The sequence below is a fragment of the Alcaligenes faecalis genome, assembly GCF_002443155.1.
GTDB lineage: Bacteria > Pseudomonadota > Gammaproteobacteria > Burkholderiales > Burkholderiaceae_B > Alcaligenes > Alcaligenes faecalis.
The window spans coordinates 228,731-285,355 of sequence record NZ_CP023667.1 but is presented as its reverse complement, the minus strand read 5'-3'; the positions used below and the strand labels follow the sequence as shown (position 1 = coordinate 285,355).

54 protein-coding genes (2 of these 54 only partly in view) are annotated in these 56,625 nt (G+C 57.7%); 29 read left to right on the top strand and 25 right to left on the bottom strand.

Annotated elements, in window-relative coordinates; all coding sequences use genetic code 11:
* Nucleotides 1-489, bottom strand: partial view of a carboxymuconolactone decarboxylase family protein gene (locus CPY64_RS01325; RefSeq protein WP_042482811.1) — the 5' portion only. It extends 54 nt beyond the left edge of the window; only the first 489 of its 543 coding nucleotides appear in the window; its start codon is at nt 487-489; the stop codon falls past the left edge of the window.
* A gap of 131 nt (nt 490-620) precedes the next feature.
* Here CPY64_RS01325 and CPY64_RS01320 point away from each other — a divergent pair, with 131 nt between their 5' ends.
* A complete protein-coding gene (locus tag CPY64_RS01320; protein WP_042482808.1) occupies nt 621-1,475 on the top strand; it encodes an AraC family transcriptional regulator in 855 nt (284 codons plus the stop codon).
* Here the strand turns inward: CPY64_RS01320 and CPY64_RS01315 are convergent.
* Nucleotides 1,467-2,360 carry a LysR substrate-binding domain-containing protein gene (locus CPY64_RS01315; protein WP_042482805.1) on the bottom strand — a complete coding sequence of 298 codons (894 nt, stop codon included), beginning with the start codon at nt 2,358-2,360 and terminating at the stop codon, nt 1,467-1,469. The genes CPY64_RS01320 and CPY64_RS01315 overlap by 9 nt on opposite strands.
* Before the next feature lie 154 nt (nt 2,361-2,514).
* On the opposite strand from CPY64_RS01315, the gene CPY64_RS01310 reads away from it, so the two are divergent.
* The 3 genes from CPY64_RS01310 to CPY64_RS01300 all read left to right on the top strand — a co-directional run bounded on the left by CPY64_RS01310 (nt 2,515) and on the right by CPY64_RS01300 (nt 6,263).
* Entirely contained in the window at nt 2,515-3,507 is a 993-nt protein-coding gene (locus CPY64_RS01310; protein WP_042482802.1) for a Bug family tripartite tricarboxylate transporter substrate binding protein, read from the top strand.
* Between the two features lie 15 nt (nt 3,508-3,522).
* On the top strand, nt 3,523-4,698 hold the full coding sequence (locus CPY64_RS01305) for an amidase (RefSeq protein WP_042482800.1): 1,176 nt from the start codon (nt 3,523-3,525) through the stop codon (nt 4,696-4,698).
* A 251-nt stretch (nt 4,699-4,949) separates the two neighbouring features.
* Complete coding sequence (locus tag CPY64_RS01300) at nt 4,950-6,263, top strand: ferredoxin reductase family protein (RefSeq protein ID WP_042482797.1); 1,314 nt, start codon at nt 4,950-4,952, stop codon at nt 6,261-6,263.
* Between the two features lie 176 nt (nt 6,264-6,439).
* Here CPY64_RS01300 and CPY64_RS01295 read toward each other — a convergent pair whose 3' ends face one another.
* Nucleotides 6,440-7,048, bottom strand: coding sequence for a TetR/AcrR family transcriptional regulator (locus CPY64_RS01295; RefSeq protein WP_042482794.1), 609 nt, complete (start codon nt 7,046-7,048; stop codon nt 6,440-6,442).
* Between the two features lie 144 nt (nt 7,049-7,192).
* On the opposite strand from CPY64_RS01295, the gene CPY64_RS01290 reads away from it, so the two are divergent.
* The 5 genes from CPY64_RS01290 (at nt 7,193) to CPY64_RS01270 (ending at nt 12,470) form a co-directional block, all read left to right on the top strand.
* A complete protein-coding gene (locus tag CPY64_RS01290; protein ID WP_042482789.1) occupies nt 7,193-8,701 on the top strand; it encodes a DHA2 family efflux MFS transporter permease subunit in 1,509 nt (502 codons plus the stop codon).
* Nucleotides 8,702-8,735: 34 nt separating this feature from the next.
* Nucleotides 8,736-9,116, top strand: a complete 381-nt coding sequence (locus tag CPY64_RS01285; protein WP_042482785.1) for an RNA-binding S4 domain-containing protein — start codon at nt 8,736-8,738, stop codon at nt 9,114-9,116.
* Nucleotides 9,117-9,553: 437 nt separating this feature from the next.
* Nucleotides 9,554-10,708, top strand: a complete 1,155-nt coding sequence (locus CPY64_RS01280) for a mandelate racemase/muconate lactonizing enzyme family protein (RefSeq protein WP_042482783.1) — start codon at nt 9,554-9,556, stop codon at nt 10,706-10,708.
* A gap of 30 nt (nt 10,709-10,738) precedes the next feature.
* Nucleotides 10,739-11,713 (top strand): Bug family tripartite tricarboxylate transporter substrate binding protein, encoded by a 975-nt coding sequence (locus CPY64_RS01275; RefSeq protein ID WP_042482778.1) that lies wholly within the window; start codon nt 10,739-10,741, stop codon nt 11,711-11,713.
* Nucleotides 11,714-11,828: 115 nt separating this feature from the next.
* Complete coding sequence (locus tag CPY64_RS01270; protein ID WP_042483528.1) at nt 11,829-12,470, top strand: HD domain-containing protein; 642 nt, start codon at nt 11,829-11,831, stop codon at nt 12,468-12,470.
* Between the two features lie 13 nt (nt 12,471-12,483).
* Here the strand turns inward: CPY64_RS01270 and CPY64_RS01265 are convergent, their stop codons facing one another.
* The 5 genes from CPY64_RS01265 to CPY64_RS01245 all read right to left on the bottom strand — a co-directional run bounded on the left by CPY64_RS01265 (nt 12,484) and on the right by CPY64_RS01245 (nt 14,964).
* Complete coding sequence (locus CPY64_RS01265; RefSeq protein ID WP_042482771.1) at nt 12,484-12,858, bottom strand: nucleotide pyrophosphohydrolase; 375 nt, start codon at nt 12,856-12,858, stop codon at nt 12,484-12,486.
* Between the two features lie 71 nt (nt 12,859-12,929).
* Complete coding sequence (locus tag CPY64_RS01260) at nt 12,930-13,391, bottom strand: YaiI/YqxD family protein (protein WP_042482768.1); 462 nt, start codon at nt 13,389-13,391, stop codon at nt 12,930-12,932.
* 3 nt (nt 13,392-13,394) lie between these two features.
* A complete protein-coding gene (locus tag CPY64_RS01255; protein WP_042482763.1) occupies nt 13,395-13,661 on the bottom strand; it encodes a hypothetical protein in 267 nt (88 codons plus the stop codon).
* 217 nt (nt 13,662-13,878) lie between these two features.
* The gene (locus CPY64_RS01250; RefSeq protein ID WP_009463196.1) at nt 13,879-14,160 is read right to left on the bottom strand and encodes a peptidylprolyl isomerase; all 282 of its coding nucleotides are present in this window, start codon (nt 14,158-14,160) and stop codon (nt 13,879-13,881) included.
* Between the two features lie 96 nt (nt 14,161-14,256).
* Entirely contained in the window at nt 14,257-14,964 is a 708-nt protein-coding gene (locus tag CPY64_RS01245) for a TerC family protein (protein ID WP_042482758.1), read from the bottom strand.
* Between the two features lie 453 nt (nt 14,965-15,417).
* On the opposite strand from CPY64_RS01245, the gene CPY64_RS01240 reads away from it, so the two are divergent.
* From CPY64_RS01240 to CPY64_RS01230, 3 genes are all read left to right on the top strand, one after another.
* Entirely contained in the window at nt 15,418-15,924 is a 507-nt protein-coding gene (locus CPY64_RS01240) for an RNA polymerase sigma factor (protein WP_042482755.1), read from the top strand.
* Complete coding sequence (locus CPY64_RS01235; RefSeq protein WP_042482752.1) at nt 15,914-16,909, top strand: FecR family protein; 996 nt, start codon at nt 15,914-15,916, stop codon at nt 16,907-16,909. Before CPY64_RS01240 ends, CPY64_RS01235 begins: the two co-directional genes overlap by 11 nt.
* Nucleotides 16,910-17,056: 147 nt before the next feature.
* Entirely contained in the window at nt 17,057-19,498 is a 2,442-nt protein-coding gene (locus CPY64_RS01230) for a TonB-dependent siderophore receptor (RefSeq protein WP_042482749.1), read from the top strand.
* 104 nt (nt 19,499-19,602) lie between these two features.
* Here CPY64_RS01230 and CPY64_RS01225 read toward each other — a convergent pair whose 3' ends face one another.
* The 6 genes from CPY64_RS01225 to CPY64_RS01200 are packed head-to-tail and all read right to left on the bottom strand — an operon-like array spanning nt 19,603 to nt 25,322.
* Nucleotides 19,603-20,412, bottom strand: a complete 810-nt coding sequence (locus tag CPY64_RS01225; protein WP_042482748.1) for a phosphodiesterase — start codon at nt 20,410-20,412, stop codon at nt 19,603-19,605.
* A gap of 9 nt (nt 20,413-20,421) precedes the next feature.
* Nucleotides 20,422-21,264: a carbohydrate ABC transporter permease gene (locus CPY64_RS01220; RefSeq protein ID WP_042482744.1), complete on the bottom strand. Its 843-nt coding sequence runs from the start codon at nt 21,262-21,264 to the stop codon at nt 20,422-20,424.
* A complete protein-coding gene (locus CPY64_RS01215) occupies nt 21,264-22,154 on the bottom strand; it encodes a carbohydrate ABC transporter permease (RefSeq protein ID WP_009463182.1) in 891 nt (296 codons plus the stop codon). The genes CPY64_RS01220 and CPY64_RS01215 overlap by 1 nt, the downstream gene beginning before the upstream one ends.
* A 12-nt stretch (nt 22,155-22,166) precedes the next feature.
* Complete coding sequence (locus CPY64_RS01210) at nt 22,167-23,429, bottom strand: ABC transporter substrate-binding protein (protein WP_042482740.1); 1,263 nt, start codon at nt 23,427-23,429, stop codon at nt 22,167-22,169.
* A 19-nt stretch (nt 23,430-23,448) separates the two neighbouring features.
* The gene (locus CPY64_RS01205) at nt 23,449-24,555 is read right to left on the bottom strand and encodes an ABC transporter ATP-binding protein (protein WP_042482737.1); all 1,107 of its coding nucleotides are present in this window, start codon (nt 24,553-24,555) and stop codon (nt 23,449-23,451) included.
* Nucleotides 24,552-25,322: a DeoR/GlpR family DNA-binding transcription regulator gene (locus CPY64_RS01200; RefSeq protein WP_042482734.1), complete on the bottom strand. Its 771-nt coding sequence runs from the start codon at nt 25,320-25,322 to the stop codon at nt 24,552-24,554. The genes CPY64_RS01205 and CPY64_RS01200 overlap by 4 nt, the downstream gene beginning before the upstream one ends.
* Nucleotides 25,323-25,557: 235 nt before the next feature.
* Between CPY64_RS01200 and CPY64_RS01195 the strand changes: the two genes are divergently transcribed.
* The 3 genes from CPY64_RS01195 to CPY64_RS01185 are packed head-to-tail and all read left to right on the top strand — an operon-like array spanning nt 25,558 to nt 28,491.
* Nucleotides 25,558-26,517 (top strand): Bug family tripartite tricarboxylate transporter substrate binding protein, encoded by a 960-nt coding sequence (locus CPY64_RS01195; RefSeq protein WP_042482729.1) that lies wholly within the window; start codon nt 25,558-25,560, stop codon nt 26,515-26,517.
* Between the two features lie 19 nt (nt 26,518-26,536).
* Nucleotides 26,537-27,010: a tripartite tricarboxylate transporter TctB family protein gene (locus CPY64_RS01190; RefSeq protein WP_042482726.1), complete on the top strand. Its 474-nt coding sequence runs from the start codon at nt 26,537-26,539 to the stop codon at nt 27,008-27,010.
* On the top strand, nt 27,010-28,491 hold the full coding sequence (locus tag CPY64_RS01185) for a tripartite tricarboxylate transporter permease (protein WP_042482722.1): 1,482 nt from the start codon (nt 27,010-27,012) through the stop codon (nt 28,489-28,491). The genes CPY64_RS01190 and CPY64_RS01185 overlap by 1 nt, the downstream gene beginning before the upstream one ends.
* Nucleotides 28,492-28,560: 69 nt before the next feature.
* On the opposite strand, the gene CPY64_RS01180 is transcribed toward CPY64_RS01185, so the two are convergent.
* The 5 genes from CPY64_RS01180 to kynU form a co-directional block, all read right to left on the bottom strand.
* The gene (locus CPY64_RS01180) at nt 28,561-29,112 is read right to left on the bottom strand and encodes a peroxiredoxin (RefSeq protein ID WP_042482719.1); all 552 of its coding nucleotides are present in this window, start codon (nt 29,110-29,112) and stop codon (nt 28,561-28,563) included.
* 88 nt (nt 29,113-29,200) lie between these two features.
* Complete coding sequence (locus tag CPY64_RS01175) at nt 29,201-29,749, bottom strand: TetR/AcrR family transcriptional regulator (RefSeq protein WP_123794702.1); 549 nt, start codon at nt 29,747-29,749, stop codon at nt 29,201-29,203.
* A gap of 200 nt (nt 29,750-29,949) precedes the next feature.
* Nucleotides 29,950-30,894 carry a hypothetical protein gene (locus CPY64_RS01170; protein ID WP_042482713.1) on the bottom strand — a complete coding sequence of 315 codons (945 nt, stop codon included), beginning with the start codon at nt 30,892-30,894 and terminating at the stop codon, nt 29,950-29,952.
* A 363-nt stretch (nt 30,895-31,257) separates the two neighbouring features.
* Complete coding sequence (locus tag CPY64_RS01165; protein WP_042482708.1) at nt 31,258-32,628, bottom strand: amino acid permease; 1,371 nt, start codon at nt 32,626-32,628, stop codon at nt 31,258-31,260.
* 35 nt (nt 32,629-32,663) lie between these two features.
* Nucleotides 32,664-33,914, bottom strand: coding sequence for a kynureninase (gene kynU, locus CPY64_RS01160; protein WP_042483524.1), 1,251 nt, complete (start codon nt 33,912-33,914; stop codon nt 32,664-32,666).
* 143 nt (nt 33,915-34,057) lie between these two features.
* Between kynU and CPY64_RS01155 the strand changes: the two genes are divergently transcribed.
* Nucleotides 34,058-34,519, top strand: a complete 462-nt coding sequence (locus CPY64_RS01155) for an Lrp/AsnC family transcriptional regulator (RefSeq protein ID WP_042482705.1) — start codon at nt 34,058-34,060, stop codon at nt 34,517-34,519.
* Between the two features lie 43 nt (nt 34,520-34,562).
* Here CPY64_RS01155 and CPY64_RS01150 read toward each other — a convergent pair whose 3' ends face one another.
* From CPY64_RS01150 to CPY64_RS19155, 3 genes are all read right to left on the bottom strand, one after another.
* Nucleotides 34,563-35,267, bottom strand: coding sequence for a GntR family transcriptional regulator (locus tag CPY64_RS01150; protein WP_042482702.1), 705 nt, complete (start codon nt 35,265-35,267; stop codon nt 34,563-34,565).
* Between the two features lie 12 nt (nt 35,268-35,279).
* Nucleotides 35,280-35,708, bottom strand: coding sequence for a hypothetical protein (locus tag CPY64_RS01145; RefSeq protein WP_042482699.1), 429 nt, complete (start codon nt 35,706-35,708; stop codon nt 35,280-35,282).
* Nucleotides 35,709-35,950: 242 nt separating this feature from the next.
* Complete coding sequence (locus tag CPY64_RS19155; RefSeq protein ID WP_069833390.1) at nt 35,951-36,967, bottom strand: TetR/AcrR family transcriptional regulator; 1,017 nt, start codon at nt 36,965-36,967, stop codon at nt 35,951-35,953.
* A 419-nt stretch (nt 36,968-37,386) separates the two neighbouring features.
* Between CPY64_RS19155 and lldP the strand changes: the two genes are divergently transcribed.
* From lldP to CPY64_RS01085, 11 genes are all read left to right on the top strand, one after another.
* Nucleotides 37,387-39,054, top strand: coding sequence for an L-lactate permease (lldP, locus tag CPY64_RS01135; RefSeq protein ID WP_042482695.1), 1,668 nt, complete (start codon nt 37,387-37,389; stop codon nt 39,052-39,054).
* 79 nt (nt 39,055-39,133) lie between these two features.
* Entirely contained in the window at nt 39,134-39,913 is a 780-nt protein-coding gene (gene lldR / locus CPY64_RS01130) for a transcriptional regulator LldR (RefSeq protein WP_042482692.1), read from the top strand.
* Nucleotides 39,910-41,049 carry an FMN-dependent L-lactate dehydrogenase LldD gene (gene lldD / locus CPY64_RS01125; RefSeq protein ID WP_042482690.1) on the top strand — a complete coding sequence of 380 codons (1,140 nt, stop codon included), beginning with the start codon at nt 39,910-39,912 and terminating at the stop codon, nt 41,047-41,049. Before lldR ends, lldD begins: the two co-directional genes overlap by 4 nt.
* Nucleotides 41,050-41,051: 2 nt before the next feature.
* Nucleotides 41,052-42,773: a D-lactate dehydrogenase gene (gene dld / locus CPY64_RS01120; RefSeq protein WP_042482687.1), complete on the top strand. Its 1,722-nt coding sequence runs from the start codon at nt 41,052-41,054 to the stop codon at nt 42,771-42,773.
* 386 nt (nt 42,774-43,159) lie between these two features.
* Complete coding sequence (locus CPY64_RS01115) at nt 43,160-44,947, top strand: ABC transporter ATP-binding protein (RefSeq protein ID WP_042482684.1); 1,788 nt, start codon at nt 43,160-43,162, stop codon at nt 44,945-44,947.
* Entirely contained in the window at nt 44,941-46,707 is a 1,767-nt protein-coding gene (locus tag CPY64_RS01110) for an ABC transporter ATP-binding protein (RefSeq protein ID WP_042482681.1), read from the top strand. Before CPY64_RS01115 ends, CPY64_RS01110 begins: the two co-directional genes overlap by 7 nt.
* Nucleotides 46,707-47,651: an ABC transporter permease gene (locus CPY64_RS01105; protein ID WP_042482678.1), complete on the top strand. Its 945-nt coding sequence runs from the start codon at nt 46,707-46,709 to the stop codon at nt 47,649-47,651. The genes CPY64_RS01110 and CPY64_RS01105 overlap by 1 nt, the downstream gene beginning before the upstream one ends.
* Entirely contained in the window at nt 47,648-48,589 is a 942-nt protein-coding gene (locus CPY64_RS01100; protein ID WP_042482675.1) for an iron chelate uptake ABC transporter family permease subunit, read from the top strand. The genes CPY64_RS01105 and CPY64_RS01100 overlap by 4 nt, the downstream gene beginning before the upstream one ends.
* Nucleotides 48,586-49,362 (top strand): iron ABC transporter ATP-binding protein, encoded by a 777-nt coding sequence (locus CPY64_RS01095; RefSeq protein ID WP_042482672.1) that lies wholly within the window; start codon nt 48,586-48,588, stop codon nt 49,360-49,362. The genes CPY64_RS01100 and CPY64_RS01095 overlap by 4 nt, the downstream gene beginning before the upstream one ends.
* Entirely contained in the window at nt 49,359-50,363 is a 1,005-nt protein-coding gene (locus CPY64_RS01090; protein WP_042482669.1) for a siderophore ABC transporter substrate-binding protein, read from the top strand. The genes CPY64_RS01095 and CPY64_RS01090 overlap by 4 nt, the downstream gene beginning before the upstream one ends.
* A gap of 107 nt (nt 50,364-50,470) precedes the next feature.
* Entirely contained in the window at nt 50,471-52,723 is a 2,253-nt protein-coding gene (locus CPY64_RS01085) for a TonB-dependent receptor (RefSeq protein ID WP_042482666.1), read from the top strand.
* An 89-nt stretch (nt 52,724-52,812) separates the two neighbouring features.
* Here the strand turns inward: CPY64_RS01085 and CPY64_RS01080 are convergent, their stop codons facing one another.
* The 3 genes from CPY64_RS01080 to CPY64_RS01070 form a co-directional block, all read right to left on the bottom strand.
* Nucleotides 52,813-53,310, bottom strand: coding sequence for a GNAT family N-acetyltransferase (locus CPY64_RS01080; protein ID WP_052362910.1), 498 nt, complete (start codon nt 53,308-53,310; stop codon nt 52,813-52,815).
* 161 nt (nt 53,311-53,471) lie between these two features.
* Nucleotides 53,472-54,473 carry a 2Fe-2S iron-sulfur cluster-binding protein gene (locus CPY64_RS01075; RefSeq protein ID WP_042482663.1) on the bottom strand — a complete coding sequence of 334 codons (1,002 nt, stop codon included), beginning with the start codon at nt 54,471-54,473 and terminating at the stop codon, nt 53,472-53,474.
* Nucleotides 54,474-54,567: 94 nt separating this feature from the next.
* Complete coding sequence (locus tag CPY64_RS01070; protein ID WP_042482661.1) at nt 54,568-55,089, bottom strand: MarR family winged helix-turn-helix transcriptional regulator; 522 nt, start codon at nt 55,087-55,089, stop codon at nt 54,568-54,570.
* 102 nt (nt 55,090-55,191) lie between these two features.
* On the opposite strand from CPY64_RS01070, the gene CPY64_RS01065 reads away from it, so the two are divergent.
* Together CPY64_RS01065 and CPY64_RS01060 are read left to right on the top strand one after the other, a co-directional pair.
* The gene (locus CPY64_RS01065; RefSeq protein WP_052362909.1) at nt 55,192-56,169 is read left to right on the top strand and encodes a tripartite tricarboxylate transporter substrate-binding protein; all 978 of its coding nucleotides are present in this window, start codon (nt 55,192-55,194) and stop codon (nt 56,167-56,169) included.
* Between the two features lie 18 nt (nt 56,170-56,187).
* On the top strand, nt 56,188-56,625 hold the 5' end (the start) of the coding sequence (locus tag CPY64_RS01060) for a sulfatase-like hydrolase/transferase (protein ID WP_042482658.1). The gene runs 1,125 nt beyond the window's last position; only the first 438 of its 1,563 coding nucleotides appear in the window; the start codon lies at nt 56,188-56,190; its stop codon lies off the right edge, out of view.

Genomic DNA, 56,625 nt, shown 5'->3' with positions numbered 1-56,625 from the left:
GATGTAGTTGGTGAACAGGTTCAAGGCAGTCACACCGACCAGCTCCACCACCTCACCTTCAGAAAAACCGGCATCGCGCACGGCTTGCACATCCGCGGCCGAGACTTGCCCACGCTGATCCACCAGCTTGAGCACAAACTTCAAGGCAGCCGCGGTACGTGGGTCATCGGACTGACCCCGCTGGGCCTGAGCCAGTGTCTCCGGGCTGAGACCGGCATTGGCACCCAGCACATTGTGAGCAGCCAGGCAGTATTCGCAGCGATTGCGGTCGGCAATGGCAACAGCCAATTGCTCGCCCAGTTTCGCACCCAGCTGGCCACCGGCAAAGGCGCCGAAGGAGCCCCACATGCTGCGCAAGGCAGCGGGGGAATTGGACACCATACGGAACATGGCAGGCACGCTGCCGCCAAAGGCTTTTTGAATTTCCTGCAAGGCAGGCTGGCTGGCGGTGGGAGCTTGGGCAACTTCAGGCAAGGTAAGACGGGACATGATGATCTCCTGGTGAGGTGGGCCAGAATGGCCAAATAGAAGCGAGCAGAGATAGTGTCTCGCCAAGAGCAGGATCATTGGATAAGATTAGTCCCGACAACTTACCTTTTCATCCAGACGAGGATGTTTTCATGAACCTGGATCGCCTCTCCCTTCTGCTGGAACAGTTCCGTGTTCGGGCGCATTTGTTCTACAACGGCTCTTTGTGTGGTGTGACCCGCTTCTCGGCCCAACCTGGGCGTGCTTTTTTGCACATCCTGCGGCGCGGCCAGCTCAGCGTGCGCCATGACCCACGCGACCCGGTGCCGGAAGTCCTGACCATTGACCGACCCAGCCTGCTGTTCTATCCCCGCCCGCTGGAACACGCCTTCTACGACATGCCCAATGAAGGCTCGGACTTCACCTGTGCCACCCTGGATTTTGACGGGGGTGAGCATCACCCCTTGGCCCGGTCCCTGCCCGATCTGATCATCGTGCCGCTGGAAGAAGCGGCTGGTCTGGAACAGGCGCTGGGCCTGCTCTTTGCAGAAACGGAGTCCGTGCGCTGTGGCCATCGTCTGCTGGCAGACCGTCTGTTCGAAATCGTGTTGCTGCAATTGCTGCGCTGGCTGTTTGACCACCCCGATCGGTGCGAGATTCCGGTGGGCCTGTTCCGGGGCTTGTCACACCCACCCGTGGCGCGCGCCTTGCTGGCGATTCAGTCCGATCCGGGTCGGGACTGGACGGTGCAATCGCTGGCTCAGGAAGCCAAGATGTCGCGCAGCGCTTTTGCCGTGCAGTTCAAGCACTGGGTAGGAGACACACCGGCAGACTATCTGGCCCAATGGCGCTTGTCGCTGGCCTGCCAGCGACTGGCCCAAGGCCAGTCTGCCAAGCGCATTGCCCTGGATCTGGGCTATGCCAACCCTTCCGCCCTGTCCCGTCTGTTTCGCCAGCGTACGGGCCAATCCATGCGGGAATGGCTGGCCGCTCGTCAATCAACTTGAGCGATGCTGCTCCAGTACCGTCAGAAAATTCACCAGGGCCGGATTGGTATTGTCCGACACATACGCACTCATCAACTCGGCCGCAATATCGTCTGCATCCAGCAGGGGCAGATACTCCAAGGTATCGGTGCGCAAGCGTGCCAGGGAAGCGGGCACAATGGCCGGAGCAATACCCGCCTCAACCATCACCAGCACCGTAGGCACCATGCTCTCCTGCGCAAAGCGCGGCAAGCAGCCCGAGCGCTGCAACATGCGCTGCTGCAGCAGATGGAAATAACGTGACTGCTGACGCGAGTAGGCCACCATCTCATAGGAAAAAGCCTGGTGCAGAGTCAGCCCCTGGCTATGTTCCTGGGCACGCGGATCATCACGCCTCACCACAAACATCATCGGCTCGGACTCCACCAGTTGCGGGTTCAGATCCGGCACGGCAAAGGAAGGCCGAATCAAGGCCACATCTACCCGGCGCTCATAAAGAGCCGCGGGCATATCGCTGGAGTTCATCTCGTAGATCTGTATGTCCACTTGCGGGAAGTCCTGGCGAAAGCGATACACATGCCTGGACACACCGGCATAGGCACTGCTGGGCGTCAGAGCTATGCGCAACATGCCGGTCTCGCCCCTATGCACTTGCTGTACCGCTTGCAAGGTCTGCTCCAGTTCGTTGCCGATCAAGCGCAAGCGGCGCTGCAATTCCGCTCCCGCCGCCGTCAATTGCACCGTGCGTGTGGTGCGGATAAACAAGGTCGCCCCTATCTGCTCTTCCAGCCTGCGTATGGCCTGACTCAAGGGCGGCTGGGTCATGAACAAACGCTGGGCTGCCCGGCCAAAGTGCAGCTCTTCGGCCACCACCAAGAACATCTCGCTTAATTTGGAGTCCAGCATATGCCCACCAATTAGGTTAGAAAACAGATCAATAACAATTATTTTTAATATTAGACAACATAATTAGCTCTTACTACCATCCGTCCTGACACTTATCAAAAACAGGGCCATACTGCACGTCACTGCGAATATTGGCCCAACGCAGGAGATAGACATGACGGTATTCAAGCATCGCGCCCCTTTACTGAGTGGCCTGCTCACACTGACTTTGTTGGGTTCCGGTTCGGCCATGGCCGAACCGGCTTACCCTTCGCAGCCCATTACGTTTGTGGTGCCTTACGCTGCGGGTGGCAGCTCGGATACCCGCTCGCGCATGCTGGCTCAAAAAATGAGCGACAGCCTGGGCGTGACCATTGTGGTGGAAAACAAGCCCGGTGCCAGCGGCAATATCGGTACCAGCATGATTGCGCGCGCCAAGCCCAACGGCTACACCATCGGCCTGGGCAACTTTGGCCCCATGTCGGTGAACAAGGCGCTGTACGGCAGCAACCTGCCCTTCGATCCTGAACAGGATTTACAGCCCATCGCCCTGATCGAACGCGGTGCCATGGCATTGGGTGTCAACAGCAACTCGCCCTACCAGTCCTTGGCTGACCTGATCACAGACGGCCAGAAGAACCCCGAAAAACTGGACTACGCCTCCACCGGCGCAGGCGGCGCGTCGCACTTGCTGACGGAACAGTTCAAGGCCACCTCCGGCTTTGACGCCGTACACGTGCCCTACCGTGGTGGCGCACCAGCATCAAACGATCTGCTGGCCGGCAATATCTCCTTCTATCTGGAACTGGCCAGCCTGTTCCTGCCGCACATGCAAATCGACAATCCACGCCTGCGCGTGCTGGGGGTGACCTCGGAAGAACGTCTGAAAGCCATGCCTGACACCCCCACCTTCAAGGAACAAGGGGTGGATCTGGTGGCCTCGAACTGGTTTGGCGTCATTGCTCCGGCCGGCCTGCCTGCTGATGTGCTGGAAAAACTGAATACGGCCGTCAACGATGCCCTGAAAGATCCGGACTATCGTCAGATCGTGGAGTCCCAAGGTGCAGAAGTCGTTGGTGGCACACCTGAAGAATTCACCGCTTTTGTGAAAGAAGAAACCAAACGCTGGACTGCGCTGATCAAGGCTCAAAACATCTCGATTCAGTAAACCCGCTTCTCCCTTATGACTGCAAACCCTTCCTCTCTCGCTTTGCAGGACCAGTCCATCCAGGCCTGGTCCTGGCTGGCTGACCCGGCCACCTGTATCAGCACTCACCCCGACGGCCCCTTGGCGGGTCTGACGTTCGGCGTGAAGGATGTGCTGGATGTTCAAGGCATGCCTACACGTTATGGCGCCCACTTTCCCGATGCCTTGCCCGCAGAACGCGATGCGGCTTGTGTGGCCTTGTTGCGCCGGGCAGGCGCCACAGCGGTGGGCAAGACAGTCACGGCAGAGTTTGCTTACGCCGCACCCGGCCCCACCCGCAACCCGCTGAATCTGGACCACACACCGGGTGGCTCTTCCAGTGGTTCGGCAGCGGCCGTAGCGGCAGGCATGGTTGATTTTGCATTGGGCACCCAAACGGGAGGCTCCATGATGCGCCCGGCGGCGTTTACCGGCATTCTGGGTTTCAAGCCCAGCTTTGGCGCGGTGCATCGCAGCGGTCTTTTCTTGTTATGCGACAGCCTGGACACCATTGGCTACTTCAGCCGGGGCTTGTCCGTGCTGCGCCGCGTGGCCACGGTCTTGCAGGGTTTGCCCGACATCTATGCCCCCACGGCACCACGCATCGGCGTGCTGGATGGCAAAGACCTGGGCCCGATTACCCCCGCTGCGCTGGCCGCTTTGGAACAAGGTTGCCTGCACCTGGAACAACAAGGCGCCCAGCTGGAGCGTCTGCCTGCGGACCCGCAACTGAAAGAACTGCTGATCCTGCAAGGCCAGATCATGGCGTATGAAATGGCCCGCAGCCTGCTGCCCGTCTGGCAAGCCAGCCCGGATGCCTTGCGGCCCATTACCATACAAGCCGTCAAGCAAGGTCTGGAGCTGCCCCCGGCTGACTATCACGCCTGGCAGGCCCGCCGCCGTCAGCTACAACAGGAATGGCAGGATCGCTATGGCCATTTTGATGCCTTGTTGACTCCCGCTGCCCCTGGTCCTGCGCCCTATGGCCTGGACAGCACTGGCTCTTCCGTCCTGAACCGTCCCTGGTCCTTGCTGGGCTGGCCCACCTTGAGCCTGCCTGCGCCTAGTCAGAACAGCCCTTTACCGCTGGGTCTGCAACTGATCGGACAAGCGCATCAGGATGCAGCCTTGCTGGATCTGGCATCACTGATCTGCCCTGTTCAAGAGGGCTGAAAAGCAATCAGACGAGTTACTCTGCAACACACTGAAACAGCGTAAACAGCAACCAGAATCATTAACAAATACTTTAAATAACAACTATTTAGGAGCCCTTTGAGTCTTCTCAAAAGGCTCTTGAATACTGGCTCTACAAGCTCCTGGGCAGCGTACTAACATCAATAGATGTTCCCGGTACGCTGCATCGCTACATTTTTCAGATAGCGACTACACAGCATCCGGCTCTTTCAAACAATCCGGAAAAGGCCATGCGTCGCCCTCTTTTGCTGTTGCTCTCCGCCTTCTTTTTAATCTGGGCTGTGGAAGCCTTGTGGCTTGCCCCCTCGCCGCCCGGCGATACCCTGTGGTTGATACGCCAGGAAGGCATGCTGCTGACTGGCATTCTGGCACTGGGCACCATGACAGCCATTATGGTTCTGGCCCTGCGCCCCCGCCGCCTGGAGCCCTGGCTCGGTGGCATGGACAAAGCCTACAAGTTGCACAAATGGCTGGGTATCATCGCCATTTTGCTCAGTCTGGCCCATTGGCTTGGCAAGGAATCCAAAGGTCTGATTTCTGCCGCCATCGGCACGGGCGGCAGACTGCCCAAAACCCCGGTTCCCGAATGGGTCAGCCTGTTCAAACCCTATGCCAAAACACTGGGCGAATGGACGTTCTACGCGCTGATTCTGATGCTGATCATCACACTGGCCCGCCGCACGATTTCCTATAAAAAATGGTACAGCCTGCACCGCCTGATGCCTGTGGCCTATCTGATCCTGATCTTTCACGGCGTGGTGCTGACACCGCCCGCATACTGGAGCGGCATAGGCGGCTGGGCGCTGGCCATCACCATGGTGATCGGCACAGCAGCAGCCATCATCCAGCTGCTACGCAACTTGAGTTCGGCCTATCCGCACACTGGCACCGTCATCTCCTGTACATCAGAAGGTGATGTGCTGGAGGTGCAATGCCGCATGGATCAATCCTGGCCTGGGCACCAGGCCGGGCAGTTCGCCTTTTTACGTTTGAAGGGTGAGTCCGAGTCCCATCCCTTCACCCTGTCCGATGCCGATCAGGACGACCAGATTGTGCGCTTTCATATCAAGCTGCTGGGTGACTGGACACGCAGTTTGCCCGAGCGTTTGCATATTGGTCAGGGCATCGAGCTGGATGGTCCTTATGGCCGCTTTACTCAACCAGGCAGCGACGACAAGGGTATCTATATCTGGGTCGGTGCCGGAGTTGGCGCCACGCCCTTTCTGTCCTGGCTGAGCCAGGAGCACAAGGAAGGCCATGCCCCCTACGCCCATTTGCAATATGCCTGTCAGCACGGCTATGACCCGCTGGCCCAGGCCTTGAGCAAGGCGGCAGAGGAACACCCGGATGTGGATCTTGAAATCTATGCCGATGGCCGTCGCTGGACACCCAAAGAGGTGCTGCAGTACTACCATGCCGATAAACCCCTGCACATCTGGTTCTGTGGACCGGCGGCAATGGGCAGACAACTGCGGCGCGAACTCAAGCAGACCTTGCCTGCGAAATCCTGGACCTTGCACAAGGAGCACTTCCAGTTCCGCTAAGTCTCTACTCATCTAAAGACTGGGCCTGCTCCTTCATGGGAGCAGGCCCAGTTTTATTGATGACTGTCTGAATAGAAGAAGCAAAATTCTTGAAGGCATGCCCTCCGGCCTCTCATGGCTTTTTTTCAAGGTCTCCCAGTGCCGTGTAAATACATGGACAGCACCGTTCTAACAGCTTATTTTTTCCGGCAAGGTGGCGTCGCCCCAAGCATGGACACAAAAAGAGTCACCAGATTGTCTTCCATAGCGGCCCACTGCTCCGCAGTTTCCAGGCCCATATTGTCGACCGCACCATGCATGCCCTGGTAGATCACCCAGGCGGTCAAATCCACATCGGCCACAGACCAGGCACCGGCTTTCTGTCCTTCGCTCAAGATCGAGTGCAAAGGCTCAGTCACCGTGTTGCGCTCGCCCTGGTAATTGCTGCGCATATGGTCTGAAAACACCAGATCGTGCATGTCCAGCGTGTCTCTATACGCCTGTACCGATGCCCGGATCCAACAGGCCAGACGCTGAACCCAGTCGTCCTCCGGCGCCTGCTCCAGCGCCCCTTGCACGCGGTCATGAAATTGCTGGATGAACTGCTCGCGCAGGGCGGCCAGGATCTCCTGCTTGGAGCTGAAGTAGTGATAGAACAAGCCTTTGGACATCCCTGCCCGCAACACAATTTCATCGACCGGTGTGGCGTCAAACCCCTGTTGTAGAAACAAGGTGGCAGCCGCCTCCAATAAATCTCGGCGACGAACTTCAGAGGGTTGAGTGCGGGGTGTTTTGGCAGCGGTCATGGGCGTCAAGGTAGCAGAAAAAACCCGAAAAAGCGCCTCGTCGGGTGTCACCGCGCTATTTTAGCCAGCCTGTTTATTTTTTATTGACTGACAGTCAGTCAACGTCTTATAGTCGTCGATAACAATTCTCATTTACAGAACGCTATGACACGCCGACTTGCTCTAACCATCGCTATTTACCTGGGGACTTTCATGGTCACCCTGGACATCAGCATCGTGAATCTTGCCTTGCCACGCATGCAGCAATCCCTGCAGACCGATATGGCCGGACTGCAATGGATTGTGGATTCCTATGCGCTTTGCCTGTCCGCCTTCATGTTGTCCGCCGGGCTGCTGGGGGATCGCTACGGACGCAAGAAAAGCTGGCTGCTGGGCGTGCTGGCCTTTACCGTCGGTTCCATGATGTGCGCCCTGGCCGGTTCACTGAGCGCCCTGCTCTGGGGCCGCGTCGTGCAAGGCATGGCGGGGGCTTTGCTTATTCCCGGCGCCTTGTCCATCCTGACCCATGCCTTCCCCGATCCCGCTCAGCGTGCTCGCGTCATTGGCGGCTGGTCTTCCTTCAGCGCTCTGGCCTTGGTACTGGGCCCGATTCTGGGCGGTGTGCTGGTCGATGTGGCCGACTGGCCTTCGATCTTCAGTCTGAACCTGCCATTGGGTTTGCTGACCCTGGGCTTGGGCATGTGGGGCATTCAGGAATCGGCCAACCCGGAACACGCGGCCTTCGACCCGATCGGCCAGTTGCTTAGCGTTATCTGGCTCGGCTCCCTGACCTATGGCCTGATCTGCGCGGGTGAACAAGGCTGGCACGCGACCGAAACGGTTCGCTCCCTGGGCGTGGCCACAGTCACCTTCGTCGCGTTTATCTATGCCCAAAGCCGCGTCGCCCGCCCCTTGCTGCCTTTGAGCCTGTTTCGGGACTACCGCTTCAGCACCGCCAATATCGCCTCCTTTGTGCTGGGCTTTGCTGCCTATAGCAATGTGTTTTTCCTGTCCCTGTTCTTTCAGAATGCCCTGGGCTGGAGTGCCACCCAAACCGGCTGGGGGCTGGCTCCTCAGTTCATCGGCATGGCCGTGCTGGCCTCCCGCTTCGGTGCCTTGAGCCAACGCTTTGGACTGAAAATGATCCTGACCGTGGGCTTTGGCCTGATGGCAACCGGTTCCTGGCTAATGATGTTGCTGCAACCCGGCGCGTCCTACTGGATGGCGGGTTTCGCCTTGGCCGTACTGGGCATAGGCATGGGCTTGTCTGTCCCGGCGTGCAGCACCTTGGTCATGAACCTGGTACCACGTGAGCGTTCCGGTATGGCATCAGCCACCACCAACGCCATCCGCCAAACCGGCATGACCTTGGGCGTTGCCCTGCTGGCTTCCTTGATGAGCCAGGGCGCCGTCAGCTCCTTGTCCGGCCGCCTTGATCCGGTCAATCCCATGCGGGAACAGGCTCAGCAAATCATTAGCTCCGGTCAGGTGAATCTGCCTGCCTCGGCCGATTCCTTGTTCTGGATGCAAGCCATCCAGCACGCCTGGGCGGACGGCTTTCACCGCGTCATGTTCTGGGCCGGATTGCTGGCCGTCTTCAGTCTGGTTCTGCTGCTGCGTCTGCGTTTGCCTCGTGTGCAGGCGGCTCCTGCCGCTGCGGTGGAACTGCATTAAGCCCGGCGATTGCAGACTGGATTTACAATAGCGCATGGACAAATTACGACTGGATAAATGGCTCTGGGCAGCGCGCTTTTACAAGACGCGCAGCTTGGCTTCTGAAGAGATCACCAAAGGGCGGGTTTTGCTGAATCAGCAAAACACCAAGCCTGCCCGTGAAGTCTCCATTGGTGATGTGATTACCCTGCGCAAAGAAACTCCGGCCATGGAGGTTCATGTCACCGCATTAAGCGGCGTGCGTGGCCCTGCCCCGGTTGCCCGCCAGCTGTATCAGGAAACGGAAGAAAGCAGCACACGGCGCGCCCAGGCCGCCGAACAACGTCGTCTGGCTCCCGAGCCTGCACTGGATTTTGATGCTGGCCGCCCAACGAAAAAGGATCGCCGTCAGATGCAGTTGCTGCGAGGTAAATAGTCCACCCGCTGCTCCTGCTTCGCGATACAGAAAAAGCCCAGCCAAGCTGCCCTGCTTGGCTGGGCTTTTTTTAAAGGATCGCTCTTTCGTCAAGTCCATCGAACGCGTTTCACAACGATCTGCACAAGGCGTAAAAACCCGCCCCTGGTTACCGCCTCCCAGCCCGCTCTACCTATTTAATCAGCAAGTCTCTGCGCTGCTTCCAAGCACCACAGAAAACGCGTGAACTCTCGTTTCCCAACGAATCTACTGATGCTGCAAACCCTCCACTAAAGAGCATCCAAAAAGCTCCAGAAACCCCTTTTGATATATCAGATTACGCTTTTATATATCAATAAAATCAAGGGTTTACACCATTGATCACGCTTACAACAAAACGCTATAAACCTAAAACAATTACATGCAAACGCATTCAAAAAGCGTGAGGAGACAGGAAAATGAAGATCACGGCAGTACGCGCCATTCCCTTGAACGTACCTTTCAAGTTCGATAGCGCGGGCATCCAAAAACCCACCAACCTTGCCATCTGTCATGTGGAAATCGAGACCGATGAAGGCATCACCGGCTATGGACTGAGCGCCATTACCGAAGAGCACCCCGTTGCCAGCACCATCAACGATATTCTGGCCAGCGACCTGATTGGGCAAGACCCCTTGAACACCGAGCGCCTGTGGGACCGCATGTACTGGAACGTGTGCCCTCGTGGCCAGACCGGCTATGCCATGCACGCCATCTCTGCCCTGGACATTGCCTTGTGGGACATCAAGGGCAAAGCCCTGGGTCTGCCGGTATGGAAACTGCTGGGCGGTGCCCGAGAAAAAGTGCCTGCCTACGCGACTTTTGGCTTTGCCTTTCTGGGTGAAGAAGAGTTGGTCAAAGTGGCACGCGACTGCGTGGATCAAGGCTTCAAGGGCCTGAAGATGGTGGTAGGCCATCACGGTCTGCAACGTCGCGACGAACCGCGCCCGCTGGCCGACCTGATCCGCCAGGACATGCGCCGCATGAGTCTGGTGCGCGAGGCCATTCCCGCCGGCATCCCTTTGTACATCGACGGCAACTGCAGCCTGGACTACGTGCATGCCAAAGCCATCGCCCGCCATGCCCGTGATCTGGACGTCGGATTTTTTGAAGAACCCATCACCCAGAACGACACAGGCCGCCTGCGCGAGCTGCGTCAAAGTACAGGCATCACCATTGCCGCTGGCCAGAACGAAGGCCAATCCTATCGTTTCCGGGATCTGCTGATGCAGCAAGCCGTGGATATTCTGCAGCCCAACGTGCTGATCTCCGGCGGTTTCACTCAGTCCCGCAAGATCTTCGCCCTGGCAGAAAGCTTTAACGCGTCCGTCGCCAATGGCGGGGCCTTCCCCTCTCACAACGGTCACCTGCACTGCGGTTTGTTAAATGGCGGCGATGTGGAATGGCATCTGGCGGCTAGCGCCATGATGGCCGAAATCTACACCGGCCTGCCTCAGCCCGAACAAGGCTGGCTGCGCATGCCCGAAGCCCCCGGCCTGGGGCTGACACCACGACAAGATCAAATCGACAAGCTGCGCAGCAACCCCGGCAGCCTGGGCTCCGGCAAAGGCTGAAACCGACGACTACCGAGGAGGTAAAAAAACATGAAACCCTGGTCCCGTGTTGTACTTGCCCTCAGTTTTATCTTTGCTGCCGCGCCCCAAAGCTGGGCAGCTCCCCCCGCCTGGGCCGAGCGCCCAGTGCGGCTGATCGTCCCCTCTGCCGCAGGAGGGTCGGGCGATACCCTGGCCCGTCCCCTGGCCGAGGCGCTGGGCACTGAAATTGGTCAAACCGTTGTTGTAGAAAATAAAGGAGGCGTAGGCGGCGTGCTGGGTGCCAGCATGGTGGCCAACTCCAGCCCCGCAGACAATCAGCTCTTGTTCGGTGCCGTGCATCACATGATTGCGCCTGCCGTGTTGAAGAACTTCCCCTACGACACCCGCAAAGACCTGAAAGCCGTCACCCTGATTGCTGCCATGCCTAATGTGCTGGTGGTGAACGCCAATTCGCCCTATCACAGCGTGGACGACCTGCTGGCCGCCGCCAAGCAAGGCGCTGGCGTGAACTATGGCACCAGCGGCGTCGCCACCATGCTGCATCTGATGGCAGGCAAGCTGGAAAAGAAAGCCAGCACCACCATGACTGCCGTGCACTACAAAGGCAGCGGCCCGGCTGTCATGGCGCTGATCAGTGGCGATCAGGTGGACTTCATGTTCGAGACCATGCCGTCGGCCGTGGCGCAGATACGCAATGGCCGCTTGCGCGCCCTGGCCGTTTCCAGCCCCGAACGCGCTCCTGCCTTGCCGGATGTGCCTACCTTGAAGGAATTGGGCATGGACGAGATCAGCGCCCAGACCTGGTACGGTATTTTCATGCAAGGAGATGTGCCGGATGCCACTGTGCAAAGCGTGGCAGACAGCATCCATCGTGCCTTGAATACCGACAAGATCAAGGAAATCTGGGAAGGAAACGGCGCGACACTGGTCACCAATAGCCCTGCCAAATTCACGATCTATGTGGATCAGCAGTTGAACTATTGGGCCGACTCGGTCAGTGATCTGGGGCTGAGCAACTTCTAACTCTAACAACTGCAACTCATCTTCAGGGCTGCCACTGGCAGCCCTTTTTCTTGAGCCTGTCCTGCCCCTGCTGCTTCGCGTTATGCTGTGGCACCCTTTACAGCGAACCATAGCCATGTCCAGCCTGTTCCACCCCTTCGACGAGCTTGCCGCCCAACTCCTGCCCCACAGCAGCACCAGTCACAACGACGGCTCCCATGACCAATCACACTTGCAGCGCGTCTGGAAGAACGTCTGTGCGATTCAGGAAAAAGAAGGTGGGGATCTGCGGATTTTGCTGGCAGCAACGGTGCTGCACGACTGCGTGGCGGTAGAAAAAAACTCGCCCCTGCGTTCGCGCGCTTCCACTCTGTCAGCGGAGCAAGCGCAACACATCCTGACCAGGATGGACTGGTCCGAGCAGGACTGTGAAGCCGTGGGCCAAGCGATCAAAAGCCATAGTTTTTCAGCCAACATAACGCCGGTCAGCCTGGAAGCCCGCATCTTGCAGGATGCGGACCGTCTGGATGCCATTGGTGCTTTAGGGATCGCTCGCTGCTTCTATACCGCAGGGCGAATGGGCTCCAGCTTGTATGAGCCGGAAGATCCAAAAGCAGAGAGTCGCCCTCTGGATGACAAGCACTACGCACTGGATCACTTCCCGGCCAAATTATTCAAATTGGCCGAAGGTTTTCAGACAAGGCGCGGACAGGAAATCGCGCATGAACGACACGCGCGGATGGAACGATTTGTAGAGGAAATGCTGGGGGAGCTGTAATCCCTAGCCCCTTTTACAACTCCGTATATTTCTTGTTCGTCCCCCGCACCTTATCAGCGGGGTATTTCTGCGCATTCTTCACCAGCTTATTCGTGACCGCTTCGTTCATATCCACACCTAGAACGACTGCAAGACGGCTCAAATAGATCTGCACGTCGGCCAGCTCATCGCGCACGGCTTCGGCGGTTTTCGGATCGTTACCAACCTCGCGGGACTGGTCTTCTGTCAGCCATTGGAAGATTTCGATCAGCTCGCCCACTTCGTTGGTCAGGGCCATGGCCAGGTTTTTGGGGCTATGGAACTGGTCCCACTCACGCTCGCGGGCGAACTGGGCGACGGCCTCATTCAGGCCAGTCAAATTCATCAGGGGGCGGTTGGAGTCTGTCATTACATACTTCACTTTAAAAATTTCAATTTAGCGACAGGCTCACACAAGGACCGGGGGGATGGCAAGTCTGTTTACGATCTCGCAGCCGTTTTCAGGCTCATCATCAGGCGATCCAATGCGTTGGCAAACTCGCGTCGGTCGGCCTGACTGAAGGGGGCCGGGCCTCCGATATCCACGCCAGTGCTGCGCAGCTCTTCCATCATGTCGCGCATGGCCAGGCGCTCGCCTATGCTATTGGCATCCAGCCGTTCGCCTCTGGGGGTCAGGACCAGGGCTTTGCGCTCCAGCACCTGGGCGGCCAGGGGGATATCAGCGGTAATTACCAGATCTCCCACGCTGGCGTGCTGGACAATGTAGTCATCCGCCACATCAAAGCCCCGCGCCACCTGCACCGCCCGCAACCAGGGCGATGGCGGGGTGCGCAGCATCTGGTTGGCCACCAGGATCACATGGCGGCTCCAACGCTGCCCGGCACGGTACAGAATTTCCTTGATGACGACGGGACACGCGTCCGCATCAACCCAAATCTGCATGGATTACAGCTCCAGTGCTTGGGCCAGCAGGCGGTCAATCACTTCATTGGTCGATACGCCTTGTTCGGCAGCACGAGCGCGCACGGCATCAATGACGGGCTGGGTCAGCTTCACAGGAAAGGACACCAGACCAGCGGCCTGATCCAGACGACGTTGTTCGCGCCGATCGGCCACGGCGGAATCACCTGCAAAGCGGTGTGGCGTACCCGCTTTTTTTACATTGCTCAGCAGTTTGACGGCGCTGAGTTTTTCCATATCGGTGCGTTTCATCGGATTTCTTTATAAGAATGGGCTGATTCGCTCACGGTAAGCGAACAACACGGCGACAAGGCCGTGAGCCGGTATGGCTGGCATACTGCGCAGCTTGCAAGCAAATGTCCAGACTTTTTATGTATAAGCCCTGCCCGGCCCTACACCCAATCGCCAGCCACCAGGTCAGCATGCACAAAAAAACCCGCCGTAGCGGGTTTTTTCGGGCCTGATCGTATCAGTCCTGACGTGCAGTCACTTCTACCAGGTGGTAGCCGAACTGAGTCTTGACGGGGCCTTGTACAACGCCAACGGGGGCGCTGAACACAACCTGATCGAACTCGGGCACCATTTGGCCACGGCCAAATGTTCCCAGCTCACCGCCCATGCGGGCCGATGGGCAGCTGGAATTTTCCTTGGCCACCTGAGCAAAGTCAGAACCACCTTCGATAGCGGCTTTCAGTTCGTTCGCTTTCTCTTCGGTGCTGACCAGAATGTGGCGTGCGGAGGCTTGTGCCATGGTGTACTCCTTTTTTTAGAAAATCGTTTGAGCTTAACCCAGAACCATGCCGGAAGCGAAGCCCCCGGCGCCGGTTCTACACCTGCTGTTTCAATTTCAGGCCTGGGCAGCTTTCTTGCGCTTGGCCGCGGCAATGCCATGACCCAGGGCAACGATCAGCAAGGCACCCACCACTTCAGCAATCAGCTTGGTGCTGGTGGAGGCTTCACCGAAGAACTCGACGAATTTCACATCCGTCACGATCATGCCACCGGCAATCCAGCCCAGCAGCGCGGCGCCGAAGGTCACCACGATAGGGAAGCGATCAATCAGCTTCAGAACCAGGGTGCTACCCCAGATAATGATAGGCACACTCACGACCAAGCCAAAGATAACCAGACCGATCTGATGATCCGGATCTGCTGTTTGAGCCGCACCGGCAATCGCGATCACGTTGTCCAGACTCATCACAAAGTCGGCAATGATGATGGTTTTAACGGCTTTCCACAAAGTGGCACCACCCTCAACATTACCGTGACCATCTTCTTCAGGAATCAAGAGCTTGACGCCGATCCAGACCAGCAGCAAGGCACCCACCACTTTCAGGTAAGGCACGGCCAGCAAGGTCAGGGCAAAGGCAATCAGGACCACGCGCAGGCCAATGGCGCCGGCCGTACCCCACAAAATACCCTTGACACGCTGTTGGGCGGGCAAGTTACGGCAAGCCAATGCGATAACCACGGCGTTATCGCCCCCCAGCAATATATCGATCAGGATGATCTGAAATACTGCCGCCCAACTCATTGTTTGCAAAAACTCCATCATGTGTAAGACCGCCTTTTCATATTGTTTGATTGAAAGCTGACGACCATCTTGCATGACTGTACAACGAGAAAATGACGGATGTTGTACAAAACAAAAATGGCCTGATCCATTAAGGACACAGGCCATCTCTTTGTAGAGGATACACCTTGCCCATTAATGGCAAGGTCTTGCTTGCAACCCTAAGGCTGCCCGGGCACCGGGAATGCGTGAAAAACACGGATTGCCGTGATGACGATGCACCGGAAAGTAAGCTACTCCCCCTGATAGTTCGCAAGTATAACGATCTTGTATGAAACAACAAAGCTTTTCGCCGGACATGGCGTTTTTTCGCGGCAAGTTCCCGATCGGCGTTGCACGCTCGCGTCACGCCATGCCGCCAGCAGAAAAAGTCTCATTGAGTTAATGAGAACTATTTGCAATAATTTGCTTTTTGTCATTCAAGCTCCCGTCCTCATGTCCAACTCGGACCTCTCCCGCAAAAGCTGGCTGGCCTGTTATGGCGAGTTCATGCAGTCCTGTCTGCGCCGCTTTGGCAGCGCGGCGGACGCGGAGGACGTCGCTCATGACGCCGTGGAGGCCTTGCTCCAAAAAGATCAGAAAACGCTGACGGCAGCCCATGCCCGTAATTTTCTGTACAGGTCTGCGCGTCATCGGGCCATTGATCTGTGGCGTCGCAATAGCCGCTTCCAGCACCTGGCCTGGGAAGAGCTGCATGAAGACGCCCACCCGGTCACCGACGGGGCCGATGCCCATGCCAGTGCGGAGCAGTTGCGCCGTGCCTTGGTGGCGGCCCTGGAAGAGCTGCCTTTGAATCACCGACGGGCTTTTGTGCTGAATCGCATCGAAGGCTGGACCCAAGCTGAAATTGCCCGCCACCTGAAACTGTCCATTGCCAGTGTGGAGCGTTATATTGCGCTGGCCAGCCAATTTGTCCGCGAGCGCCTGCGCGATGAGTTCTGAATCTCCCTTCTACCCCTGTGATGCCACCTCCCCTGCCGAAGCCGCCGCCCAATGGTCGGCCCGCCTGCATTCGGGCCGCTTTACTCCAGCCGATGAAAAAGCCCTGGAAGACTGGCTGCAGGCCGATCCGGAAAACGAGCGGGAATTTCTGGCGGTAGAGCAGCTCAGCTCTTTGGCCAGCACGCTGGACAAGGACCTGGTCAACTTGCTGTATGGCGACAAGGTGCCTGTTCGGCCCGATCTGCGCCGCCGCAAACTGATCCGCCATACTGGCGCACTGGTCGCCGTGGCCGGCACTGCCGGTTTGGCCGGCCTGCTGCTCAGTCCCCAGGCTGTCTACGCCGCCTCCCTGCAAACACGTGTGGGCGAGCGCCGCTGGGTTCCCCTGCCGGACGGCTCCAGCCTGGAACTGAATACCGGCACACAGGCCGAGCTGCGGTTTTATGAAGACAGCCGTCACCTGGACCTGATTCAGGGCGAAGTGATGTGTGCCGTGGCATCCAACCCGCAACGCCCTTTCATCGTCAAAGCAGGCAATACCGTGGTGCGCGTTACCGGCACCAGCTTTACAGTGCGCCGCGATGCCGAGCAGGTCAAAGTCTTGGTTGAAAGCGGCAGTGTGGAAGTGTCCAGCGGACGCTGGTGGAATCGCCAGACCCGGTATCTGGCCGCAGGCTCGGGCGCCACCGTGTCGCCCGAGGAGGGTCTGAGTATCCAGCCCGAAGTTGATGTGGCCGCTGCCACCGCCTGGCGGCAAGGCCGCCTGATTGTGCGTGATCTGTCCTTGTCGGAGGTCGTTGCGGAACTCAACCGCTACCGCGAGCAACCCATTCGGATCGCTGATGCCAAGATCGGCCAACAGCGTGTCACCGCCTCGTTTCTACTGGACGAACAAAGCGTGGTGCTCCAGGCCCTGCAACAGATTCTGCCACTACAAGCACAAACTCAAGGCGATGGCAGCGTGCTGCTGAGCAGCGTCCCATAGTTACTATTTGTTTCAAACAAAACGATTCAGACTGAGGGGTTTATTAAGACTGACTCGTATTTAGATTCAGCGTTCCTCAACATCACGTTTGAAGAACATATCTGAATCCGGGCACCGTGATGCCCGCCCCTACCCTGAACCTGCACCGTGAACCGAACCGCTTTTCTACCCCGCCTGCGTCCCGTCCTGCTCGCTTTGATGCTGGCCAGTACCAGCGCCCCTGCCCTGGCTCAGGACAATCCTGTTCCTATCCACATTCCTGCCCAGCCCTTGTCCGAAGCCCTGCTGAAACTGGCCGAGCAAACCCAGCTACAGGTGTTTTTCTCGCCCTCGCTGGTGCAAGGTCTGAGCACGACGCCCATTCAGGGCCGCATGCGCCCGGAAGAGGCCCTGCGCAGCCTGCTGCAAAGTTCTGGCCTGGAGTACCGGCGCGAGAACAACACCATCACCCTGTCGCGCCCCAATACGGACGCCACCATGCTGGACCCGGTGCGTGTCGTGGGCCGTCGCCTGCCCGTGACAGAAGGCAGCCAGACCTATGCCAGCCACGGCGCTACCACCACGGCCACCAGGCTGAACATGACGCTACGCGAAACACCACAAACTGTCAGTGTCATGACTCGCCAGCGCATTGAAGACCAGTCACTGGACAATATCGGCAGCGTGCTGCAACAAACGCCCGGTATTTCCATCCAGCACATAGGCAGCGACCGCTACACCATCTACTCGCGTGGCTATGCTATCGACAACTATCAGTTGGACGGCCTGTCCACCTTGTCCGATATCGTCAGCCAGAACATTCCCCAGGGGCTGGCGGATATGGCGATTTATGACCGGGTGGAAGTGCTGCGTGGTGCCTCTGGTCTATTGACCGGCGCAGGCGACCCATCTGGCGTTGTGAACATGGTGCGCAAGCGCCCTACAGCAGACTTCCAGGGCCATGCCGAAGTGGGCTATGGCTCCTGGGATCAGATGCGGGCACAGGTCGATTTGAGCGGGCCTTTGCTCAACAGCGGCCGCTTGCGTGGCCGTCTGGTGGGAGCACATCAGGAAGGCAATAGCTACATGGACTACTTCAAGACCAAGAAAGATATTGTCTACGGCGTTCTGGAAGCGGATATTACGGACACCACTTTGGTGGCCTTGGGCCTGGATTATCAAAAGAACGATCCGCGTGGCTCCACCGGCTCGGGCCTGCCTCTGTTCTACAACACGGGCGAGCAGATCGATTACGACGTACACACCAGCCCCGGCGCACGCTGGAGCTCCAACACCATGGAGGTGACGAACAGCTTCCTGAAGCTGGACCAGCAACTGCCTAACGATTGGGCTTTGGCACTGTCTTTGAACCATATGGAAGGCCGACGCAGCGGTCAGCGTGCCGATGCCTCCTGGGGTTACCCAGACCCGGTCACCGGCAAAGGCGTGAAGCTGTATGGCGGTGTCTCCAGCGCCAAGCAACGTCAAACCAGCTTTGATGTGAATGTGAAAGGCCCGTTCCAGCTCTTCGGACGCGAGCATGAGCTGGTGCTGGGTTTTAACTCGTCCAAGTACGACAACTTCCACGAACCTATGCGCTATGCCGGTATTGAAGGCACCGCCGTGAACAATATGTTCGAGTGGGACAACGATCCTGCCCGCCCGAACATCTCCGGCGAGAAACTGTTTGACTACGATTTGTCCGTCAAGCAATACGGCGGCTATACCGCGCTGCGCTTGAAGCCCAGCGACAATCTGGCCGTGATTCTGGGCACCCGCATCAGCAACTATCGCTACAGCCTGTCCCAGCAGTATCCCGACCCAGCATTGGCCAGGAATAACAGCCTGAAAACCATGCACGAAGACAATGTCTTCACCCCCTATGCAGGCATTGTGTATGACCTGAATGAAGAGCATTCGATCTACGCCAGCTACACCAGCATCTTCAAACCACAAAGCTATCGTGACCGCAGCGGCAACTTTCTGGACCCGCGCAAAGGCGATAACTACGAAATCGGCCTGAAAAGCGAGATGCTGGACGGTCGCGTGAACAGCAGCATTGCGCTGTACGAAATCCGCCAGGACAATCTGGCTGTGGCCGACAGTGGCTTTATCGTGCCGGGCACCGAGCGCGAAGCGGCTTACACCGCTGTCAAAGGCGCCAAAACGCAGGGCCTGGATATGGAAGTGACGGGCGAGCTGCTCGATGGCTGGAACATGGCCTTTAGCTACACCTACAGCCAGACCAAAGACGCCCAGGGCGAGCGCATCAAAACCCTGGTGCCACGCCATATGGCCAAGCTGTGGACCACCTACCGCCTGCCCGGCAGCTGGAATCGCCTGACGATTGGAGGTGGTGTGAACTGGCAAAGCCAGATCCATTTCACCGCCACACCGTGGGATTTGGGCAAGACCGTCACCGGCGAGCAAAGCAGCTACGCCGTGGTCAACCTGATGGGCCGCTACGACTTCAGCAAACAATTGACGGCCACCTTGAACGTCAACAATCTGTTCAACCGCAAGTACCTGAGCGCGCTGGATCAGACCTTCTACACCGGCTATTACGGCGCACCGCGTAATGCCATGCTGAACCTGCGTTACTCCTTCTAAGCAGCACAGGGCCAGAGCGTAAAAAACGGCTCCCGATCTCTGGATTGCCTCCAGGAATCGGGAGCCGTGTTCAACAAGGCAGCGCTGTTATGGCACAGCGTGGATCAAATGCATTTCAAGGCACGTAAATCGCCGGTGTACGGAAAGCGCAGCTCTTCGTAACCGAAGGGCTGGAAGTGCACAGTCAGACCATCTGCATTGGGCAAGATCACCGCATAGCTGGCCGGCTCAAAAGTGGACGTAGCCGCCCCCTCACGCTCCAGATCCAGTTCGTGCTGATGGTTGGTGCCATTCACCGTCACAAAGTGCAGGCCGTTCCACACGCCGCTGGCGCAGCGATGCACGTGGCCGGAGAACAAATGCACGGGCGCGGGATGTGCTTTCAGTACAGGCAACAGATCCGGGGCATTGCTCAAGCGCAGCCAGTCCATGGACGGGTACTGCAAGGCGGGCAAAGGATGGTGGGAAAACAGCATCACCGGCCCGCTATGCGCGGCCAACTCCTGCTGCAACCACTCCAGACGCCGCGTACACAAGTAGCCGTTGGTGTAGCCGTCCTCCAAAGTGTCCAGATAAATCAGACGCCAGTCACCCATGGTTTCCGCGTTTTGCACAAAACCGGGCAAATCGCTTGTGGCCTGTGGAAACACGCTATGAAATGCGCTGCGGCTGTCGTGGTTGCCCATCATCAGACGCACGGGCGGAATCAAGACCTGCAAACCTTCACGCAGACGCTCGTAAGCACGTGGGTGACCGGCGTGGGTCAGGTCGCCCGTCAGCACACACAAGTCCGCATCGGCATGGTGGCGGTTGACGTGTTCCACACAGCTACGCAAGCGATCCAGAGGGTCCGAGCCAAACAACAGGCCATCGGGCGGGGTAATGTGCAGATCCGAAAACTGGATGATCTTCATCAGAATTCCTTAACGAATGCCGGCGCGTAAAAAGGCCTGCATGAACTGCTTTTGAAACAGTAAAAAGCCCAGCAAAAGCGGCAAGATAGTCATTAATGTGGCGGCACTGATCAGGGAGATACTGACACCACTTTCCGGTGCGCCAAACAGGGATAAACCCACTGTCAAAGGCCGGGTGTGGTCAGAGCTGCTGATCACCAAAGGCCAGAGGAAATTGTTCCAGTGCGTAGACACCGACACCAGGGCGTAAGCCAGGTATACAGGCTTGACCAGCGGCACATACACCCGCCAGAGCACACCCAGGCGGCTGCAGCCTTCTAGGCGCGCCGCATCTTCCAGTTCACGTGGCACTTGCTTGAAAGCCTGGCGCAACAAGAACACACCAAAGGCACTGGCCATATAAGGCACACCCATGCCCCAGACCGTGTCCGTCCAGCCCAGCAAGGCCACCATGCGGTAGTTCTCCACAATCAGCACTTCGGGCAGGATGAACAACTGCAACAGCAACAGCATGAACAAAAACTGACTGCCAAAGAAACGAAAGCGGGCAAAGGCGTAAGCGGCCAGGGTACACAGCACAAACTGCCCGACCAGAATGGTCAGCACCAGCACGGTGGTGTTGAAGATGTAGCGCAGCCAGGGCGCACGGTCCCAGGCCGCAGAAAAATTGTCCAAAGTCCAGCCTGCGCTCCAGTCAAAACTCAAGGCAGCGGACGGGTTACGAAATGCAGCCCAGCAGGCGTACAGCAGGGGTGCAATCCACAGCAGGGCCAAAGCGTGTGCCCCTACCGTATCCAGAGAGGGCAAACGCAGCGGGCGGCCTGGGGCGGTCAAAACAGTGTCCATGTTCATCACTGGTAGTGCACGCGTCGTTCAGCGTAGCGGAATTGAAAAATAGCGACGGCACCCAGCCCCAGCAGGAGCACAACCGTCAGCACGGCGGCACTAGGCGTATCCATATAGGCAAAGGCGGTCTCCCAGATCCAGTACAGCATCAGCTTGGAGGCATTATTGGGGCCGCCCTTGGTCAGGATAAACAGGTGATCAACCAGCTTGACCGAGTTGATCAGCGCGTTGATCAAAATGAACAGGGTCGTGGGTGCCAGCAAGGGCAAGAGCACACGGCGGCCATACTGCCAACGGGTCGCGCCTTCCAGACGAGCGGCATCGCGCAGCTCGGGCGGGATGGTTTGCAAGGCCGCCAGATAAAAGATCATGAAAAAACCGGCTTCTTTCCAGATCGTCACCACCATGACCGCGCCCAAGGCGGTTTGCGGCTGGCCCAGCCAGTTGGTGGCCCCGGCGCCAAACAGCTTGGCAATCTGATCCAGTAAACCCAGATCCGGTGTGTAGAAAAACAGCCATAGATTGGCGGCAGCAATCATGGGCAGCATGGTGGGCGTGAAGTAAGCACAACGCACCCAGGCCCGCATGCTCATGGCCCGGTTGGCCCACAAGGCCATCAACAAGGCCAGGGCCATGGACACCGGAATCACAATCGCCGCGTACCAAAGATTGTTCTTCAGAACCAGCCAGAACGTCGGGTCAGCCAGCATGGCATCGTAGTTGTCCATGCCCACGAACTGGGCCGGACGACGAGCCGTGCCTTTACTCAACAGGCTGGACCAGAACGTGTGCAGCGCCGGGATAAAGGCAAACACGCTTAGCAGCACAAACAGCGGCGTCAACAAGAGGTACGCAAATACCCACTCTTTACGCAGCACACGCAATGGTTCAGCCATTCCTGCACCTGCTTAGTTGAAAGGACGCAGCAGACGATCTGCGGCAGCCTGGGCTTCATCCAGAGCGGCCTTGGGCGTCTTGGCATTGGTCAGCACGGCTTGCACGGCGTTGGACAGCAGCTCACGTACACGCGCTGTCTCGTAAGTCGCAAACTCGGGCGAGGCTACGGCCAACTGATCGCGAGCCACCAGTGCCTGCGGGAAGGTCTTGGCGTACTCGACCAGAGCAGGCGTTTCGTAGGCGGCCGGGCTGACACCCACATAACCCGTGGCCATGGACCAGTCGGCAGCACGTTCAGGGGCCGTCATCCAGCGCACGAAATCCAGAGCCGCTTTCTTCTGCTCGTCGTTAGCGCCCTTGAACAGGTAGAAGTTGCCACCGCCGGTAGGCGAAGCCGCTTTTTCCTTGGCAGGCAGCATGGCGACACCAAAGTCGAACTTGGCTTCATTCTTGACGGCTGTCAGGTTACCCGTGGTGTGCCACATCATGGCGGTCTTGCCCTGCACAAAAGCCTGGCGCAGCGTGCCCCATTCAATGGTGCCGGTGGGGCTGACCTTGTGCTTGTAGGCCAGGTCGTGGAAGAACTGCAGAGCCTCAACCGACTTGGGATCATTGAAGTAGACCTGTGTGCCTTCTTCATTCATCAGCTGACGGCCGTTTTGCAAGGCCATGGCCTGGAACATCCAGTAGGGGTAGCCGGTCGAAGGGATCATCAAACCGTGGTGCTGATCGTTGGTCAGCTTCTGGGCGGTTTGCACCAGTTCGTCCCAGGTTTTGGGCGCTTGGTCCGGATTCAGGCCCGCTTCACGGAACATGTCCTTGTTGTAGAACATGACGATGGTAGAGCGCTGGAATGGAATGCCCCAGACCTTGCCTTCCAAGGTGCCGTTAGCCATCAAGGCAGGGTAAAAGCTTTTCAGCCAATCCTGGCTGGGGGCGTCCTGGGCCACATCGCTAAAGGCTTCAACCAGGCCTTGTTCGACCAGATCATGAGTGTCCAATGCACCCAGCACAGACAACTGCACCGGCTCGCCTGCACGCAGGGCCGACAAGGCACGCACACGGGTTTCGTCGTAATTGCCGGAGTACACGGCTTTCACTTTGACTTCCGGGTTTTGGGCCTGGTAGTCCTTGATCATTCCATCGACCACATCGGTCAGCGGACCACCCACGGCAATGGGGTAATACATGGTCAATTCCACCGCGCTATGGGCGTTGGCGCCCAGGCCCATCAACAGGGCGCTGGAGGTGGCAAGCAGACAATTCTTCAACATGAGTAGACTCGCAATACGTTTAGGGAAGAACAGCAGGAGGAACAGCGAAAGGAGCAGCAGTCAGAGCATCCGCTGACGGAGTCGGCAGGCGAGCCCCGCTGTCCTGGTTAAAGTAAAAAGCGTGAACGGGATTCCAGCTCAAACCACAGCGAGCGCCCGCCTCGACGCTGCGGCTGTGCGGCGCGCGCACGATCAGGGTATGGCCGTCATCAAGCTGCACGTACACATAGGCATCGGCGCCCTGAAACTCCTGATGCACCACGGTGGCGGCCACATGCTGCTCGCCCGCTTCGTGCAAGTTCAGGTTCTCCGGGCGCACGCCCACCAGCACACGATGCGGCTGGTCGTACTGACGGCGCGACGGCCACAGCTCCACGGGAACGTGGTCGCTGTGAATCATCATCATGGGTGGGCTGCCGATAAAACCGGCGGTAAAGACGCTATTGGGCTGGCCGTACAAATCCTGGGCGCTGCCCTGCTGCTCGATATGTCCGGCATTGAGCAGCACCACGTGATCGGCCATGCCCATGGCTTCGGTCTGGTCGTGCGTGACGTACACAACGGTCAAGCCCAGGCGCTGCTGCAAGGCACGGATTTCATGGCGCACGGTGTGACGCAGCTTGGCATCCAGGTTCGAGAGCGGTTCGTCCATCAAGCAAATGCGATGACCCGACACAATGCTGCGCGCCAAGGCGACACGCTGCCGCTGCCCGCCCGAAAGCTGGCCAGGTTTGCGCTCTTCCAGACCTTCCAGATTGGTCAGCGCCAAGGCTTCACGCAGCCGCTCTTTTTGCTGCTGACGATCAGCCCGGCGTACTTGCAGGCCGAACAAGATGTTGTCGACCACATTCAGATGCGGGAACAAGGCGTAGGACTGGAACACCATGCTTAAGCCACGCTTGGCGGGCTCCAGATAAGTGGCGTCCTGCCCATTGATCAGAAGGCGACCCTGATCCGGTGTTTCCAACCCGGCAATAATGCGCAGCAAGGTGGATTTTCCGCAGCCCGAAGGCCCCAGCAAGGCCGTGAACTTGCCTTCCTGAATGGACAGGTCCATCTGCTTGAGCACAGCCTGTTCACCCCAGGCTTTGCCTATGCCTTGCAGCTCAATAGCGGCGCGACTCATGCCTGCACCTCGTCGGCAACCACGACCTGAATGCGTGCAGGAATTTGCTCGCGATAAGGCTCGGGAATAGGTTGGTCACTGACCAGAATATCCACATCATCCAAAGAGCCACTGCGCACAGGCGCACGACGGCCAAACTTGGTGTGGTCCAGCACCAGAATCCGCACACGGCAATTGCCGCGCAAAGCTTTGTGGCAATCGGACTCGGCCATGTCAAAGTCCAGCAAGGCGCCGTCCGAATCAAAGCCCCCTACCCCGGACACCCCGAAGTCGGCCTTGAAACTGTTGAACAGACGTTCGGCACCAGGGCCCAGAATTTCGGGGTTAGGTTGGCGTAATTCGCCTCCCGTCAGTACCACGCGGTGGCTCATATTGTGGGACAGGGCCAAAGCCGCGCTGATGTTGTTGGTGACTACGGTCAGATCACGATGGTCGGCCAGCGCCAGGGCAACTTGCTCGGGGGTCGTGCCAAAGCCCAGCAGCAGGCTGGCACCGGGAGGAATCAATTTGGCAACGGCTCGGCCGATACGGGCCTTGGCTTGCAAATGGGTAATGCGGCGCGTCTGGAAAGGCACATTGCGCTCGACCACGTTCAGTTCGGCACCCCCATGGCGGCGGCGCACCAGATCGGCTTCATACAAGTGGTTCAGGTCGCGCCGGATAGTCTGCGGCGTCACCCCGAAATGCGAGGCCAAGCCATCAACGGACACCGCCCCTTGGGCGGCCAGCAAATCCACAATAATGCTTTGCCTGACAGATAGGTTCATAACACGGCGTATGGGTTTCGTTTGAATACCCGGCAGTGTAGGAACGCGACGTTACGAGTCGGTGACGCTCAGATGAAAGTTTTATGACGTAAAAATGTTCGTATGAACATTTTCATCAGTGCCTCCATCATCAATTGCACGCTGCATTCAACGGCTTTACGCATAGGGTAATATCAGGAGCGAACAACTAAAAAAAATCAGGTGCCTGCGTGCACACTTATTCAGGAGACATGACATGAAACTTCATCGCTTTCTGCGTCCCTTGCTGGCCGCTACCTTGCTGGGGGCTGCAGTCACTGCGCAAGCCCAGCTCAGCATGATGCTGCCTGCCAATCCAGGCGGAGGCTGGGATTCCACAGGCCGCCAATCCATGCAGGCCATGAATGAGGCTGGCATCTACACCGGCACCGTCAGCTTCACCAATAAGGGCGGTGCCGGCGGCACCATTGGCCTGGCCGACTTCCAGCGTTCGCAAAAGGGCAAAGCCGATGCCCTGGCTGTATTCGGTGCGATCACGGTCGGCTCGATTGCCATGAACAAATCCCCCATCGATTTGAGCAAATTCCGACCTGTGGCGCGTTTGACAGCGGAATACGTTGTGCTGGCGGTCAAAGCCGACTCCCCCTATGAAAACCTGGATGATTTTGTACAAGCGATGAAGGCCAACCCTGGAGCCATGCCCGTGGGCGGTGGCTCTGCCGGTGGTACGGATCACATTGCCCTGGCCTTGCTGGCACAACAAGGCCAGGTGCCCGTCAAAGCCCTGAACTACATCCCGCAAGCCGGCGGTGCCGATACGGTGACTAGCATCGTCAACGGGACCCTGAAGGCCGGAATCTCGGGAGCGTCCGAGTTCCAGCAATTTGCCGACAGCGGCCGCATCCGCATTCTGGCAATTTCCTCGGACAAGCGAATGAGAGGTCTGGAACAGGTTCCCACGTTCACCGAAGCCGGATACAAGGTCGAAATTGCCAACTGGCGGGGCATTCTGGGCTCGGTCGACATGCCTGAAGAAAACTATCAGCTGTGGATTGACCACTTCACCAAGCTCAGCGAAGCACCACAATGGAAAGCAACGCAGGAACGTCTGGGCTGGGAGCCGTACTTTCTGGCCGGCGACAAATTCGGTGACTTCATCAAGGCAGAAACCGAGCGCACCACGACCATCCTGCAAGACGCGGGCTTGATCCAGTAAAGCAAGTCGGGGAACACACATGAGTGCAACTTCGCGTCAGCCCTGGTGGCTGGGGCTGGCGGTCATCCTGGCGGGTGCCGTCTGTCTCTATGCCTCCATGTCCCTGACCCTCAGCGCACAATATGCCGCGATTGGCCCAGGCCTGTTCGTTGCGCTGGTCGGCGTGGGACTGATTGTTCTGGGTATTTTGTTCCTGCTGCAAATGCATCATGGCACCGCCTTCGACAAGGAAGAGCTGGCCCAGGATCCTGGCATGGACAAGGGGCCCTTTCTGACCGTCCTGCTGGCTGCTGTGCTGCCCAGCCTGATGATGGAGCCTTTGGGCCTGCCACTCACGGCCTCAGTGTGTTTCATGCTGGTGGCACGTGCTCTGGGTTCACGTCGCGTGCTGCTGGATCTGCTCTCCGGCTTTGTGCTGGGCAGCGCCTGCTGGTTTCTGTTTGGCCGCCTGGGTTTGCAACTGGGCGGCTTTCTTCCTGTGGCGGGGCTGTAATGGATACGCTTTCTTTGCTCTTGCACGGCTTTGAGGTAGCCCTGCAGCCCATGAACCTGATGTGGGCCTTGATTGGTTCGGTGCTGGGTACGGCCATTGGCATCCTGCCCGGCATTGGCCCGGCGCTGACCATTGCCCTGCTACTGCCAGTCACCGTCTCCGTCGGCCCGGTCTCGGCCTTCATCATGTTCGCCGGGGTGCTTTACGGGGCCATGTATGGAGGCTCGACCACTGCCATTCTGATCAACACCCCCGGTGAAGCCGGCTCCATGATGACGGCCCTGGAAGGCAACAAGATGGCGCGCCGTGGACGGGGCGCGGCGGCCTTGGCCACGGCCGCGATTGGCTCGTTTATTGCCGGCACTATCGCTACCCTGGCGCTGACCTTTGCCGCTCCGGTCGTTGCCGAGCTGGCCTTTATCTTCACACCGGCAGACTACTTTGCCCTGACCATCATGGCCTTTACCTCGGTCGCTGTGGTGATGGGAGCTTCCCGCGTCCGTGGTTTTATTTCCTTGTTTCTGGGCCTGGCACTGGGCGTGATCGGGATCGATGCCATGACCGGGCAGGCTCGCATGACCTTCGGGCTGCCCGACCTGCTCGATGGTGTTGAGCTGACGGTGGTGCTGGTCTCGGTCTTTGCGGTAGGAGAAATTCTGTACGTGGCCAGCCGCTTTCGTCACAACGACGAGCAGATCATCCCCATCAGTGGCAAAGCCTTCATGACACGCAATGAATGGGCCCGCTCATGGAAGCCCTGGTTGCGTGGCACGGTCATTGGTTTCCCGATGGGGGCGATTCCTGGCGGGGGCTCAGAATTGCCCACCATGCTGTCCTATTCACTGGAAAAAAACCTGTCCAAGAACAAGGATGAGTTTGGACACGGTGCGATCGAAGGCGTTGCCGGTCCCGAAGCGGCCAATAATGCCGCCGCAGCCGGAATTCTGGTGCCCTTGCTGACGCTGGGCTTGCCCACATCCGCCACTGCCGCCATTTTGCTGGTTGCGTTTCAAAACTACGGCCTGCAGCCCGGACCTTTTCTGTTTTCCAGCAATCCTGAACTGGTCTGGGGCCTGATTGCCTCGCTGTATGTCGGCAACGCCATGCTGCTGGTGCTGAACCTGCCGCTGGTCGGCCTATGGGTGCGTCTGCTTTATATCCCCAAACCGCAGCTTTATGCCGGGATTCTGGTCTTTGCCATGATCGGCATCTGGGGCGTGTCCGGCTCCACCTTTGAATTGGCCATGATGGCCGGCCTGGGCGTGGTCAGCTACATCATGCGGGTCTATGGCTTTCCCATTGCGCCTTTGCTGATCGGTCTGATTCTGGTGCCCTTGGCCGAGAATCAGTTGCGAACGGCCCTGGCAGCCGGACAGGGAAATTTTCTGGTGCTGCTGGAAAGTCCGATTGCAGTGGGTTTTTATATTGCGGCCATTCTGTTTTTGAGCGTGCCGTACATGCTCAAGCGACTGCAAAAATAAGCCACAAAAAAGCAAGCCCCGTGTCCTGCGCGGCTTGCTTTCCTCCCGAACCAGCATCAAGCCAAGCGCTTATTTTGTCCCTTGCTGCGCCGCCAGATCGCGCACGGCCTGCAAGGTCTTGCTGACATGCTCATCGGGGTCCATGGCCGTGTATTCATACACAATCTTGCCCTCGGGCGAGATCACATAAGACATGCGCGCGGCCCGTTCCGTATGGGTTCCCAAGCCTGCATCATAAGCCTTGATGACCTGGCCAGTGGTATCGGCGCCCACCGCAAACTTGCTGCCGCAAGGGCCGGTGGAAAAGTCTTTCAGAGTGTCGATATTGTCTGCGGAAAGCCCGATGACCGTGGCACCGAAATAGGCATACTCATCAATGGCTTCGGCAAAGGTATGCGCTTCGATCGTGCAACCTTTAGTGAACGCGGCCGGATAAAAGTACAGCACGACCGGCCCGTTATTCAGCGCCTCTTTCAAGGAGAAATCAAAGGTTTTACCGGCCAGGGCGGCTTGCACCGTGAAGTCCGGCGCGGGAGTACCCAGCTCCAATGCAGCCTGTGCGCCACCTGCCGCCATCAGCAGGGAAAAGCTCAAAGAGAATCGTGCGATTGTGTGTTTCATGCCATTGCCTCCGGATTTCCATGCTGCACCAGCAAGCAGCGTAATCCGCCAGAGCAGGAAAGCACAAGACCTGGTTTTTGCAAACCAATCAAGGATGAACGATCCCGCCCCACAGCAAGGAAAACACATTATGGGGTGCATCATGGCGGGCCAGGCGGCCTGCCCGTATCAATCGGGCGGCCTTGCTCAACAAGGCAAACAAGGACTCACACAACCAACTGGCCGACAAATCCCGGCGCAAGGCCCCAATTTCCTGCCAATGCTGAAACTGCTGAATCAAAGCCTGTCGCACCGCTTCAGTACGGGCCGTAGAGTCTTCTTCTACCTGCAACTGGCGCTCCACGTACATGTACAGCTCCACAATGGGTAGCAGTTCCTGTATGAGGCGCTGAAGGGCTTCTTGCGGCGGCCCCTCGCACAGGCGGGCACGCTCGATGGCCTGCTCGGCACTGATAACCCCCTCCTGGAAGATCTCCGTCATCATGGTTTCACGGGAAGGAAAGTAGCGGCACAAGGTTGCACGACTCAAGCCCACCAAACCGGCCAGTTGTCCCATGGAGGCGCGTGGCTGATCCGCCAGCGCATTGACAAGTCGCAATAGCAATTCCTCGCGTGGCCGAGGTTTTGCTGCAGTCATAATTTTTTCCCCTAGGTAATACAGGACTTGATCGGGCCCAGGCGATGGCCAGATTGTTACGAGTCGGTCTTGTTGTTTTGAACCACTGGAGATCAGGAAAACAAACAGGCACGCTCGCTGGGTGGAGCGTGCGCTAGTGTAACGTCATTCAGTGGGAAACCGTATTTCACCCATGGAATAATGACTATGCGGGTGATTTTTCAAACGCCTCCGGCGACACGCGGTGCAGGCCAGAATGCTTCCGTCAGCAAGGTATCCGGGTCCCGATCCAGAGGGCCAGGCCGGGTTTCAGGCACACAGCGGCGCAAGGCTTGCTGCATTCGATGCAAGGCCAGCTCTCCTGTCGCCCCGGCGGTCACTCGATCCCACCAGAACCTGTGCACGTGGCGTACCTGCACGGGCACGCTGGGCAGACCCAGCCGCTGCGCCATGGCCAGCCTGTGCAGGCCCCGATTGATTTTCAGAATGCGGCCATCGCGCGAGATCACCACGCCCAAGGCGTCTTTGCCGCGTTTGGGATCAAAACCATCACGGGCCATATCGTCCAGAAAGCCCAGATAGATACGCAGGTATTCAATGATTTTTTCCGGCGTATCCAGAAACACGCCTTGCTGATACGACTCCCAGGGATTGCCCTGCTCGATGCGCTTCATCAGCTTCTTGAAGCGCGCCGTTTGCTCCAACTGATGCCGATTTTCATCCAGATCGCTGATCAGGGAATAACGCGTTCCGACACGCAGATCTTCGCGCCGCTGGTCCCAGCTTCCCTCCCAGATAAAGGCCAAAGAGAAAGGTCGTTTTTCCTCTTTGCGAGGGGCCTGAATGGCCATGCGTATCAGCTCTCGCGGGTTCACATGCAGGGTTAATGCCTGCTCGCCCAAGGTTTCATGAACGATGTGGCGGGGCAGACCAAACGCTTCGATACGGCGGCTGCCCGCCTTGCTGCGCATCCAGCGCTGCAACATGATGCGGCCCAACGGAAAACCCAGATACTGCTGGGTCTTGTCCCGGCTGTGCGCCACCCAATGCGCCAGCATCACGCGCTGGCGAATCTCCGGTGCTGCCAGGCGACCAAAGGCCGCATCTGCGCCGGGCCCCAACAAGCCCTTGCCTGCCACTGCTCGCAATTTGTTCTGATCGGTCACGTGACCTCCATGACGACTCACTGCCTCCCCCAGGCATTGAATAAAACACTGCACATGAACGTCGCCATGTCGATGGCAAGAGCAAAGACACGGGTACGCTTCCTTGAGAGAAAAAAATCTTAATTGAGACATAATAGTCTCAAACTATACATTTTCCACTTTTTGACTATTTCGTAAATGCAATAAAGAAAGCCATGGCTGAGACAAATCAAAAAGTCACCGTTCAGCCCCTCCTGAAGCACGCGCCCTGCTCCACCCCTGCGCATAAGCGAGCACCATAGAGGCAGGCACAGACTGAACAGGCAAGAAAAAGCCCCTGCAAAAGCAGGGGCTTTTTCCAACAGCACAGCACCGTCAAATGAGTCAGGCTGCTTTGCGTCCTCGTACAAAATAAATCACCACCAAGGCCAGCAGGAACGGCACACCAAACAGCAAGGTGTAATGGAAGATATTGATGAACCAGGTCGTCACCAAAATCGCCACAATTCCGATCAGGCCCAACAAGGTGCCAATCGGATAGGCAGGCATGCGAAAGCGCAGTTGCACACCTTCCTGAGCCACGCGGCGGCGGAAGAACAAATGGGTCAGGAAAATCATGCCCCATGTAAACAAGGCACCAAACATGGACAAGGCAATCATCACCGGAAAGGCGGTTTCCGGATTGTAGGCATACACCACCGCGGCCACGGCCACACCGCTGGCCGACAAGGCCAGGGCATTCAAGGGCACACCATTGCGAGCTACTTTACCCAGCGCCGCAGGCGCATCACCGGCACGCGACAAGCTGAACATCATGCGGGTCGAAATGTAGAGCATGCTGTTCATGGCCGACAGGGCCGCAATGATCACGATGAAGTTCAAGATGCTGTCTGCGTAAGGAATACCCACAGCCTGCATCACGGTAATGAAAGGACTGGTTGTGCCTTCCGCAACCAGCACCTGCCAAGGCACCAGCATCACGATCAGGGACAAGGACAGCAGGTAGAAAATGATCAAGCGCCAGATGGTGGCCTTGAAGGCCTGACGCACGGCCTGCTCGGGGTTTTCAGCCTCGCCCGCCGCCACCGCAATCATCTCGATACTCAGATAACTGAAGATGGAAATGATCACCCCTACCCACACCCCATACCAGCCATTGGGCATGAAGCCGCCCTGGCCGAACAGGTTTTCCTGCACCTGCGCCGGCTTGTAATAGCCCGTCAACATACCGATAGCCAGCACGATGAACGCGATGATGGCGAACACCTTGATCAAGGCAAACCAATACTCCACCGAGCCGAACGCCTTGACGCTGTAAGCATTGACCGCAATCAGCACGGCCGAGAAAAAGGCGATCCAGATCCAGGGCGAGACGTCCGGGAACCAGAACTTCATATAGTCCGCCACCGCCGTCACCTCGGTGCCCACGGCCAGGACAATGCAGGCCCAATAGCTGTAGCGCACCAGGAACCCGGCCAGCGGATGGATATAGAACTCTGCATAGGCCCCGAAGGAGCCTGATGTGGGGTGTTCCACCGTCATCTCGGCCAGGCAGCCCATCAGGACCAGAGCAATAAAGCCGCCAATCACATAACTCAGTACAACACCGGGACCGGCAAAACCAATGGCAAATTTGCTGCCCAGGAACAAGCCGGTACCGATGGCGCCCCCGATCGCAATCATGCTCATTTGGCGGGCACTCAGTTTTTTATGCAGCCCGGCTTCGCGCGATTGAATTTGCTCAAATCGGCTCATGTCTCCTCCCTATGATTATTTTTCTGTCGCCGTTATCAAGTCACCTTGGAGCGTGTTTTGTAAGCCGGCTTGTCCCATTCCTTATTCGCAAACACGGCCTTGATATGCTGCACAGCCTGCCAGATATCCACAAACGACAGGTACAAGGGCGTAATACCAAAGCGCATGACTTCAGGTTCGCGGTAGTCGCCAATCACCCCACGGGCAATCAGGGCCTGGATAGCTGCATAACCTTGCTCGTGCGCAAAGCTGACATGGCTGCCACGGTAGTGGTGATCACGCGGAGTCACCAGACGCAGGCCAAACTCTGCACATTCCTGCTCCACCAAGCTAATGAACAGGTCCGTCAGGGCCAGGGATTTACGTCGCACGGCCTGCAAATCGGTTTGCAGGAACACGTCCACACCGCAAGCAACCAGGCTCAAGGAAACAATGGGTTGGGTACCGCACAAAAAGCGCTCAATACCATTGGCCGCTTCGTACGACGGGCTCATGGCAAAGGGGTGCTTGTGCCCCCACCAGCCTGACAGAGGCTGGCTGATCTGGCCCATCAGTTCAGGATTCACCCACAGCAAGGCCGGTGCGCCCGGACCGGCATTCAGGTACTTGTAGGTGCAGCCAATCGCAAAGTCCGAACCGCTGTCTTTCAGTTCGATAGGCAAGGCACCCACCGAATGGCACAAATCCCAGATCACCAGGCCATTGTGCCCGTGCACCAGACGGTTGGTCGCCTGCATATCGTGCAAGTAACCTGTGCGATAGTTCACATGGGACAACACGACCACAGCCGTTTCATCGTTGACCGCGGTTTGCAGGTCAGCCGGATCATCAATCAGCTCCAGCCTATAGTCTTTACCGAAGAAGGCGTTAAACCCTTCAATGATGTACAGATCCGTAGGGAAAGAATCGCGCTCGGCCAGAATCACTTTCTTTTGCGGATGGCGCTCTTTTTGCAAATTGACGGCCGCGGCCAGCACCTTGAACAGGTTCACGGAGGTGCTGTCGCTGACGATGGTTTCGCCTTGGCCGGCACCAATCAACGGCGACATCTGGTCGCCCAGACGCACGGGCAAGGTCCACCAGCCTGCTTTGTTCCAGCTATTGATCAGGTCGGTGCGCCATTCCTGGCCAATCACTTCCTGGGCGCGCTCCATGGCGTGCCGGGGCATGGCGCCCAAGGAGTTTCCGTCCAGATAAATCGTATTGGGTGGCAGGTCGAACTTGGCTTTGAAGGCAGCCAGTTCATCGGCCTGATCCCACTGCTCGCATTGCTGCAAGGTAATCATGTTCATGCTCCTCGATTCTGCTTTTTACGTCATTTAGTCTAGCACCGAGGCCTTGGCAAATTATTCCAAAGCGATGAAGATTATGATTAAATCTGAAAGAAAATTCGGTTTTCAAAAAACCTTTTCATAGATAATTCTAAAATATGAGACTAGACGAGACAGACCTGAAAATCCTGCGCCTTTTGCAGGACAACGGCAGGCTCAGCAACCAGGAACTGGCTGACCTGGTGGCCCTTTCCCCCTCCTCCTGCCACCGACGGGTAAAAATTCTGGAGCAGGAAGGGCTGATCGAAAACTACAGCGCCAACTTGAGCGCCAGCAAGCTGGGCTTTGCCATTGAAGCCTTTGTGGAAGTGAATATTGCGCAGCTCAACGAGAGCGAACATCAGTACCTGAGCAAGGCGCTGGCCACCATGGATGAGGTGCTGCATGCCTACATCGTGACCGGGCAGGCCAACTACATGCTGCACATACGCACGCGCAACTTCGAGACCTTCTCCAACTTCGTGATTCACAAGCTCAACACGCTGCGCGGCGTGACCAAAATCCATTCGCAGATTGTGCTGTCCTGTATCAAGGCCAAGGGGCAACGCTTGCCTGTGTAAACCGGCATACCGGCAAGATCTGGCCTGGTGCGAAGCTCCAGGCTTAGACGTAGTTCAGTTTGAAGCGTCGCTTGAAATGCTCACTGCGCCACCAGCCCTTGCCGCTTTGCACCGGCCTGTCATCGGTATCGAACAAGTCGATACGCTGCACGATCACGGCCTGGTTTTCCTTGATCCACAGCTGCTTGGCCATCTCCGCCGAAGCGTCAGCCATGCTGATCTCTTCTTGCGCATGCTTGATGGGTACATTCAGCACGGACGTCAGCATCTCCACCATGGTGCGCGTTTCCAGAGCCTCTGCCGGAATGCGTTCGCCGATAGAGCGCAACAAGTAGTTCTCTGCAAAATAAAGCGGGACAGCTGATTTGTAGCGCACCGCTTGCAGCTTGTAGACCGGCTCATCGGACGCAAAGAACTCGGCAATCTCGGCAGGTGGTGGCACCAAAGACCAGCTGGCAATCTTGGTGGTGGTGTCTTTGCCCAGCTGCACCAGATCATTGATGGAACCCAGCTCCCACGAGCCGGTATTCTTGCGCTCCAGCACAAAGGTGCCCCGGCTGGCAAAGCGTTCAATCAAGCCGTTACGCGTCAGAATCGCCAGCCCCTGACGCACCGTAATTCGGCTAACACCAAACATCTCGCCCAATTCCGCTTCGGTAGGCAATCGATCCCCCGGTTTCAGACGTCCATCCCGAATGTAGCGGGTCAGCTTGTCGGCAAGCTGTTCATAAAGCGGCTTTGTACTCATTATCTGATTTCTTTACTCGCGTTCCAGCAAACCCTTGATCAGGAACATTTCGGCTTCGTGCACACAAGAGATTTGCTCCCATGCGGCATCGCTTTGTGTTGCCAGCCTCCAGGTCAGCAAGCTCACCACACATTTGTCCGCACCCAGCTTGAGTATTTCCCCCGGAATGACACGCGACATGTTCCGAAACTGCATGCCATCCTTGCTGGCGCCTACCTCGTAATCCACCAGGAAACGCTCGGCATCCACATTCAGGCGCACATAGGTTTCCTGACCGCTAAAAACCGATGTCCCCTTGAACAGGCCTGGCTCCACCTCGGTGCGATTGGCGCTGCCCCAGGCCCACTGACCTTGCTGGATGCCATCCGACATGATTTCAAACGCAATATGCGCGGGTCGCTCAACCAGGATGCTGCTGGAATGACAATGTGGATCTTTCACGTAGTGGCTCCTGTGGTGATTTGCCATTGTTATGACAATAAAGTCATTGTCATGCCAATGCCCGCATGAAGCTAGACGGGAAAACGCCTACGACCCGCACAACAGGATTGTTCTGATGAACCCCATCGTCAGCCACTACACAGCCAGACCCAAGAATCAACAAAGCCGCTGTGTCCTTGCAAAGACAGGCAGCGGCTTGAAAACCCGAGGTACAAGAACCTCAGGCCAACACTACGGTTTGCTTATTGCTCAGGCGACACCCATTTCTGAATAAATGTGCGCAGTTCCTCCGGACTGGACGCCACGCCACCCGGTACGCGATAGACTTTTTCCAAAGGCCCCACCATCTCCTGCAAGACAGGCAGTTGCGCAGGATCTTCGCACATCATCACCATGCCACGACAATAACGGCCAAAGCCTTCACGATGCGCTTTCAACCACAGCACCGCTTTCTTGCGCCCTTCCGGATCGCCGGGGGTAGAAGGATCAGGCAGGTTTTCGTAAACCAGTACGAATTCCTTTTCTGCCTTGATCAGGGTTTCCATATCGTCCAGCCACTGCGTGGCCTGTTCCAGGGTCAAGGGAAACTCGTGAAGCCGTGCCATGGGCAAAGCGGAAGTATCTAAAAACTGAGTGGAAACGCCGGCAGAAATCTCTTGCTCGTTCATTGCTAAAGCTCCTTGAATAAGGGCTGTCATGCCCAATTGCAATATGCTTTCCATCTCGATCTCTTCCACGACCCGCTCCACCGCCGCGCGTGGCTCACGGCCTGCGACGGCATACACGGTATCGGCAACGGCCAGACAGTGAAAGGCTACCGTGCCCATCAAGTAACGCGAGCGCTCAAACGACACGCCATACGCCTGGGCGATGTGCTCTTGATGCTCCCGAATCTTGTCCAGCATGGAAGGGGTCGCCACCAGCCTGCGTATCACATAAGGCGTGATGCCCGGATTGGCTTTCACAAAGGCTTGTGTTGCAGCACTGAACAGCTGCAAGTAATCCTCCAGGCTGCCTTGAACCGGGGTTGTCGCCCGCGGCACTTGCCAGCGGCTGAAGATCTCTTCAGCCACCAGTTGTTTCAGCCCTTCCAGATTGCCCACATGCTTGTATAGCGCCATCTGGCTGACACCCAAGGCAGCAGCCACCCCCACGAAGGTGATATTGGGCAGGCCGATCTGAATGCCGGCATCCGCAATCCGTGCTCGGGTAATGGTGGGAGGACGTCCACGTGGCGCGGACGCCTGAGGGGTTTGCATATCTACTCTGACCCTTTTGGGGAGCAGCCACACGGTCTCCTTGGCCGCTACCTCTTATTTAGTTGATGAGACTCTACAAATCAGAAACCTAGTTTACAACAACGATAATGCTTCTCAATATCGTTTTTTGCAAACTTGCCCGATACGATTTTCAAGCAGTACGACATTTCCATAAACGGGCTACAGCGTAACCCAATTTCCCTCTACGCCGACTAAATTGGTCTGACCAATTATTAATCAAAAAAGCCAATTTAGACTTGAAACATTAGGGTAAACACTGAGATTCAAGCAAATAAACCCGTGGATACAATGCGCTCTGCTCTTGACGATCTCAAGAAATGGTCAGACCAATTTAACGACCTTCAGGTTCGCTTGCAATACAAGCGCCTCCCCTTTGCTCCTGCGGAGATAGAACAAACATGCAACAAGCGTGGCTGCAGCAATACGATCCCACCGGCAATATCTGGCTGTCGGCACTGATCGCCCTCATTCCGATCATCTTTTTTTTCCTGGCCCTGACCAAGTTGCGCATGAAGGGCTATCTGGCTGGCACGATTACGGTGCTGCTGGCTCTGGGCGTTGCCCTGTTCTTCTATCGCATGCCGGTTTCCGCGGCGCTGGCCTCGGTTGTATATGGCTTTTTCTATGGTCTGTGGCCCATTGCCTGGATCATTGTGGCGGCCGTTTTTCTGTACAAGATCTCGGTCAAGACAGGTCAGTTCGACGTTATTCGCGCCTCTATCCTGTCCGTCACGCCTGACCAGCGCCTGCAGCTGATTCTGGTTGGTTTCTGCTTTGGTGCCTTCCTGGAAGGGGCGGCCGGTTTTGGCGCACCCGTCGCAATTACCGCTGCCTTGCTGGCTGGTCTGGGTTTCCGTCCCTTGTACGCTGCCGGTCTGTGCCTGATTGCAAACACGGCGCCGGTTGCTTTCGGTGCCATGGGTATTCCTATCATTGTGGCCGGTCAAGTATCGGGTATTGATCCCTTTGAAATCGGCCAGATGGCCGGTCGCCAACTGCCCTTCATGACCATCATCGTGCTGTTCTGGCTGATGGCCATCATGGACGGCTGGCGCGGTATCAAGGAAACCTGGCCTGCAGTTCTGGTCGGCGGTGGTTCCTTCGCCCTGGTTCAGTTCCTGACCGCGAACTATATTGGCCCCGAACTGCCGGACATTACCTCGGCCCTGGTTTCCCTGGTGGTGCTGACCCTGTTCCTGAAAGTATGGCAGCCCAAGCGCATCTTCCGCTTTGAGACACAAGAGGGTACGCCCGCCCAGGACAAGACTGCCGAACAGGCCCCCGCAGCACTGACCACAGGCCGCATCCTCAAAGCCTGGTCGCCCTTCATCATCCTGACCGCCATGGTCACGATCTGGAGTGTGCAGCCCTTCAAAGTGCTGTTTGCTGCCAATGGCCCGTTGGCTTCGACCATCGTGAACATTCCCGTGCCCTTCCTGCACAATCTGGTCGAAAAAGCGCCACCCGTGGTCGCCTCGGCCACGCCCTATGGCGCGGTCTACGCCTTTAACTGGCTGTCAGCTACCGGCACTGCCATTCTGATTGCCGCCTTGCTCACGATTATCTTCTTGCGCATGAAGCCCGCAAAAGCCGTCGAGACCCTGGGTGAAACCTTCAAGGAACTGGCTGTCCCTATCTATTCGATCGGTATGGTGCTGGCCTTTGCCTTTATCGCCAACTACTCTGGCCTGTCCGCCACCTTGGCGCTGGCCCTGGCCCACACCGGCAAAGCCTTCACTTTCTTCTCACCGTTCCTGGGCTGGATTGGTGTGTTCCTGACCGGTTCCGACACGTCTGCCAACGCCCTGTTCGCTGCTTTGCAAGCCACGACCGCCCAGCAGTTGGGTCTGCCTGAGGTGCTGATGGTGGCGGCCAATACCACCGGTGGCGTCACCGGCAAGATGATCTCGCCCCAATCCATTGCCATTGCTTGCGCGGCAGTGGGGCTGGCTGGCAAAGAGTCCGATCTGTTCCGCTTTACCGTGAAGCACAGCCTGATCTTTGCCGTCATGATCGGCCTGCTGACTACCCTGCAAGCCTATGTGTTACCTTGGATGATCCCCTAAGGGCCTACCCTCATCCTTCATCAGCAAGGCGCGCAGACTCGCGCCTTGCTGATTTATCTTTTCAGTACCTTCAAGAACTATGCGCCTCTCTGATCATGTCGCCCAACAACTGCTGGCGCTGATTCAATCCAGCGACTACCAGGCCGGGCAACGTCTGCCTGCCGAACGCACCTTGGCCGCACAATTGAATGTGTCTCGCGCCTCGCTGCGTGAAGCCATTCAGCAACTGACCAGCCAGGGTATTTTGCGCAGTCAGGTCGGCTCGGGCACATACCTGACCTCTCAGACTCCCCAATGGACTCAGCGCTCTGTTGATCCCTTGGCCGCACTGATGCTATCCGATCCCCAGTACCGCTACGATGTTCTGGAAGCGCGCATTGCTCTGGAGAGCAGCACCACCTGGCACGCCGCCCTGCGCGCCTCGCCCGACGACAAAGACAAGATTCTGCAGTGCTTCGAGCAAATGATTCGCTACCAGCAAAGTGGCGATACCGAGCAATCCGCCCGTGCCGATGCCCAGTTTCACCTGGCCGTTGCCGAGGCCTCTCATAACCTGGTGCTGGTTCAGGTCATGCGAGGACTGTTCGACCTGGTGCTCAGCAGCGTGACCCAGAACCGGGACATCATCATGTTTGTGCACGACTCGCCGGAAACCATCACGCATCTGACTGCGCAGCACGAGGCCCTGGTCAAAGCCATTATTGATGGCGATGCTGCCCGTGCCCGCAGCGTCGTGAACGAGCACCTTGGTTACGTACGCAACACCCTTCTTCAGGCCGACGAAGATCTTGCTCGCCGCGAACGTGCCGCGCGCTTGCAGATACTGCCCTCGACCTTAACGGACTCCGCCCTGCCATGATTATTTCCTCCTCGACCGACTACCGGCGTGCCGCCCAAAAACGACTGCCTCCTTTCCTGTTCCACTACATTGACGGTGGTGCCTATGCCGAGCACACCCTGCGCCGCAATGTGGATGATCTGGCCAATGTCGCCCTGCGCCAGCGAGTGCTGAAAGACATGAGCCAGCTGGACACCAGCATTGAACTGTTTGGTGAAAAGCTGTCCATTCCGGTGGCCCTGTCCCCGGTAGGCCTGACCGGCATGTACGCGCGTCGAGGTGAAGTTCAGGCGGCTCAGGCGGCGGATGCGCACGGCATTCCCTTCACCATGTCCAGCGTGTCGGTCTGCCCGATCGAGGAAGTGGCCCCGCGCCTGAAACGGCCCATGTGGTTTCAGCTGTATGTGCTCAAAGACCGTGGTTTCATGCGCAACGCACTGGAACGTGCGCAAGCCGCTGGCTGCAGCGCCCTGGTCTTTACGGTGGACATGCCCGTACCCGGCGCGCGTTACCGTGATGCCCATTCCGGCATGAGCGGCCCCAACGCCGCCCTGCGCCGCTATGCCCAGGCTGTCATGCACCCGCGCTGGGCCTGGGATGTCGGTCTGCTGGGCCGTCCGCATGATCTGGGCAATATCTCGCGCTACCTGGGCAAGCCAACCGGCCTGGAAGACTATATGGGCTATCTGGGCGCGAACTTTGACCCCTCCATTTCCTGGAAAGATCTGGAGTGGATACGCGAGTTCTGGAAAGGCCCCATGCTGATCAAAGGCATTCTGGACCCCGATGACGCGCGCGATGCCGTGCGCTTTGGTGCCGATGGCATCATCGTCTCCAACCACGGTGGCCGCCAGCTGGATGGCGTCCTGTCCTCGGCCCGTGCCCTGCCCGCCATTGCCGATGCCGTCAAAGGCCAGATCAAGATTCTGGCGGACTCCGGTATCCGCAGCGGCCTGGACGTGGTGCGCATGATTGCCCTGGGTGCCGACGCTGCCATGCTGGGCCGCGCCTACATTTATGCACTGGCCGCCGCCGGACAGTCTGGCGTGGACCACCTGCTGGACCTGATTGAAAAAGAAATTCGGGTCGCCATGACGCTGACCAGCGTCAGCAGTATTTCCCAGATCACCTCTGACCTGCTTGTACAGGAGTCTTGACCATGTCAGTTTCCACCAGCGCTGCGGATTTGTTGCAGCAACTGCGCTCGATTGTCGGCAACCCTCATGTCCTGACGGACGACCGCAGCACGCGTCGTTACCGCAAGGGCCACCGTACGGGTGAAGGCAAGGTGCTGGCCGTCGTACGGCCCGGAACGCTGCTGGAACAATGGCGCAGCCTGCAAGCCGCTGTCGCTGCCGATTGCATCGTGATCATGCAAGCCGCCAACACCGGCCTGACGGGTGGCTCCACCCCCGACGGTGACGACTACGACCGTGACATCGTGCTGATGAACACCATGCGTCTGCAAGGCATACAGGTCATCAACGATGGCGAGCAGGTTGTCTGCCTGCCCGGTGCCACGCTGGACCGTCTGGAACAGACCCTGGCCCCGCTGGAGCGTGAACCCCATTCGGTAATTGGCTCCTCGTGTATCGGCGCGTCTGTGCTGGGCGGTGTCTGCAACAACTCCGGCGGTGCACTGGTGCGACGCGGCCCGGCCTACACGGAATTGACGCTGTACGCGCAAGTGCTGGACGATGGCACCCTGCAACTGGTCAATCACCTGGGCATCAATCTGGGGGATACCCCCGAAGAAATTCTGAGCCGCCTGGAGCAAGGCAAGTACAGTGTGGCGGATATCGTCAACGACCCGGAACGCAAGGCCAGCGACCCGCGCTACGCCGAAGATGTGCGCGACGTGGATGCCCAGACCCCGGCCCGTTTCAATGCCGACCCTTCACGCCTGTATGAAGCCTCCGGCTCGGCAGGCAAGCTGTGCATTTTTGCCGTGCGTCTGGATACCTTCCCCAAAGAAGCCAGTACCGTTTTCTACATCGGCACCAATGACCCGGATGAGCTGACTGCCGTGCGCCGCCACCTGCTGACGGATCTGCCCCGCCTGCCGATTGCGGGTGAGTACATCCACCGTACCGCCTACGATATTGGCGAGCAGTACGGCAAAGACACCTTCTTGCTGATCGACCGTTTTGGTACGGCTAAAGTGCCGTCCGCCTTTGCAATGAAAAGCCGTGTCGATGGCTTTTTTGAACGCTTTGGCTGGCGTGGCGTCACCGATCGCGTCATCCAGGCAATCATGAACCGCCTGCCCAGTCACCTGCCGCCGCGTATGCGTGAATGGCGTGACCGTTTCGAGCACCACCTGTTGCTGCGTGTCTCCAACGACACCGCCCAGGCCACGCGCGAATTTCTAAGTCAGCAATTTGAAGGCAGCCAGCAAGGGGCCTATTTCGAGTGCGATGCCGAAGAAGGCCGCAAAGCCTTTCTGCACCGCTTTGCCATTGCTGGTGCCGCCATCCGCTACCGCGAGGCCCACCCCGACAGCGTGGAAGATATTGTGGCTCTGGACATTGCCTTGCGCCGCAACGACAAGGAATGGGTGGAGCAACTGCCGGACGATATGGAAAAAGACATCGTCCACAAGCTCTACTACGGCCACTTCCTGTGCCACGTGTTCCACCAGGACTACATCGTCAAAAAAGGCGTGGTTCCTCTGGATATGGAACACCGCATGTGGAAGCTGCTGGATGAACGCCGTGCCGAGTACCCGGCCGAGCACAATGTAGGCCACCTGTATATCGCCAAACCTGCCCTGGCCGGTTTTTACCGCGAGCTGGACCCGACCAACACCTTCAACCCTGGTATCGGCCACACTTCGCGCCGCAAATGGTGGAGTGTGTGCTGCGGCGGCAAGCACGACTAAAAACCGCCTCTTCTTGAAAGCACTCACAGGCTGCACGCCATTCCTTTGCTTGCAGCGCAACCTCGTCCTTCCATAAACCTCGCTTCATGCAAACCAGCAGGCCCTCCAAGTTTGACTTGGCGGGCCTGTTTTTTTTGCGTGCTGTGACAGCCACAACACAAAACTATTCTGTCGCTTTTCCTATTTAGTTTAATAGGTTCCACTAATTCAAAATTTAGATTACATTATCGATAATGATTCTCAATACCTTATAGTGAAGAGCCGATTTCCACGGCTTTTGGATAAGCAATGAAGGTGTCGGATCTGAGCCGCCACCCACCTAGACACTCATCCACACCCCGCAGAAATCATGTCTCTTACTTTGAATTTCTGGGTATGTAACGCTCATGACCACTCGTGAAACTGCTACGGACGCGCGTAAAGAGCCTGGCCCCATCAGCCAGATCCTCAGCTCCATACGCTCGCGCCTGATTGTTGCCGCCGTTCTGGCGGCTTTGGGTTCCATGCTTACCCTGGTGCCCTTGGCCGGAATCGCCCACATCGCCACGCTGGCTTTAGGCAATACCCCGTCTGGCGAACTGCAAGGCGATATAGGCTGGACGGTGCTGTTCAGCATCGTCAGCATGTTTGCAGGCCTGGCCCTGATCTCGGCAGGCGAGCTGCTGGCCCATCTGGCCGACAACCAACTGACACGCGGCCTGCGTCTGAGCGCTGCCCAACGATTGGCCAAAGTGCCGCTGGGCTGGTTTACCGGCCAGGCTTCAGGCGAAGTGAAACAAGCCATGCAGGATGACATCGCCACCCTGCACAGCCTGACCGCGCACTTTTACACCTCGGTAGGCCGCGCCCTTGGTGCCATTGCGATCTCCGTGCTGTACCTGTTTTTCATGGACTGGCGCATGGCCATTGTGGCGTTGCTGCCCTTCCCCGGCTTCTTCCTGTTCCTGCACCACGCCATGAAGGCCAGCAGCGCCAATATGCAGGGCTTTGTTGAAAAACTGGGCCGCCTGAACAGTGCCACGGTGGAATTTGTCAGCGGCATTCCTGTGGTCAAAGCCTTTGGTTCCAGCGGGCAGGCACATGGCGGCTATAGCAAGGCCGTGGACGGCTTTGCCGACGCCTTTCTGAACTTTGCCCGCCCGCTGGTCGCCCGCATGGCCCACGCACACGCCATGATCGCCCCTGTCACCGTTCTGGGTGTCGTGCTGATCTTCGGTGCCCTGTTCAGCTATCTGGACTGGATGGCGCCCGTAGATATTCTGCCCTTCGCCCTGGTAGCCCCCGGTATTTGTGCACCTCTGCTTTTGCTGCACACCTTGCTGCACGACCTGGGCGGGGCAACAGGTGCCGCGCAGCACGTGCAAGCCTTGATGAAAACACCCGTGCTGGAAACGCTGACCGTCGATCAGCAACAAGTCCCGGCAAATCAGGAAGTGCGGGTCGAAAACGTCAGCTATGCCTATGGCGAAGGCCACCAGGCACTGAGCAATATCAGCTTCACCCTGGAACCGGGCACGGTCACCGCAATTGTGGGTTCCTCCGGTTCTGGCAAATCCACCATCGCTCGCCTGCTATTGCGCTTTTTTGATCCCAGCGAAGGCCGTATCACCCTGGGCGGTGCAGATCTGCGCCAAATCGAATCCACTGAGTTGTACCGCCGCATTGGTTTTGTGCTGCAGGAAGTGCGCCTGATCAATGCCAGCGTGCGCGAGAACATTGCGCTGGGCCGCCCCTCGGCCAGTCAGCAAGAGATTGAAGACGCCGCCCGCGCCGCCAATATTCATGACCGTATCTTGAGCCTGCCTCATGGCTACGACTCTGTCGTGGGTGAAGATGCCCAACTATCCGGTGGCGAACGGCAACGCGTCAGCATTGCACGCGCTGTTCTGCTGGACCCGCCGATTCTGGTGCTGGACGAAGCCACCGCCGCTGCCGACGCCAGCAATGAAGTGGCCATTCAGGATGCCCTTTCGCGCTTTGCCCAAGGTCGTACCTTGCTGGTCATTGCTCACCGTCTGGACACCATCATGCACGCCGACCGCATTCTGGTACTGGAAAACGGCGCCATTGTGGAGCAAGGCAATCACGCCAGCCTGCTGGCCGAACAAGGCCGTTACGCACGGCTCTGGACCCTGGGTGGCTACGACAACAGTTCCAAGGACACATCATGCTAAAGACCCTGATTCAGTTGCTGGGTACGGATGCCCCCATTTTCCGTCGCTATAGCTGGATGGCTGTTCTATACGGCCTGCTGTGCGGCCTGACCATGACCACCCTGGTCCCCGTTTTCACTCACCTGCTCAATGGCGAACCCAAACAGGCGGGCGGCTGGCTGCTGGTCTTGCTGCTAGGCGTGGCTGTTTGCTGGGCATGGCGTCGCCATGTGGAGCAAGCCGGTGTGAATGTGGGCGCCGCCATCCTGCAAGGTGGCCGTCATCGTCTGGGCGAACATATCGCCCAACTGCCGGTAGGCTGGTTCTCCGCCCAAAACACGGCGCGCCTGGGCCATGTCGTCACCCAAGGCATGATGTCTGTGGCCCAATTGCCAGCGCACGTTTTCACCCCGCTGATCGCCGGGATTGTGACGCCTATCGTGCTGGTTGTGGCCTTATTCATTTTGCATTGGCCGCTGGGCCTGATTGCCCTGATCGTGCTGCCTTTGCTGGCCGCTGTGCTGGCCCTGACCGCCCATTTGGGACGCAAGGCCGATGATGCCTTCCAGGCTCATTTCGCCCATGCCAGCCAGCGTGTGGTGGAGTTTGCCCAAGCCCAATCCGTGCTGCGTGCTTTCAATGGCGAAGGTGGTGGTACACGCCTGCTGGAAGAAGCGATCGAGCGCCAGCATCAGGCAGGCAAGAAACTGATCTGGCAATCCACGGCCTCGGCGGTGCTGAATGCCTGGGCAGTGCAAGCAGCCTTCGCTGCCTTGCTGATTGTCGCCACGCTTTGGCTAAACAGCCATACGGGCCTGGGCATGAGCAGTGCAGAAGTCATCGCCGTCATCGTGTCCTTGCTGCTGACCGCACGCTACATCGACTCTTTGCTGGAAGTGGCCAGCTACGGGGAAGTGCTGCGCGGTGCACGCGGCCAGCTGGATGCAATTCAGGAACTGTTTGCCGTCCAGCCCCTGCCCGAACCCGCCTCGCCCCAAACCCCAAGCGACGGCTCGATTGCGCTGAACAATGTGCATTTCCGCTATGCCGCCGACAAAGCCGATGTACTGAACGACGTCAGCCTGCACATTGCGGCAGGCAGCATGGTGGCCCTGATCGGGGAGTCCGGCTCGGGCAAAACTACCCTGGCCCGGCTGATTGCCCGCTTCTTTGATGTCAACCAGGGTAGTGTCTTCATCGGTGGCGTGGACGTACGCCAGATCAGCAGCCCGGTATTAGCTACGCAAATCAGCCAGATTTTCCAGGACGATTATCTGTTCGCAGGCAGCATTGCCGAGAACATCCGCCTGGGCAAACCGGATGCAACCGAGGCCGAACTGATGGAAGCGGTGGAACAAGCCGGTGTCAACGAAATCATCGCCCGTCTGCCAGAAGGTTTGCACACCACGGTAGGCGAAGGCGGGGCCCGCCTGTCCGGTGGCGAGCGTCAACGTATCGCCATTGCCCGCGCCCTGATCAAGAACGCCCCCATTTTGCTGGTGGACGAAGCCACTGCCGCACTGGATGCCGAAAACCAGGCTGCCATTGCCCAGGCCCTGGCTCGTCTGCGTGGCAAGCGCACCCTGATCGTGATTGCCCACCAGCTCTCTACCGTCGCCATGGCCGATCAAATTGTGGTGCTGGAAAACGGTCAGATCATCGAACAAGGCCCACCGGCCCAACTACGCGAAAGCCAGGGCCGTTATGCCCACTTCCTGAACCAGCGTCATGCCGCCAAAGGCTGGCGTATTGCCACCGCAGCCCAAGATAACGGTGTGTGATGCGAGCTAGATCTTTTGTGCTGTTGTTCCTGATGTTGTGCAGCCTGTCCTTGTTGATAGGCGCACGGCAAATCAGCTGGGCACAGTTATGGAGCTTTTCAGGCGATGCCTGGCTGACACTGACCGCCAGCCGACTGCCCCGTCTGGCGGCGCTGATCTTGAGCGGCATAGGCCTGTCCGTCTGCGGGGTGATCTTGCAGCACATTGTGCGCAATAAATTTGTGGAGCCAGCCACCTCGGGCGGGCTGGATGCCGCCAAGCTGGGCATTCTGATCGCCCTGACTCTGGCTCCCAGCAGCGGCACTCTGGGCAAGCTGCTGTTTGCCCTCTTGTTCTGCTTTGCCTCCAGCCTGATCTTCATCGCCGTGGTGCGCCGTATCCGCTTCAAGAACACCGTGCTGGTGCCGGTGATTGGTCTGATGTACGGCGGCGTGCTCAGCGCGATTGCCGAGTTTTATGCCTATCAGCACCAGATTTTGCAAAGTATGCAGGGCTGGATGCTGGGCGACTTCTCCAAGATCGTGCAGGGCAATTACGAGATCATTTATCTGATTCTGCCCATTGTGCTGCTCACCTATCTGTACGCGCATCGCTTTACCGTTCTGGGCATGGGCGAAGGCATGGCCACCAGCCTGGGGCTGAACTATTCAGCCACCGTCGCCCTGGGCTTGATACTGGTCGCGGTTACCGTCTCGGCCACTGTCATTACCGTAGGGGCCATTCCCTTTATTGGTCTGGTCATCCCCAATCTGGTGGCGCTGCGCTATGGCGACAACCTGGGCCGTACCTTGCCCATTGTGGCGCTGGGCGGTGCCTGCCTGCTGCTGGCTTGCGACATTCTGGGCCGCCTCATTATCTACCCGTTTGAAGTCCCCATCGGCCTGACCGCCGGTGGCGTGGGTGGCGTGCTGTTTCTGTTCCTGATCTTCTGGAGGAACCGATGAAACGGCAACATCTGGTCTGGATACTACTGCTGGTGCTGGCACTGAGCTTTGTGTTCTATCGCTCCGGCCTGGACTTCGACTACATCATCCCCAAACGCCTGAACCGCTTGGCAGCCATGGTCATTGGCGGCATCTGCATTGCCTGGTCCTCGATTATTTTCCAGACCATTACCGGCAACCGGATTCTGACGCCCGCCATCATGGGATACGAAGCGGTTTACCTGCTGTTCCAGTCCCTGCTGATCTTGCTCTTGGGTACACAAAGCCTGGTGATGCTGGGGGCCAATGGCAATGTGGTGCTGTCCATTGTGCTGATGCTGGCTTACTCACTGGCAATCCATCACTGGCTGTTTCGCCAGGGCAAGAACAATGTGTACTTCCTGCTGTTGATGGGGCTGGTACTGACCATGATCATCAGCACCTTCACCCAGTTTGTGCAGCTGAAAATCAGCCCCGGCGAGTTCTCCATTCTGCTGGGCTTCAGCCAGGCGTCCTTTAACCGGGTCGAGCCTTTGCAACTGCTGATTTCCGCGATTCTGGTGGGTGGCATTTGCCTGGGCAGCCTGCGCAGCTTGCCCACGCTGGACGTGCTGTCTCTGGGCCGCGAGCAAGCCATTTCTTTGGGGGTCGATTACCGCCGTACCGTGCGCATCCAGCTGGCCCTGATTGCTGCCCTGGTCGCCATTTCCACCAGCCTGCTCGGGCCCACTGCCTTCATGGGAATTTTCGTGGCCAACACCAGCTATGCGCTGGCCCGCAGCTTCCGACACAGAATCACGCTGCCCCTGGGCTGCGCCATTGCCATCGTCATGTTTTTACTGGCGCAAATAGCGGTGGAACACATTTTCAATTACCGCACGACCGTCGGGATACTCGTCAACCTGGTGTGTGGCGCGTACTTCCTGGGACTGATGGTTCGTACCCGAGGCACAGCATGATTACGATCAATCAGCTCTCCAAACACTACAAGAACAAGACCGTGCTTTCCAATGTCAGCACGCAGTTTCCTACCGGACAGCTCAGCTCCCTGATCGGCCCCAATGGGGCCGGTAAAACCACCTTATTGATGAGCATTGCCCGCCTGCTGGAAGCCGACGAAGGCCAAATCCAGCTGGACGGCCGCAACATTGCCGACATACGCATTGCCGACTATGCACGCCGGGTTGCCACCCTACGCCAATCTCCTGATTTCAATCTGCGCCTGACCGTAGAAGAACTGGTCGCTTTTGGTCGCTTCCCCTATAGCCGGGGCGCGCTGACGGATGCAGACCAACAAGCCATCTCCGAAGCTATTCAGTTTCTATCGCTGGAACCCTTGCGCCAGTCCTATCTGGACGAGCTGAGCGGCGGCCAGCGACAGATGGCTTTTCTGGCCATGACCATTGCCCAGCAAACGGATTATTTGCTGCTGGACGAGCCGCTGAACAATCTGGACATCAAGCACGCCGTGCAGATCATGCGCGCCTTGCGACGGCTCTGTGACGAGTACGGCCGCACCGTGATTCTGGTGGTGCATGACATCAACTTTGCCGCCAACTATTCCGATCACATTGTGGCCATGAAAAACGGGGCCCTGTACTGCGCAGGCCCGGTGTCCGAGGTCGTCACCGAAGCACGGCTGGCCGAACTTTATGGCCTGGATTTCGAGATTACGCACAGCGAACGTGGCCGCCTGTGCAATTACTTCACCCCATCAGGAGAACTAGCATGATCGCCAAACACAGATACGGGCTGATAGCCCTGTTTGTGGCCGCCAGCTTTGCCTTGCAAGGCTGCGAGAAAAAGAGCCAGGCAGCGGCGGAAACTCCGGCACCGCAAGCCGCCGTCAACCCTGAAACCAGTGCCCGCTATGAACCCATCGTGGTCGAGCACAAACTGGGCTCCACGCGCATAGAAAAACTGCCGCAACGCGTCGTAGCGCTGGACATGAACGAAGTGGATTTTCTGGATGCCTTGGGAGTCCCGGTTGTAGGCATGCCCAAAGACTTCATCCCGACCTTTCTGGAAAAATATAAAAACGTCCCTGAAATCCAGGACACCGGCGCGATTGTGCAGCCCAATGTGGAGCAGGTTTACGCCGCCAAGCCGGACCTGATTCTGATCACCTCCTTGCAAGCCAATCACTACAAGGAACTCAGCCAGATCGCCCCCACCATTCACTTTGATGTGGATTACCGCGACAGCCAGGTCAACCACATTGAAGTCATCAAGAATCACCTGCTGACTCTGGGCTCGATTTTCAAGAAAGAAGAGCTGGCCAAACAAAAAGTGGCCGAGCTGGAGGCCAAAGTCGCCCAAGCCAAACAAATCACCCAGGATCGTCCCGAAAAAGCCCTGATTGTTCTGCATAACAACGGCTCGTTCAGCTCCTTCGGGGTGCAGTCCCGCTACGGTTTTGTCTTCAATGCGCTAGGCGTACAGCCTGCCAGCCCAACGGTAGAAACCGGCCTGCACGGACACCCTGTGTCCAGCGAGTTCATCCAGGAAGCCAACCCGGACATTATTTACGTGATCGACCGCACTGCCGTGATGGAGCGCCGCCCTGCCCTGGATGCCGACAGCCTGAGCAACCCGCTGCTGCGTGAAACCCAAGCCTGGAAAAACGGCCGCGTGGTGTTTGCCAATGCCGAAGCCTGGTATGTGACGGCTGCCAGTGTCACCTCGCTCAAGCTGATTATTGATGATGTGCTCAAGGCCTACCAACACCCATGACCTGAAGGTTTTTACACGGGTAAATAGAGAGTAACGCGACTCAATCCAATTTCTATTTGCCTTAATCAAAGCAAAAGAAACACCCCCGCTACATAAAGGAAACTGGCATGTACACACCACGCCACAATGGGACGTTTGCGCCCTCGATACGTAAAAGCGGCAGTTCCAGCCGCTCCGGCTTTGCCCTGAATCGTACCTTCAGTGCCGTACAAATGGCGCTACTACTGGGTTTGGGAGCCAGCGCGCTGGCCTTGATGGCCTCGCCAGCACAGGCACAGAACCGTACGGCTGCCCAGGCCGATGAAGTCGTCACCTTGCCGTCCGTGACTGTCAAAGGTCAGCGCGACAAGACCGTCGAGAGCTACGCTGGCGGACAAGTCGCTACCGGCGGACGCGTCGGTTTGCTGGGCACCAAAGACTTCATGGAAACGCCCTTCAACACCATCAGCTACACCGAGCAATACATAGCCGATCAGCAGGCGCGTGACATCAGCGAAGTGATCGCCAAAACCGATCCCAGCGTGTTCATGAGCGGCATTGCGGGCGAGAGCAACGAGAGCTACTCCATCCGCGGCTTCCGCTCCGATGTGGGTGATGTCACCGTCAACGGCCTGGCCGGGATGGGCGGTTACTACCGCAACTCGCCCGAAGCCTACGAGCGCGTCGAAGTGCTGAAAGGCCCCTCCGCCCTGCTGAACGGCATGCCACCCAAAGGCTCGGCAGGCGGTGCGGTAAACCTGGTCACAAAACGCGCGGACGACGATCCCCTGTTCCGCGTCACAGGCAGCTATATGTCCGACTCGCACTTTGGCGGCCACGTGGATCTGGGCCGTCGCTTTGGCGAGGACAAGCAGTTCGGTATACGCCTGAACACGGCCTACCGGGATGGCGAAATTGCCGTCAAAGACCAGGACAAGAAAATTACCCAGACCTCTCTGGGTCTGGACTGGCGTGGTGAACGGGTGCGTTTGTCTGCCGACCTGTTTCACAGCAAAGACCGTGCCTACGGTCTGACACGTGGCCTGACGTTGGACCCCGGTGTAGAACTGCCCAAACCACCCAAACCCGATGTGTCATGGAACCCGCCCTGGGCGTTTTATGACACCACCGACAAAGGCGCCATGATCCGGGGCGAATTCGACCTGAACGATCAATTCACTGCCTATGCCGCCGCCGGTATCAGCCGCACCAAATTCAGATCCAATATGGGCGCTGGTCAGGTGATCAATAACGCAGGCGACTTCAAGATCAACTTCAGCGGCGTGGCCGATGAAATGCGGCGCAAAACTGCTGAAGTGGGTCTGATGGGCAAGCTGCAAACCGGCCCCGTCAGCCACCAATTTGCCATCAACGCCACGCAGTACAACGAGGACTACGACCTGAGCGGCTTCCGTAATCTGTTGCCCAGCGCATGGGTGACCAATATCTACGACCCGGTCTGGGGCCCGGAGCCATCCTTGCCGAACAATATTCCCCTGATCAGCACCACTAAAACCCGCTTGAAGAGCATCGGCTTTGCTGACACCCTTTCCTTTGCCGACGACCGCGTGCAAGTGACACTAGGCGCACGCCGTCAACAAGTGATCAACGAAAGCTTTAACGGCACCACCGGCCAGCGCACAGGCGAGCGCTACAAGGAAAGCGCAACCACTCCCGCCGTCGCCTTCCTGGTCAAAGCCACTGATCAGGTCTCGGTCTACGCCAACTACATCGAAGGCTTATCGCAAGGCGCGATTGCCCCCAACACAGCCGCCAATGCAGGCCAGGTCTTTGCTCCCTACAAGACCAAACAGAAGGAGGTGGGCCTGAAGCTGGATTTGGGTGACTTTGCCCACACCCTGGCCTTGTACGAAATCAAACGCCCCAGCAGCTATACCGACCCATTCACCAACGTATTCTCCTTTGGTGGCGAGCAGCGCAACCGAGGCATTGAATGGGGCTTTTTCGGCTCCCCCCTGGAAGGCGTGCGCTTGATGGGTGGCGTGGCTTACTCCAACCCGGAAGTCACCAAAGCTGCCAATCCGGCTGAAGAAGGCCGCCAGGCCACCGGCCTGCCCAAGTGGCAAGCCAAGCTGGGCGTGGAATGGGATATACCCAACTTGCAGGGTTTGACCGTGATGGCCAATGCCACCACCTCATCCAAGCAATACCTGAGCGCAGACAACTCCCTATCCATCCCTGGCCATACCGTGTTTGATCTGGGCGCGCGCTATCGCACCAAGATCTCCGGCCGCCCGCTGACCTTGCGGGCCACGGTGAATAACGTGGCGAACAAGGCTTACTGGGCCAAACCGCACTTCACCAGCCTGGCTGTGGGTGCACCACGTACCTTCATGCTGTCGGCAACAATGGATTTCTAAGCTGAAAACCTGTGTGTGATGAAAGGGCCTTGCTGCGCGATAACAGCGCAAGCAAGGCCTTTTTCTTTGCAGAAGAAGAGGCTAAGTCTCTAATCCAGCAAACACAGCAGATGGATATCTTCCGGGTCCAGCTCGAACAAACGGGGATCAGGCTCTGGCGCGATTTCAAAACCATGCGCCAGGTAGAAATCCACCGTGTTCACCGAAGGCGTGGCCGAGGCATAGACCGCCTTCGCGCCCCATTCCACAGTTTGTTTCTTGGCCTGATCCAGCAGCCATACGCCCATGCCCTGCCCTCGCAAGGACTGGCTCACATGCAGGAAAAATAGCTGACGCCAATCTCCCTGTGGCCCCAAGGGCAGGCTGTCCAAACCCACGGCAGCCAGCAAGGTATCACCCTTGAATACACCCATGAACCAGGAGCCGCGATGAAAGGCGTCCTCATGTTCAGGGTGATATTTCTCCGGGTCGCCTTCCGGCCAGCCGCGCAGATCAATATCAGCCGCTTGCCTGTGCAACACGCCATCACGCAGCTCGTACAAACCGTCGATCCGCTCGCTGCGGTCTATGGACCACAGCAGGTTCAATTCAGATTCTTGAAGGGGACGAAACGTGCAGCCGTCAGGCAGGGAAAGGGAGGAGTCAGGCACAGTAGTCAATGCAGATGAATGGGTAAAACAGGAGTTGGAACGCATAAGGCTCAATGGTAAACAATCGCCATAGGCTCTGCTATGCAGACGTGGCTTGCTCAGGGCGTAAAAAACACATCCACATGCAGGTTCTGAACCTTCACGCCGCGCTTGAGCACCATGCCAATGGCCTCATCCACCATGGAGGGCGACCCCGCCGCATACACTTTCCAGCCATTCAGATCAGGCAAATCCTTGCCCACCGCCTCAGTCACCATGCCCCTGCGGTACGGTGCCACCGGCATCCCCGACAGCACAGGCGTAAAGCTCAGATTGGCATAACGTTCCTGCAAGGCCTTGAACTCGTCCTCGCAGTACAAGTCCCGCAGCTCCCGCACCCCGAAATACACATGAATAGGCTGACTCATGCCCCAGCCCAATGCGGATTCCACAATCGACTTGATCGGTGCCAGGCCCGTTCCACCGGCAATACAGAGAATCGGCCCGCCATAGCCATCACGCAAATAGGACGAACCTAGCGGCACCTTCAGGCTGACCGGTTCACCTTGCTGCAAGACCGTATGCACATAAGCCGAGGCCACCCCGCGCGGCACGCGGCGCACGTAAAAATCCAGCTCTGGCTCCCCCGGACGATTAGCCATGGAGTAACTGCGCACCGGAGCCTGCCCGAATTTGATATCCGCGTACTGCCCCGCAAAGAAGATCAAAGGTTCCTGATTATCCAGACGTATCCGCACCTGCCGGATATCGTGGGTCAGATCCTTGATACAGGTCACCGTGCCCGTCAGCTCGCGAGACGGGATCAGGCCCCGAACATCATCCGTCCCTATCCAGCCCACTGTCACATCGGTTTGGGGCACCGCTCTACAGGCCAGAATCAGTCCCCTGGCCTTTTGTTCCTCGGTCAGCGCAAAGCGGGAGTACTCCATCATCTCCACCTGCCCTTTGACCAGGCGCGTTTTACAGCCGCCACACACGCCCGTCTTGCAACCGTGGGGATACGAGATCCCGCGCTCCAGCGCAGCCTGCAGAATGGTTTGATGATCCTGTGCCTGAATATGTTCTTGTCTCTGCTGGATAAGAATTGTTTTGCCAGCCATGCGTGCCTCTCCTAGCTCCTTTCGGGCAATAGTGCTGCACTCTTGCTCCCGAAGCAATCAGAAACATAAGTCATAAGCCGGTGCGTGGACCCGCTTATCGATTTCGTCTAGCGCGTTCCTTCACCACATTACTTTCCAGCATCAAAGCCGCCCGGCTGCTAATCCGGTCCAGCATGCTGCTCAAAGCCGCCATTTCTGCTGCGCTCAGGTCCTGAAAGATCTCCTCATTCAGGGAGGCCACAATCGGCATGACTTCCTTGTAGCGCTGCACACCCAATTCAGTCACCGAAACATGCACAACACGTGTGTCTTTGGTATCGCGTGTCCGCTTCAACAGGCCCTTCTCACACAAGGTGCTGACCGCTCGCGAGCAACGGGCCGTATCCAATGCGGCTGCCTCGGCCAAGGCCGTGCCCGTCAAGGCGGGATGCATATTGGCAATAGCCAGAATGCGCCATTCACGGCGAGTGATATTGAAGCGCCCCTCGCACAAGCGAATGAAAATCGGGTTGCCTGCCGACCAGGCCCGATACAGCTGGAACATCATCATGGCCGGAAGCGTAGGAGCCGGAGCGGCGCTTGCCGGGGTAGAAGAAGATGGGGAGGGGCTGACCATAAAAGGACCTTTAGCCTTGAAGATACTTGATTAGAACAAGTATCAGCCCCCTTGGTAAGCTGCGGTAAAAACTGATGGAAATCAAAAAAAAGGAGACAAATCATGGCCCAGAACCGCCTTCGCGCCACGGTAACAAGCTGTCTGCTGTCAGGACTGCTGTTCGCTGGTCTATCCCACGCCGCAAGCCCGATTGAAAACCTGACAGTCGTTGTGCCCTATGCGCCAGGAGGCGCGTCAGATCGGGCCGCCCGCATTGTGTCGGACGGTTTGCACAAGAAGCTGGGGATTCCTATTGTGGTCGAGAACAAAACCGGCGCAGGGGGCCGGATTGCCGCCCAGTACGTCAAAAGCACAGCAGCAGACAAGAATGTACTGATCCTGGCCAACCCCGCCATCATGGTGGTCGCCCCGCTGGTTTTCAATGACATCCCGTACAAACCCGACAGCGACTTTCAGGCGGTTTCCATGGTGACCGAGTACGGCTTTGGGGTGGCCGTATCGGCAGACAGCGACATTAAAACCATGGATCAACTGATCACCTGGGCCAAGGAGCATCCCGGAGCCTTCAATATCGGTGTTCCCGCCACCGGCAGCCTGCCCCACTTCTTTGGCCTGATGCTGTCACAGCAGATTGGCTCCAAGGGCGAGATCATTGGCTACCGTGGCTCGGCCCCCGTCATTACCGACCTGATCGGCGGCATTCTGCCCGTGGCCATTGATACGCTGGACGTGCTGACGTCCCAGCACCAGGGCAAACGCATCCGCATTCTGGCCACCTCGGGCAGCGAGCGCGAAGCCGCCCTGCCGGATGTACCCACCCTGAAGCAGTCCGGTGTTGAGCTGGAAGCCTCCGGCTGGAACGCTTTCTTCGCCCCCGCTTCCATGCCTGCCGACAAAGTGACCCAACTGGGTGAGGCGATCAAGGAAGTCACCAGTGATCCAGCTCTGCAAGAGACACTGCTGAAAAATGAATTGATCCCGGTATCTGCCAATGCGGAAGAAACCCGCGTCCGCATCGAACAATTCCGCCAGCAATGGGCTCCCGTTATTCAGGCCTCCGGCTTCAAAGTCACGCAATAAACCAGCAACACCAACCACATGACACAACGCAAGAACGTCCTGTTTATCATGGCCGATCAGCTACGCGCTGATCACCTGGCCTGCTACGGGCACCCTCATATTCGCACCCCCAATCTGGATGCACTGGCCGCCAAGGGGGTACGCTTTGACCGTGCCTTTGTTAACTCCGGAGTCTGCGGCCCATCCCGCATGAGCTATTACACGGGCCGCTACCCCTCTACCCATGGAGCCACCTGGAATCGCGTTCCTCTATCGGTAGGCGAAGTCACCATGGGTGAATACTTGCGCGCCGGTGGGCACAAGCTGGTGCTGGCGGGTAAAACCCACATCATGGTCGACCACAAAGGGCTGGAACGACTGGCACTGGATGGGGGCAGCGAACTGGCTCGCCTGCTTAAAACCGGCGGCTTTGAAGAGATAGACCGCTACGACGGCCACCACGAACCGGGCGAAGAA

Bases quoted from the DNA above. Each gene is read 5' to 3' on its own strand.
- CPY64_RS01320 (WP_042482808.1), top strand. From the start codon at position 621: ATGAACCTGGATCGCCTCTCCCTTCTGCTGGAACAGTTCCGTGTTCGG.
- CPY64_RS01315 (WP_042482805.1), bottom strand. From the start codon at position 2,360: ATGCTGGACTCCAAATTAAGCGAGATGTTCTTGGTGGTGGCCGAAGAG.
- CPY64_RS01310 (WP_042482802.1), top strand. From the start codon at position 2,515: ATGACGGTATTCAAGCATCGCGCCCCTTTACTGAGTGGCCTGCTCACA.
- CPY64_RS01305 (WP_042482800.1), top strand. From the start codon at position 3,523: ATGACTGCAAACCCTTCCTCTCTCGCTTTGCAGGACCAGTCCATCCAG.
- CPY64_RS01300 (WP_042482797.1), top strand. From the start codon at position 4,950: ATGCGTCGCCCTCTTTTGCTGTTGCTCTCCGCCTTCTTTTTAATCTGG.
- CPY64_RS01295 (WP_042482794.1), bottom strand. From the start codon at position 7,048: ATGACCGCTGCCAAAACACCCCGCACTCAACCCTCTGAAGTTCGTCGC.
- CPY64_RS01290 (WP_042482789.1), top strand. From the start codon at position 7,193: ATGACACGCCGACTTGCTCTAACCATCGCTATTTACCTGGGGACTTTC.
- CPY64_RS01285 (WP_042482785.1), top strand. From the start codon at position 8,736: ATGGACAAATTACGACTGGATAAATGGCTCTGGGCAGCGCGCTTTTAC.
- CPY64_RS01280 (WP_042482783.1), top strand. From the start codon at position 9,554: ATGAAGATCACGGCAGTACGCGCCATTCCCTTGAACGTACCTTTCAAG.
- CPY64_RS01275 (WP_042482778.1), top strand. From the start codon at position 10,739: ATGAAACCCTGGTCCCGTGTTGTACTTGCCCTCAGTTTTATCTTTGCT.
- CPY64_RS01270 (WP_042483528.1), top strand. From the start codon at position 11,829: ATGTCCAGCCTGTTCCACCCCTTCGACGAGCTTGCCGCCCAACTCCTG.
- CPY64_RS01265 (WP_042482771.1), bottom strand. From the start codon at position 12,858: ATGACAGACTCCAACCGCCCCCTGATGAATTTGACTGGCCTGAATGAG.
- CPY64_RS01260 (WP_042482768.1), bottom strand. From the start codon at position 13,391: ATGCAGATTTGGGTTGATGCGGACGCGTGTCCCGTCGTCATCAAGGAA.
- CPY64_RS01255 (WP_042482763.1), bottom strand. From the start codon at position 13,661: ATGAAACGCACCGATATGGAAAAACTCAGCGCCGTCAAACTGCTGAGC.
- CPY64_RS01250 (WP_009463196.1), bottom strand. From the start codon at position 14,160: ATGGCACAAGCCTCCGCACGCCACATTCTGGTCAGCACCGAAGAGAAA.
- CPY64_RS01245 (WP_042482758.1), bottom strand. From the start codon at position 14,964: ATGATGGAGTTTTTGCAAACAATGAGTTGGGCGGCAGTATTTCAGATC.
- CPY64_RS01240 (WP_042482755.1), top strand. From the start codon at position 15,418: ATGTCCAACTCGGACCTCTCCCGCAAAAGCTGGCTGGCCTGTTATGGC.
- CPY64_RS01235 (WP_042482752.1), top strand. From the start codon at position 15,914: ATGAGTTCTGAATCTCCCTTCTACCCCTGTGATGCCACCTCCCCTGCC.
- CPY64_RS01225 (WP_042482748.1), bottom strand. From the start codon at position 20,412: ATGAAGATCATCCAGTTTTCGGATCTGCACATTACCCCGCCCGATGGC.
- CPY64_RS01220 (WP_042482744.1), bottom strand. From the start codon at position 21,264: ATGAACATGGACACTGTTTTGACCGCCCCAGGCCGCCCGCTGCGTTTG.
- CPY64_RS01215 (WP_009463182.1), bottom strand. From the start codon at position 22,154: ATGGCTGAACCATTGCGTGTGCTGCGTAAAGAGTGGGTATTTGCGTAC.
- CPY64_RS01210 (WP_042482740.1), bottom strand. From the start codon at position 23,429: ATGTTGAAGAATTGTCTGCTTGCCACCTCCAGCGCCCTGTTGATGGGC.
- CPY64_RS01205 (WP_042482737.1), bottom strand. From the start codon at position 24,555: ATGAGTCGCGCCGCTATTGAGCTGCAAGGCATAGGCAAAGCCTGGGGT.
- CPY64_RS01200 (WP_042482734.1), bottom strand. From the start codon at position 25,322: ATGAACCTATCTGTCAGGCAAAGCATTATTGTGGATTTGCTGGCCGCC.
- CPY64_RS01195 (WP_042482729.1), top strand. From the start codon at position 25,558: ATGAAACTTCATCGCTTTCTGCGTCCCTTGCTGGCCGCTACCTTGCTG.
- CPY64_RS01190 (WP_042482726.1), top strand. From the start codon at position 26,537: ATGAGTGCAACTTCGCGTCAGCCCTGGTGGCTGGGGCTGGCGGTCATC.
- CPY64_RS01185 (WP_042482722.1), top strand. From the start codon at position 27,010: ATGGATACGCTTTCTTTGCTCTTGCACGGCTTTGAGGTAGCCCTGCAG.
- CPY64_RS01180 (WP_042482719.1), bottom strand. From the start codon at position 29,112: ATGAAACACACAATCGCACGATTCTCTTTGAGCTTTTCCCTGCTGATG.
- CPY64_RS01175 (WP_123794702.1), bottom strand. From the start codon at position 29,749: ATGACTGCAGCAAAACCTCGGCCACGCGAGGAATTGCTATTGCGACTT.
- CPY64_RS01165 (WP_042482708.1), bottom strand. From the start codon at position 32,628: ATGAGCCGATTTGAGCAAATTCAATCGCGCGAAGCCGGGCTGCATAAA.
- kynU (WP_042483524.1), bottom strand. From the start codon at position 33,914: ATGATTACCTTGCAGCAATGCGAGCAGTGGGATCAGGCCGATGAACTG.
- CPY64_RS01155 (WP_042482705.1), top strand. From the start codon at position 34,058: ATGAGACTAGACGAGACAGACCTGAAAATCCTGCGCCTTTTGCAGGAC.
- CPY64_RS01150 (WP_042482702.1), bottom strand. From the start codon at position 35,267: ATGAGTACAAAGCCGCTTTATGAACAGCTTGCCGACAAGCTGACCCGC.
- CPY64_RS19155 (WP_069833390.1), bottom strand. From the start codon at position 36,967: ATGCAAACCCCTCAGGCGTCCGCGCCACGTGGACGTCCTCCCACCATT.
- lldP (WP_042482695.1), top strand. From the start codon at position 37,387: ATGCAACAAGCGTGGCTGCAGCAATACGATCCCACCGGCAATATCTGG.
- lldR (WP_042482692.1), top strand. From the start codon at position 39,134: ATGCGCCTCTCTGATCATGTCGCCCAACAACTGCTGGCGCTGATTCAA.
- lldD (WP_042482690.1), top strand. From the start codon at position 39,910: ATGATTATTTCCTCCTCGACCGACTACCGGCGTGCCGCCCAAAAACGA.
- dld (WP_042482687.1), top strand. From the start codon at position 41,052: ATGTCAGTTTCCACCAGCGCTGCGGATTTGTTGCAGCAACTGCGCTCG.
- CPY64_RS01115 (WP_042482684.1), top strand. From the start codon at position 43,160: ATGACCACTCGTGAAACTGCTACGGACGCGCGTAAAGAGCCTGGCCCC.
- CPY64_RS01110 (WP_042482681.1), top strand. From the start codon at position 44,941: ATGCTAAAGACCCTGATTCAGTTGCTGGGTACGGATGCCCCCATTTTC.
- CPY64_RS01105 (WP_042482678.1), top strand. From the start codon at position 46,707: ATGCGAGCTAGATCTTTTGTGCTGTTGTTCCTGATGTTGTGCAGCCTG.
- CPY64_RS01100 (WP_042482675.1), top strand. From the start codon at position 47,648: ATGAAACGGCAACATCTGGTCTGGATACTACTGCTGGTGCTGGCACTG.
- CPY64_RS01095 (WP_042482672.1), top strand. From the start codon at position 48,586: ATGATTACGATCAATCAGCTCTCCAAACACTACAAGAACAAGACCGTG.
- CPY64_RS01090 (WP_042482669.1), top strand. From the start codon at position 49,359: ATGATCGCCAAACACAGATACGGGCTGATAGCCCTGTTTGTGGCCGCC.
- CPY64_RS01085 (WP_042482666.1), top strand. From the start codon at position 50,471: ATGTACACACCACGCCACAATGGGACGTTTGCGCCCTCGATACGTAAA.
- CPY64_RS01075 (WP_042482663.1), bottom strand. From the start codon at position 54,473: ATGGCTGGCAAAACAATTCTTATCCAGCAGAGACAAGAACATATTCAG.
- CPY64_RS01070 (WP_042482661.1), bottom strand. From the start codon at position 55,089: ATGGTCAGCCCCTCCCCATCTTCTTCTACCCCGGCAAGCGCCGCTCCG.
- CPY64_RS01065 (WP_052362909.1), top strand. From the start codon at position 55,192: ATGGCCCAGAACCGCCTTCGCGCCACGGTAACAAGCTGTCTGCTGTCA.